The organism is Phenylobacterium sp., from assembly GCF_030679875.1.
Lineage (GTDB): Bacteria > Pseudomonadota > Alphaproteobacteria > Caulobacterales > Caulobacteraceae > Phenylobacterium.
The window spans coordinates 1-54,165 of the sequence record NZ_JAUXSP010000008.1; the positions used below are offsets into that span (position 1 = coordinate 1).

General features: G+C 68.2%; 58 protein-coding genes and 1 pseudogene (1 of these 59 only partly in view). 31 read left to right on the plus strand and 28 right to left on the minus strand.

The genetic code is table 11. From position 1 onward, the window contains the following. Nucleotides 1-427: 427 nt before the first annotated feature. Nucleotides 428-2,089 (plus strand): MFS transporter, encoded by a 1,662-nt coding sequence (locus Q8K84_RS04740; RefSeq protein ID WP_305281354.1) that lies wholly within the window; start codon nt 428-430, stop codon nt 2,087-2,089. On the opposite strand, the gene Q8K84_RS04745 is transcribed toward Q8K84_RS04740, so the two are convergent. The 3 genes from Q8K84_RS04745 to Q8K84_RS04755 are packed head-to-tail and all read right to left on the minus strand — an operon-like array spanning nt 2,086 to nt 3,755. After that, complete coding sequence (locus Q8K84_RS04745) at nt 2,086-2,982, minus strand: NAD(P)-dependent oxidoreductase (protein WP_305281357.1); 897 nt, start codon at nt 2,980-2,982, stop codon at nt 2,086-2,088. The two genes, Q8K84_RS04740 and Q8K84_RS04745, sit on opposite strands and share 4 nt — an antisense overlap. A gap of 12 nt (nt 2,983-2,994) precedes the next feature. Beyond that, the gene (locus Q8K84_RS04750; protein WP_305281360.1) at nt 2,995-3,366 is read right to left on the minus strand and encodes an MliC family protein; all 372 of its coding nucleotides are present in this window, start codon (nt 3,364-3,366) and stop codon (nt 2,995-2,997) included. Continuing rightward, nucleotides 3,363-3,755, minus strand: coding sequence for a cytochrome c family protein (locus tag Q8K84_RS04755; protein WP_305281361.1), 393 nt, complete (start codon nt 3,753-3,755; stop codon nt 3,363-3,365). The genes Q8K84_RS04750 and Q8K84_RS04755 overlap by 4 nt, the downstream gene beginning before the upstream one ends. A gap of 161 nt (nt 3,756-3,916) precedes the next feature. Here Q8K84_RS04755 and Q8K84_RS04760 point away from each other — a divergent pair, with 161 nt between their 5' ends. Together Q8K84_RS04760 and Q8K84_RS04765 are read left to right on the plus strand one after the other, a co-directional pair. Beyond that, complete coding sequence (locus Q8K84_RS04760; protein ID WP_305281363.1) at nt 3,917-4,393, plus strand: (2Fe-2S)-binding protein; 477 nt, start codon at nt 3,917-3,919, stop codon at nt 4,391-4,393. Between the two features lie 18 nt (nt 4,394-4,411). After that, entirely contained in the window at nt 4,412-6,613 is a 2,202-nt protein-coding gene (locus Q8K84_RS04765; RefSeq protein WP_305281364.1) for a xanthine dehydrogenase family protein molybdopterin-binding subunit, read from the plus strand. Here the strand turns inward: Q8K84_RS04765 and Q8K84_RS04770 are convergent. Beyond that, on the minus strand, nt 6,585-7,235 hold the full coding sequence (locus Q8K84_RS04770) for a nucleotidyltransferase family protein (protein WP_305281367.1): 651 nt from the start codon (nt 7,233-7,235) through the stop codon (nt 6,585-6,587). The genes Q8K84_RS04765 and Q8K84_RS04770 overlap by 29 nt on opposite strands. Before the next feature lie 31 nt (nt 7,236-7,266). Between Q8K84_RS04770 and moaA the strand changes: the two genes are divergently transcribed. From moaA to glp, 6 genes are read left to right on the plus strand one after another with little or no spacing between them, the layout of a single operon-like run. Then, entirely contained in the window at nt 7,267-8,307 is a 1,041-nt protein-coding gene (gene moaA / locus Q8K84_RS04775) for a GTP 3',8-cyclase MoaA (RefSeq protein WP_305281370.1), read from the plus strand. Between the two features lie 4 nt (nt 8,308-8,311). Beyond that, the gene (locus Q8K84_RS04780; protein ID WP_305281372.1) at nt 8,312-8,557 is read left to right on the plus strand and encodes a MoaD/ThiS family protein; all 246 of its coding nucleotides are present in this window, start codon (nt 8,312-8,314) and stop codon (nt 8,555-8,557) included. Nucleotides 8,558-8,560: 3 nt separating this feature from the next. Then, nucleotides 8,561-9,004, plus strand: a complete 444-nt coding sequence (locus Q8K84_RS04785) for a molybdenum cofactor biosynthesis protein MoaE (RefSeq protein WP_305281375.1) — start codon at nt 8,561-8,563, stop codon at nt 9,002-9,004. A gap of 43 nt (nt 9,005-9,047) precedes the next feature. Then, the gene (gene moaB, locus Q8K84_RS04790) at nt 9,048-9,602 is read left to right on the plus strand and encodes a molybdenum cofactor biosynthesis protein B (protein ID WP_305281378.1); all 555 of its coding nucleotides are present in this window, start codon (nt 9,048-9,050) and stop codon (nt 9,600-9,602) included. Next, complete coding sequence (gene moaC, locus Q8K84_RS04795) at nt 9,599-10,069, plus strand: cyclic pyranopterin monophosphate synthase MoaC (RefSeq protein ID WP_305281381.1); 471 nt, start codon at nt 9,599-9,601, stop codon at nt 10,067-10,069. Before moaB ends, moaC begins: the two co-directional genes overlap by 4 nt. Continuing rightward, entirely contained in the window at nt 10,066-11,256 is a 1,191-nt protein-coding gene (gene glp / locus Q8K84_RS04800; protein ID WP_305281383.1) for a gephyrin-like molybdotransferase Glp, read from the plus strand. Before moaC ends, glp begins: the two co-directional genes overlap by 4 nt. A 71-nt stretch (nt 11,257-11,327) precedes the next feature. Here the strand turns inward: glp and Q8K84_RS04805 are convergent. After that, nucleotides 11,328-12,188 (minus strand): annotated as a pseudogene (locus Q8K84_RS04805) (XdhC family protein); the annotation flags it as partial. 103 nt (nt 12,189-12,291) lie between these two features. Between Q8K84_RS04805 and Q8K84_RS04810 the strand changes: the two are divergent. After that, nucleotides 12,292-13,164, plus strand: a complete 873-nt coding sequence (locus Q8K84_RS04810; protein ID WP_305281385.1) for a bifunctional regulator KidO — start codon at nt 12,292-12,294, stop codon at nt 13,162-13,164. On the opposite strand, the gene ald is transcribed toward Q8K84_RS04810, so the two are convergent. Both ald and mtgA read right to left on the minus strand, forming a co-directional pair. Then, a complete protein-coding gene (ald, locus tag Q8K84_RS04815) occupies nt 13,161-14,276 on the minus strand; it encodes an alanine dehydrogenase (RefSeq protein WP_305281386.1) in 1,116 nt (371 codons plus the stop codon). The two genes, Q8K84_RS04810 and ald, sit on opposite strands and share 4 nt — an antisense overlap. A 64-nt stretch (nt 14,277-14,340) precedes the next feature. Beyond that, the gene (mtgA, locus tag Q8K84_RS04820) at nt 14,341-15,021 is read right to left on the minus strand and encodes a monofunctional biosynthetic peptidoglycan transglycosylase (RefSeq protein ID WP_370867837.1); all 681 of its coding nucleotides are present in this window, start codon (nt 15,019-15,021) and stop codon (nt 14,341-14,343) included. 194 nt (nt 15,022-15,215) lie between these two features. Between mtgA and Q8K84_RS04825 the strand changes: the two genes are divergently transcribed. Continuing rightward, complete coding sequence (locus Q8K84_RS04825; RefSeq protein ID WP_305281387.1) at nt 15,216-15,884, plus strand: nitroreductase; 669 nt, start codon at nt 15,216-15,218, stop codon at nt 15,882-15,884. Nucleotides 15,885-15,888: 4 nt separating this feature from the next. Here Q8K84_RS04825 and Q8K84_RS04830 read toward each other — a convergent pair whose 3' ends face one another. After that, complete coding sequence (locus Q8K84_RS04830; protein ID WP_305281389.1) at nt 15,889-16,857, minus strand: WD40 repeat domain-containing protein; 969 nt, start codon at nt 16,855-16,857, stop codon at nt 15,889-15,891. Nucleotides 16,858-17,074: 217 nt separating this feature from the next. On the opposite strand from Q8K84_RS04830, the gene Q8K84_RS04835 reads away from it, so the two are divergent. Then, complete coding sequence (locus Q8K84_RS04835) at nt 17,075-17,509, plus strand: biopolymer transporter ExbD (RefSeq protein ID WP_305281390.1); 435 nt, start codon at nt 17,075-17,077, stop codon at nt 17,507-17,509. Nucleotides 17,510-17,628: 119 nt separating this feature from the next. Here the strand turns inward: Q8K84_RS04835 and Q8K84_RS04840 are convergent, their stop codons facing one another. Then, a complete protein-coding gene (locus Q8K84_RS04840; RefSeq protein ID WP_305281391.1) occupies nt 17,629-18,687 on the minus strand; it encodes a GTP-binding protein in 1,059 nt (352 codons plus the stop codon). A gap of 162 nt (nt 18,688-18,849) precedes the next feature. Here Q8K84_RS04840 and dmeF point away from each other — a divergent pair, with 162 nt between their 5' ends. The 15 genes from dmeF to Q8K84_RS04915 all read left to right on the plus strand — a co-directional run bounded on the left by dmeF (nt 18,850) and on the right by Q8K84_RS04915 (nt 31,919). Further along, nucleotides 18,850-19,833, plus strand: coding sequence for a CDF family Co(II)/Ni(II) efflux transporter DmeF (dmeF, locus tag Q8K84_RS04845; protein WP_305281393.1), 984 nt, complete (start codon nt 18,850-18,852; stop codon nt 19,831-19,833). A 70-nt stretch (nt 19,834-19,903) separates the two neighbouring features. Next, nucleotides 19,904-20,488, plus strand: coding sequence for a 50S ribosomal protein L21 (gene rplU / locus Q8K84_RS04850; protein WP_305281395.1), 585 nt, complete (start codon nt 19,904-19,906; stop codon nt 20,486-20,488). Nucleotides 20,489-20,513: 25 nt separating this feature from the next. Further along, a complete protein-coding gene (gene rpmA / locus Q8K84_RS04855) occupies nt 20,514-20,786 on the plus strand; it encodes a 50S ribosomal protein L27 (RefSeq protein WP_293317373.1) in 273 nt (90 codons plus the stop codon). A gap of 138 nt (nt 20,787-20,924) precedes the next feature. Continuing rightward, nucleotides 20,925-21,461 carry a GNAT family N-acetyltransferase gene (locus Q8K84_RS04860; protein ID WP_305281401.1) on the plus strand — a complete coding sequence of 179 codons (537 nt, stop codon included), beginning with the start codon at nt 20,925-20,927 and terminating at the stop codon, nt 21,459-21,461. A 72-nt stretch (nt 21,462-21,533) separates the two neighbouring features. Then, entirely contained in the window at nt 21,534-22,577 is a 1,044-nt protein-coding gene (gene obgE / locus Q8K84_RS04865) for a GTPase ObgE (protein ID WP_305281403.1), read from the plus strand. Next, nucleotides 22,565-23,713 (plus strand): glutamate 5-kinase, encoded by a 1,149-nt coding sequence (gene proB, locus Q8K84_RS04870; RefSeq protein ID WP_305281557.1) that lies wholly within the window; start codon nt 22,565-22,567, stop codon nt 23,711-23,713. The genes obgE and proB overlap by 13 nt, the downstream gene beginning before the upstream one ends. Nucleotides 23,714-23,792: 79 nt before the next feature. Further along, nucleotides 23,793-25,358, plus strand: a complete 1,566-nt coding sequence (locus tag Q8K84_RS04875; protein WP_305281405.1) for an aldehyde dehydrogenase family protein — start codon at nt 23,793-23,795, stop codon at nt 25,356-25,358. 11 nt (nt 25,359-25,369) lie between these two features. Beyond that, nucleotides 25,370-26,029, plus strand: coding sequence for a nicotinate-nucleotide adenylyltransferase (locus Q8K84_RS04880; RefSeq protein WP_305281407.1), 660 nt, complete (start codon nt 25,370-25,372; stop codon nt 26,027-26,029). Between the two features lie 78 nt (nt 26,030-26,107). Then, nucleotides 26,108-26,527, plus strand: a complete 420-nt coding sequence (gene rsfS, locus Q8K84_RS04885) for a ribosome silencing factor (protein ID WP_305281559.1) — start codon at nt 26,108-26,110, stop codon at nt 26,525-26,527. Nucleotides 26,528-26,537: 10 nt separating this feature from the next. Continuing rightward, on the plus strand, nt 26,538-27,002 hold the full coding sequence (gene rlmH / locus Q8K84_RS04890; protein WP_305281409.1) for a 23S rRNA (pseudouridine(1915)-N(3))-methyltransferase RlmH: 465 nt from the start codon (nt 26,538-26,540) through the stop codon (nt 27,000-27,002). Continuing rightward, nucleotides 26,995-27,900: a murein hydrolase activator EnvC gene (locus tag Q8K84_RS04895; RefSeq protein WP_305281410.1), complete on the plus strand. Its 906-nt coding sequence runs from the start codon at nt 26,995-26,997 to the stop codon at nt 27,898-27,900. The genes rlmH and Q8K84_RS04895 overlap by 8 nt, the downstream gene beginning before the upstream one ends. A gap of 68 nt (nt 27,901-27,968) precedes the next feature. Then, entirely contained in the window at nt 27,969-29,357 is a 1,389-nt protein-coding gene (locus Q8K84_RS04900) for a S41 family peptidase (protein ID WP_305281411.1), read from the plus strand. Nucleotides 29,358-29,474: 117 nt separating this feature from the next. After that, nucleotides 29,475-30,635 carry a divergent polysaccharide deacetylase family protein gene (locus Q8K84_RS04905; protein ID WP_305281412.1) on the plus strand — a complete coding sequence of 387 codons (1,161 nt, stop codon included), beginning with the start codon at nt 29,475-29,477 and terminating at the stop codon, nt 30,633-30,635. Then, nucleotides 30,632-31,129, plus strand: coding sequence for an RNA pyrophosphohydrolase (locus Q8K84_RS04910; RefSeq protein WP_305281413.1), 498 nt, complete (start codon nt 30,632-30,634; stop codon nt 31,127-31,129). Before Q8K84_RS04905 ends, Q8K84_RS04910 begins: the two co-directional genes overlap by 4 nt. Nucleotides 31,130-31,157: 28 nt before the next feature. Continuing rightward, the gene (locus tag Q8K84_RS04915) at nt 31,158-31,919 is read left to right on the plus strand and encodes an alpha/beta fold hydrolase (RefSeq protein WP_305281414.1); all 762 of its coding nucleotides are present in this window, start codon (nt 31,158-31,160) and stop codon (nt 31,917-31,919) included. A gap of 48 nt (nt 31,920-31,967) precedes the next feature. On the opposite strand, the gene Q8K84_RS04920 is transcribed toward Q8K84_RS04915, so the two are convergent. From Q8K84_RS04920 to Q8K84_RS04955, 8 genes are all read right to left on the minus strand, one after another. After that, entirely contained in the window at nt 31,968-32,627 is a 660-nt protein-coding gene (locus Q8K84_RS04920) for a hypothetical protein (protein WP_305281415.1), read from the minus strand. A gap of 126 nt (nt 32,628-32,753) precedes the next feature. Beyond that, entirely contained in the window at nt 32,754-33,020 is a 267-nt protein-coding gene (locus Q8K84_RS04925; RefSeq protein WP_305281416.1) for an ATP synthase F1 subunit epsilon, read from the minus strand. A 5-nt stretch (nt 33,021-33,025) separates the two neighbouring features. Then, nucleotides 33,026-34,609 (minus strand): F0F1 ATP synthase subunit beta, encoded by a 1,584-nt coding sequence (atpD, locus tag Q8K84_RS04930; protein WP_305281417.1) that lies wholly within the window; start codon nt 34,607-34,609, stop codon nt 33,026-33,028. Between the two features lie 17 nt (nt 34,610-34,626). Continuing rightward, complete coding sequence (locus tag Q8K84_RS04935) at nt 34,627-35,499, minus strand: F0F1 ATP synthase subunit gamma (RefSeq protein ID WP_305281418.1); 873 nt, start codon at nt 35,497-35,499, stop codon at nt 34,627-34,629. 21 nt (nt 35,500-35,520) lie between these two features. Further along, the gene (gene atpA / locus Q8K84_RS04940; protein WP_305281419.1) at nt 35,521-37,050 is read right to left on the minus strand and encodes a F0F1 ATP synthase subunit alpha; all 1,530 of its coding nucleotides are present in this window, start codon (nt 37,048-37,050) and stop codon (nt 35,521-35,523) included. 4 nt (nt 37,051-37,054) lie between these two features. Continuing rightward, nucleotides 37,055-37,609, minus strand: coding sequence for a F0F1 ATP synthase subunit delta (locus tag Q8K84_RS04945; protein ID WP_305281420.1), 555 nt, complete (start codon nt 37,607-37,609; stop codon nt 37,055-37,057). A gap of 190 nt (nt 37,610-37,799) precedes the next feature. Continuing rightward, the gene (locus Q8K84_RS04950; protein ID WP_305281421.1) at nt 37,800-38,117 is read right to left on the minus strand and encodes a PaaI family thioesterase; all 318 of its coding nucleotides are present in this window, start codon (nt 38,115-38,117) and stop codon (nt 37,800-37,802) included. Nucleotides 38,118-38,216: 99 nt separating this feature from the next. Next, nucleotides 38,217-38,552 carry a hypothetical protein gene (locus Q8K84_RS04955; RefSeq protein ID WP_305281422.1) on the minus strand — a complete coding sequence of 112 codons (336 nt, stop codon included), beginning with the start codon at nt 38,550-38,552 and terminating at the stop codon, nt 38,217-38,219. 308 nt (nt 38,553-38,860) lie between these two features. Here Q8K84_RS04955 and Q8K84_RS04960 point away from each other — a divergent pair, with 308 nt between their 5' ends. Further along, nucleotides 38,861-40,846 (plus strand): transglycosylase domain-containing protein, encoded by a 1,986-nt coding sequence (locus tag Q8K84_RS04960; RefSeq protein WP_305281423.1) that lies wholly within the window; start codon nt 38,861-38,863, stop codon nt 40,844-40,846. Here the strand turns inward: Q8K84_RS04960 and Q8K84_RS04965 are convergent. The 3 genes from Q8K84_RS04965 to Q8K84_RS04975 all read right to left on the minus strand — a co-directional run bounded on the left by Q8K84_RS04965 (nt 40,840) and on the right by Q8K84_RS04975 (nt 43,586). Then, on the minus strand, nt 40,840-41,586 hold the full coding sequence (locus tag Q8K84_RS04965; protein WP_305281424.1) for a M48 family metallopeptidase: 747 nt from the start codon (nt 41,584-41,586) through the stop codon (nt 40,840-40,842). The genes Q8K84_RS04960 and Q8K84_RS04965 overlap by 7 nt on opposite strands. A gap of 12 nt (nt 41,587-41,598) precedes the next feature. Further along, entirely contained in the window at nt 41,599-42,870 is a 1,272-nt protein-coding gene (locus tag Q8K84_RS04970) for a polyhydroxyalkanoate depolymerase (protein WP_305281561.1), read from the minus strand. Nucleotides 42,871-42,986: 116 nt separating this feature from the next. Beyond that, nucleotides 42,987-43,586: an SCO family protein gene (locus tag Q8K84_RS04975; RefSeq protein WP_305281425.1), complete on the minus strand. Its 600-nt coding sequence runs from the start codon at nt 43,584-43,586 to the stop codon at nt 42,987-42,989. A 32-nt stretch (nt 43,587-43,618) separates the two neighbouring features. Between Q8K84_RS04975 and Q8K84_RS04980 the strand changes: the two genes are divergently transcribed. Both Q8K84_RS04980 and Q8K84_RS04985 read left to right on the plus strand, forming a co-directional pair. Then, on the plus strand, nt 43,619-45,046 hold the full coding sequence (locus Q8K84_RS04980) for an ActS/PrrB/RegB family redox-sensitive histidine kinase (RefSeq protein WP_305281426.1): 1,428 nt from the start codon (nt 43,619-43,621) through the stop codon (nt 45,044-45,046). Nucleotides 45,047-45,202: 156 nt separating this feature from the next. Further along, nucleotides 45,203-45,760, plus strand: a complete 558-nt coding sequence (locus Q8K84_RS04985) for an ActR/PrrA/RegA family redox response regulator transcription factor (protein WP_305281427.1) — start codon at nt 45,203-45,205, stop codon at nt 45,758-45,760. Between the two features lie 3 nt (nt 45,761-45,763). On the opposite strand, the gene mmcB is transcribed toward Q8K84_RS04985, so the two are convergent. The 6 genes from mmcB to Q8K84_RS05015 all read right to left on the minus strand — a co-directional run bounded on the left by mmcB (nt 45,764) and on the right by Q8K84_RS05015 (nt 50,541). Continuing rightward, nucleotides 45,764-46,216 carry a DNA repair putative endonuclease MmcB gene (gene mmcB / locus Q8K84_RS04990; RefSeq protein ID WP_305281428.1) on the minus strand — a complete coding sequence of 151 codons (453 nt, stop codon included), beginning with the start codon at nt 46,214-46,216 and terminating at the stop codon, nt 45,764-45,766. Between the two features lie 53 nt (nt 46,217-46,269). Beyond that, nucleotides 46,270-46,815 (minus strand): lipocalin family protein, encoded by a 546-nt coding sequence (locus Q8K84_RS04995; protein WP_305281429.1) that lies wholly within the window; start codon nt 46,813-46,815, stop codon nt 46,270-46,272. Between the two features lie 88 nt (nt 46,816-46,903). Next, complete coding sequence (locus tag Q8K84_RS05000) at nt 46,904-48,034, minus strand: ferritin-like domain-containing protein (RefSeq protein WP_305281430.1); 1,131 nt, start codon at nt 48,032-48,034, stop codon at nt 46,904-46,906. A 210-nt stretch (nt 48,035-48,244) separates the two neighbouring features. Then, complete coding sequence (locus Q8K84_RS05005) at nt 48,245-49,375, minus strand: ferritin-like domain-containing protein (protein WP_305281431.1); 1,131 nt, start codon at nt 49,373-49,375, stop codon at nt 48,245-48,247. A gap of 153 nt (nt 49,376-49,528) precedes the next feature. Beyond that, a complete protein-coding gene (locus Q8K84_RS05010) occupies nt 49,529-49,936 on the minus strand; it encodes a metallopeptidase family protein (protein WP_305281432.1) in 408 nt (135 codons plus the stop codon). Continuing rightward, complete coding sequence (locus Q8K84_RS05015; RefSeq protein WP_305281434.1) at nt 49,933-50,541, minus strand: hypothetical protein; 609 nt, start codon at nt 50,539-50,541, stop codon at nt 49,933-49,935. The genes Q8K84_RS05010 and Q8K84_RS05015 overlap by 4 nt, the downstream gene beginning before the upstream one ends. Before the next feature lie 104 nt (nt 50,542-50,645). On the opposite strand from Q8K84_RS05015, the gene Q8K84_RS05020 reads away from it, so the two are divergent. Beyond that, on the plus strand, nt 50,646-52,967 hold the full coding sequence (locus Q8K84_RS05020) for a PAS domain-containing sensor histidine kinase (RefSeq protein WP_305281435.1): 2,322 nt from the start codon (nt 50,646-50,648) through the stop codon (nt 52,965-52,967). A gap of 51 nt (nt 52,968-53,018) precedes the next feature. Here the strand turns inward: Q8K84_RS05020 and Q8K84_RS05025 are convergent, their stop codons facing one another. Next, nucleotides 53,019-53,339: a 2Fe-2S iron-sulfur cluster-binding protein gene (locus tag Q8K84_RS05025; RefSeq protein WP_305281436.1), complete on the minus strand. Its 321-nt coding sequence runs from the start codon at nt 53,337-53,339 to the stop codon at nt 53,019-53,021. Between the two features lie 20 nt (nt 53,340-53,359). Continuing rightward, on the minus strand, nt 53,360-54,165 hold the 3' portion of the coding sequence (locus Q8K84_RS05030; protein WP_305281437.1) for an NAD(P)/FAD-dependent oxidoreductase. 424 nt of this gene lie beyond the right edge of the window; only the last 806 of its 1,230 coding nucleotides appear in the window; its start codon lies off the right edge, out of view; it ends in the stop codon at nt 53,360-53,362.

Here is a 54,165-nt window from a genome sequence, read left to right on the forward strand (position 1 = left end):
ATCGCCAGAACACCGCCGCCTGCGTTTCTCTTTCCAATTCAACAATGTCAAAGACCAAAACCGGCTTCCGCCAGCCCCGCCAACCAATCCGTCGGCGGCGAGGAGCGGCGTATCTAGTCGCCACCCCGAAGTGTGTCAATCAGCCTTTTTCGACTTTTTGCGACAGCCGCCGAGCCTATCTGCCGGGGTGACGACGGGATCGCAGAGATTCCCCTGATCGTTCAGGGGAATTTGCTCAATATCCGGGCCGAAGTCGGACTCGGCCGCCTAAAACTATATCGCGGTTCTTTTCGACAGAGGCTTTCGCCACGCCGCGCCCATCGGGCGGGCGGGCGGGCCGCGGCCTGCCTTCCGCAAGGTCGCGCCTTCCGCCTGGTCACCGACCGGTGTTACTCCTGAGCCCAGTCCATAGTTCGGGGGAACGCTCATGGCGCAGGACGCCGCAGACGCTCAGCAGGCTGAGGGCGCCAAGGCGCCCTCCATGCGCACAGTGGTGGTGGCCTCCTCGGCCGGGACCGCCTTCGAGTGGTACGACTTCTTCATCTTCGGGACGCTGGCGACGGTCATCTCGCGGAACTTCTTCGCGGGCCTGAATGAGACCGCCGGACTGATTGCGGCCCTGGCCCTCTTCGGCGCCGGCTTCGCCTTCCGGCCCCTGGGCGCGCTGATCTTCGGCCGGATGGGCGACCGGGTCGGGCGCAAGGCGGCCTTTCTGATCACCGTCACCCTTATGGGGGGCGCCACGCTGGCCATCGGATTCCTGCCCACCTACGAGCAGGCGGGCCTGATCGGTCCGGCCTTGCTGATCGTGCTGCGCATCCTGCAGGGCCTCGCGCTGGGCGGCGAGTATGGCGGGGCGGCCATCTATGTGGCCGAGCACGCCCCGGACCATCGCCGCGGCGAGTATACGGGCTGGATCCAGACCTCAGCCGCCTTCGGCCTGATCGGCGCCCTGGTGGTCATCCTGGTGACCCGGCGCATCGTCGGCGAGGAAGCCTTCGCCGACTGGGGCTGGCGCCTGCCCTTCCTGTTGTCGGCGGGTCTGCTGGCCATCTCCATCTTCATGCGGCTGAAGCTCGCCGAAAGCCCGAGCTTTGAGCGGCTGAAGGCGGCTGGCCAGGAGGCCAAGGCCCCCTTTGCCGAGGCCTTTGGCCAATGGGGCAATCTGAAGCTGGTGCTGCTGGCCCTGTTCGCCTTCATGAGCGCCCAAGGCGCGGTCTGGTACACGGCGTTTTTCTACACCCAGATCTTTCTCGAGCGGTTCCTGAAGGTGGCGCCGGCCACGGTGAACACGCTGATGATCTGCGCCACCCTGGCCAGCGCGCCGCTCTATGTGATGTTCGCCTGGCTGTCGGATCGCGTGGGCCGGAAATGGGTGATGTGGTTTGGCATGACCCTGGCCCTGATCGCCTTCTTCCCGGGTTTCAAGGGACTGACCATGGCCGCCAACCCCGCCCTGGCCGAAGCCCAGGCGGCCACGCCGATCCTGGTCATCGCAGACCCCGCCGACTGCTCCCTGCAGTTCGATCCCGTGGGCCGGGCGCAGTTCGTCTCGGCCTGCGACATCGCCAAGACCTCCCTGGCCAATGCCGGGGTCTCCTACGACAATCTGGCCGCGCCGGCGGGCGCCCCGGCGCAGGTGATGGTGGGGGAGACCGTAGTGGCCTCCATCGACGGCGCACAGCTGGCCTCCGAAGACCTCAAGGCGGCCCGGGCCCAGGTGGACGGGGACATCCGCGCCGCCCTCCTCGCCGCCGGCTACCCTGCCGCAGCCGATCCGGCCAGGACCAACCTTGTGGCCGTGTTTGGCATCCTGATGATCTTCGTCGTGGCGGCCACGGCCCTCTATGGCCCCATGGCGGCGACCCTGGTGGAGCTTTTCCCGACAAGGGTGCGCTACACGGCCATGTCCCTGCCCTATCATATCGGCACGGGCTGGGTCGGGGGCTTCGTCCCGTTCAGCGCCTTCGCCATCGTGACGGCGACGGGCAATATCTATTCCGGCCTCTGGTACCCGGTGATCTTCACCGCCATCAGCGTGGTGGTCTGCCTGTTCCTGCCGGAAACCAAGGGCAAGCCCCTGGACTAGACCTCCGGCGCGGCCAGCATCACCTCGACGGCAACGCCGGATTCGGCATAGGCGCGCAGATCGCTGGCGTCAGGCAGGGCGGTGATCAGACTGACCACCTTCAGCCCCTGGCGCGCCAGGTCGATCAGGTGATCGGAGGTCGCGGCCTCGACGGTCACCCGCTCGGCGTCACGGCGGGCCATCCCAACGATCTCGGGGTCGGCGTCGTTGGGGATCACCAGCACATCGGCGCTCGCCAGGGCGCGGCTGGCCCGCAGGGTGATCAGGTCCGCCGGTCCCCGCCCGGCGACGAACTGCAGCCGCCCCGGCTGGGGGGCGTCTTCTGAGAGCGCCTTGCGCAGCAGGGCCTCGGCGGCCTCCATATTGCCGGCCATGGCGGCGTCGGCCGCCGGCCCCTCCAGGGCCTGGCGCAGAAAGGCGCGGCGGCGCGGCAATTCCGGCAGGGCCTCGCGCACCTCATCCTGCATCGTTCGGAACAGGGCGGCGATCCGTCCTGTCCCCTCGGGAATCCGCGTCTCGATTGTGTTGCGCAGCAGGGTCGCCAGCATCGGCGAGGCGCCGCCAGTGCCCACCGCGGCGACCACCTCGCCCCGATCGATCACGGCAGGCGTGGTGAAGTCGCACATGGGGGGGCGGTCGACCACATTGACCGGAACCCGGGCCGCCCGGGCCGCCGTCGCCGCCGCCTGGACGAACAGGTCGTCCGAACTGGCGATGAAGACCAGGCTGGCGCCTGCATAGGTGGCCGGCAGATAGGCCTGGGCGTCAGCGACCCGCACGAGGCGGGCCGGCGAGCCGCTGAACAGCCGGGCCTTGGCCTCGGCGCCCTCGCCGGACCCGGCGATGACGATCTTGGCGCCGGCCAGGGGGAAAAAGGCGGGAAAGGCGTCCAAGGTCCTGCTCCTTCAGCCGGTGACGCAGCCGCGATAGGGCGCCCCGACCGCGCCGTCCAGGCTGGCCTCGACGCCCTTGGTCGTCAGTTCGACCCCGCCGGCAGAAAAGCGCGCGCCGGACCCAGAGGGGGCGTGCGGCAGACGGTAGGACCTGCCGCCGGCCTGGACCACCGCATGCTCGCCCGACAGGGCGTAGGCGGCGACGAACCGCTTCCCCTCGCGACAGGCATAGGTCATCGGCGCGTCCGTGGCGTCCTCCGGCGCGGGACCGGCACGCATCGGCGTCGAGAAGGCGGCGGGCGCGCTCGGCCCCACCGTCGTGCAGCCGGCCAGGGCCGCGGCGGCGAGGACGAGTCCCAGGCCAGCCCGGAGGTTCCAGGTCATTTGAGCGTCTTCATATAGGCCACGATGGCGGCGCGATTATTGGCGTCAGGCACGGCGACCATCATGCGCGTGCCAGGCGCGAAGGCCATCGGCTTCGCCAGATAGGCGTCCAGGGCGGCGTCGGTCCAGGTCCCGCCCTTGGCCTTCAGGCCTGTGGAATAGGCGTAGTCGCTGCGGCCAGCGATGGGCGCGCCCGCCACGCCCGTCAGGGTGGGGCCAGCCGGCGTGCTCTTTTCGCCATGGCAGGTCTTACACTGCATATTGAACAGTCTGACGCCGAGGGACGACGCCGGGGCCTGGGCGAGGGCGAACCCTGGCGCCGCCGCCAGGACGAGGCCGGCCAGCAGCGCCGGCAGGCGGAGAGAAGGGGCGCGGACCGATGGGGTCATGAGGGTCTCCAGAAACGGGGCCGATCACGGCGTCGAATTTTCAGGTAGCGCAGTTAGGTCACAGGCGCACCATGCTGGCGCCGCCCGGCCTGGTCAGGGCTTACCCTGCCCGCTAAGCGGCGTTAAGATCATGCTCAAGCTCCGCAACGCTGAGGATCGTCATGGCCATCACCCTCGATGTGAATGGGAAACAGCTTACGGTGGAGGCGACCGACGACACGCCGCTATTGTGGGTCCTGCGCGATGAACTGGGCCTGACTGGCACAAAATATGGCTGCGGAGTCGCTCAGTGCGGCGCCTGCACCGTCCTGGCCGACGGCGCGCCTATCCGGTCCTGCCTGACGCCGGTGTCCGCGCTCGGCGCCGCGAAGATCACCACCATCGAGGGGCTGGGGGGCGAGCACCCCCTGCAGGAGGCCTGGGTCGCGCTGGACGTGCCACAGTGCGGCTACTGCCAGTCGGGCCAAATCATGTCGGCCGCCGCCCTGCTGGCCCAGTCGCCAAAACCGACCGATGCGGAGATCGACGGGGCGATGGCCGGCAATATCTGTCGCTGCGGCGCCTATCAGCGCATCCACGCGGCGATCAAGGCGGCGTCCGGCCAGACGCCCGCCGCCGCGCCCCAGACTGACGCCTGACCGGACGGGATGAGAGCCATGAACGCACTATTTCCCCGCCGCGCCGCCAATACCGGTGAGGGCCTTTCGCGGCGCCAGCTGATCATCACCGCCACCGCCGTCGGCGGCGCGCTCATGGTCGGCTGTTCGCCCACCGATCTCCTGGCGGCCGGGGCCGAGAGCGAGACCGGCCCGTTCGGCGCCTTCGTCAAGATCGCCCCGGACGGCGCAGTCACCCTGGTCTGCAAGCACATCGAATTTGGCCAGGGGAGTCATGCGGGCCTGGCGGCCATCGTCGCCGAGGAGCTGGACGCCGACTGGAGCAAGGTCGGATGGGAGCATGCCCCGGCCAACGCCAAGCTCTACGCCAATGGCGCCCTGGGCGCGCAGCTCACCGGCGGATCGACGGCGATCAACAATTCCTGGGAGCAGTTGCGAAAGGCCGGGGCCGCGGCCAGGGCCATGCTCGTCCAGGCCGCGGCGAACCGCTGGGGCGTGGCCGCGGCTGAAATCAGCGTCAAGGACAGTGTGGTCAGCCACGCCGCCTCGGGCCAGTCCGCCGACTTCGCCGCCCTGCTGGCCGATGCGGCCAAGGTCACCCCGCCCGCCGAACCGGTCCTGAAGGACCCGGCCCTGTTCACCCTGATCGGCACGGACCGGGTGCGGCGCAAGGACAGCCTGGCCAAGAGCACCGGCCAGACCCGCTTCACCATGGATGTGCAGGCCGACAACCTGCTGGTGGCCATGGTCGCCCATCCGCCCCGCTTCGGCGCCAAGGTGGCGAGCTTTGACGCCGCTGCGGCCAGGGCCGTGGCTGGCGTGGTCGAGGTCTATGAAATCCCCACCGGCGTCGCCGTGGTGGCCGACAATACCTGGGCGGCCAAGCAGGGCCGCGACGCGCTCAGCGTCACCTGGGATGAGTCCAAGGCCGAGACGCGCAGCTCCGCCGACATCGCCGCCCGCTTCCGCGACCTGGCCGACGGTTCGGCGGCCCTGGAAAAGGGTGAGGAATGGCAGGGCTTCGAGACCAAGGGGGATGTGTCGGGCCAGCCGGGCGGCCAGGCCCTGGAAGTCGCCTATGACTTCCCCTACCTGGCCCACGCCGCCATGGAGCCGATGAACTGTGTGGCCCAGGTAGAGGGCAACAAGGCCAGGCTTACCTTCGCTTCTCAGGCCCCGACCCTGGACCAGCTCAACGTGGCCAAGATCCTCGCCAACCTGCCCGGCGCCATCGAGATCGAGACCCTGCCGGCCGGCGGCTCATTCGGCCGTCGGGCCAACTTCCAGTCCGACTTCGTGGTGGAATGCGTCCAGATCGCCCGCAAGGTGGGCGGAAACCGGCCCGTGAAGCTGATCTGGACCCGTGAGGACGACATGGCGGCGGGCTATTACCGCCCCCTGGTCCACCACCGGGTGCGAGTGACCACCGACGCCGACGGCTATCCCAGCGCCTGGACCCACCGCATTGTCACCCAGTCCATCATGAAGGGCGCGCCCTTCGGCGGCGGCGGCGTCGACGAGACCGCGGTCGAAGGGGCCAAGGGCTCTCCCTATCTGGCGGCCACACCCCATGTGGACGCCCAACTTCTGACCCCTGATATCGGCGTGCCGGTGCTGTGGTGGCGCTCGGTGGGGGCGACCCACACCGCCTATGTGATGGAGCACACTATCGACCAGTTGGCCCGCCGGGCCGGCCAGGACCCGGTGGCCTATCGTCGGGCTCTCTATGAAAAGGCCGGCGCCAAGCGGCATCTGGCGGTCCTCGACCTGGCGGTGAAAAAGTCCGGCTGGGGCACGCCGGCGCCCGAGGGCTGGACCCGCGGCGTGGCCGTGCATGAGAGCTTCGGCTCCGTGGTCGCCCAGGTGGCCGAGGTGAAGATGGAGAATGGGGAGCCCAAGGTCGGCCGGGTGGTCACCGCCATCGACTGCGGCACGGCCATCTCGCCCGACCAGATCGCCGCCCAGATGGAAGGCGGGACCTGCTACGGCCTCTCAGCCACCCTCTATGGCCAGGTGACGCTGACCGAAGGCCGCGTGGACCAGACCAATTTCGACACCTACCGCGTGCTGCGCCATGGCGAAGCCCCGCAGGTCGAAACCCACATCGTCCCCCAACCGGCCGGAACCCACCCCACCGGCGTCGGCGAACCCGGCACCCCGGTGATCGGCCCGGCCGTGGCCAATGCGCTGCTGGCGCTGACCGGCGAGGCGATTACGGCTCAGCCGTTTGTGAGGGTTTAGGTCGCGCCCCCAAGTCCTCGGGCCGGTCGATGTCGAACAGGACGCCCACGTCGTCGGTCTCTATGAGAGCCAGGCGTGAGCCGAGGCCCGCCAGCGCCGCCCGGGCGCCTTCGTCACCGGCGGCCTGACGCAGGTAATCGAAGAGCTCGGTCCCGAACAGCACCGGGTGGCCTCGGCGGCCGCCGCAGACAGGGGCCGCCGCCGCCGCGCCGTCTTCCACGGCCTCGATCAGGCGCGGGAGGATCGCGGGCGGAATCCTTGGCATGTCACCCAGAAAAACGAAGGCGCCGGCCGCGTCCGCCGGCAGCGCCGCAGCCCCGGCCCGCAGGGAGGCGCCCATGCCCTCGGCGTGGTCGGCGGCGTGGATGGTCTGCAGGCGATCACGCTGACCTTGGCGTTCGGCGAAGGCGCTTGCGACCGCCGCCACCTCGTCGGCCTCTGAGCCCGTCACCAGGATGATGGTCGAAGCCGGGCTGGCGAAGGCTGTGGCCAGCGCGGCCTCGACCAGCACCCCGCCCTCGAAAGCCGCCAGCAGCTTGCGACCCCCGAACCGGCGGCCGGCGCCTGCGGCCAGGACAATGGCGCTCCAGGTCGCCTGATTGTTCTCCGCCCCTGTCGTCACGCGCCCGCCTCGCCTATGTTGGTCGGACGCCATGACGCCTTACGACGCCCCCCTTGCGCAAGCTCCGGCCACCAGCGCCCCGCCGCTGATCGACGGCTTTGGCCGGACCGTGACCTATCTGCGGGTCTCGGTCACCGATCGCTGCGACCTGCGCTGCGTCTATTGCATGGCCGAGCACATGGTCTTCCTGCCCAAGAAGGACCTGCTGACGCTCGAGGAACTCGACCGGGTCAGTTCGGCCTTCATCGCGCTCGGGGTGCGCAAGCTGCGGATCACCGGCGGCGAGCCCCTGGTCCGTAAAGGGGTGATGAGCCTGATCGAGGGCCTGTCACGCCATCTGAAGTCCGGGGCGCTGGATGAGCTGACCCTGACCACAAATGGCACCCGTCTGGCCGAGTTCGCCGAACCCCTGGCCGCGGCGGGCGTGCGGCGGATCAACGTCTCCATCGACACCCGCAAGCCCGACCTGTTCCGCCGCCTGACCCGGGGCGGGGACGTGGCCAAGGTGCTGGCCGGGATCAAGGCCGCGCAGGCCGCCGGCATCGCCGTCAAGATCAACGCCGTAGCCCTGGCCAAGGATAACGCCGATGAGCTGCCCGACCTGATCGCCTGGGCGCACGGCGAGGGCATGGACGCCACCCTGATCGAGACCATGCCGCTGGGCGAAATCGAGGAAGATCGCACCGACCAGTTCCTGTCCCTGGCCAAGGTCCGCCAGGAGCTGGAGAGCTTCTGGACCCTGGAGGACATCCCACTGTCCACCGGCGGGCCGGCCCGCTACGTCCGGGTGGCCGAGACCGGCGGACGGCTGGGCTTCATCACCCCGATGACCCACAATTTCTGCGAGGGCTGCAATCGGGTGCGCCTGACCTGCACCGGCACCCTGCACACCTGTTTGGGCCAGGAAGACGCCAGCGACCTGCGGGCCGTCATGCGGGCCGGCGCCGATGACGCCCGCCTGATCGAGACCATTCGATTGGCGGTGGACGGCAAGCCCAAGGGCCACGACTTCAAGATCGAGCGGTCCGCCGCCCCGGCGCTGGCCCGTCACATGTCGACCACCGGAGGCTGAGCCCATGGCCCGGGTCCTGCTATTTGGTCGTCTGAGCGACATCGCGGGCTGGCGGGAGAAGACCCTGGACCCGTCGCCGACGCGCCTTTCGGATTTGCGCGCCCAGCTGGCGGCCGAGGACGCCGCCCTGGGCGAGGCCTTGGCCGCGCCAGGCGTCCAGGTCGCGCTCGACCAGGTGCTGGTTCGCGGCGATGCGACGCTTTCCACGCGCTCAGAGGTCGCCTTCCTGCCGCCGATGAGCGGGGGCTAGGGTATGATGATCAGCCTCACCGAACAGGGCTTCGACCCCGGGCCTTTGCTTTCCGGCTTCTGCTGCGGGCGGGCCGAGACCGGCGCGGTGGCCAGCTTCACGGGCCTGGCCCGGGGCGAGGGCGGCGCGACGAAGGTCCTGGAACTGGAGGCCTATCCCGGCTTCACCGAGGCTCAGATCGGCGCCATCGCCGAGGCGGCCAAGGCCCGGTTTGAGCTGCACGACCTGATGATCGTCCATCGCATCGGGAAGATCGCGCCGGGCGAACCCATCGTCTTCGTCGCCACCGCCGCAGCCCACCGCCGCGCGGCTTTCGAGGCCTGCGACTACCTGATGGACTATCTGAAGAGCCGCGCCCCCTTCTGGAAGAAGGAACATGGCCCGGACGGCGCCCGCTGGATCGAGCCCCGGGACGAGGACCACGCGGACATAGCCCGCTGGGCCTGAGCTCGGCGCGCGCCATCCCTTCCAAGCACAAAGGAGCTCGATCATGAACGCGCCCGCCATCGCCCCCGGGGGCAAGACCGATGAGGCCAAGACCCTGGTTCCGGTCCGCATCGCGGTGTTGAGCGTCTCCGACACCCGTGATGAGACCACCGACACCTCGGGCCAGGTGCTCGCTGACCGGATCACCGGGGCGGGCCACGTCCTGGCCGGGCGCGCCATCGTCCGGGACGAGGTGGAGACCATCCGCACCCAGGTGAAGACCTGGATCGCATCGGGCGAGGTCGACGCGGTGATCACCACCGGGGGCACCGGCATCACCGGCCGCGACGTGACGCCCGAGGCCCTGCAGCCCCTGTTCCACAAGACCCTCGACGGCTTTTCCGTGGTCTTCCACATGGTCAGCTACCAGACCGTGGGCCTGTCCACCCTGCAGAGCCGGGCCACAGCCGGGATCATCGATGGAGTCTTCGTCTTCTGTCTGCCCGGCTCCAACGGGGCGGTGAAGGACGGCTGGGACAAGGTGATCGCCGCCCAGCTCGACAGTCGTCACGGCCCCTGCAACATGGTCGACCTCATGCCCCGGCTGCTCGAACGATGAGCGGCCTGACCCACATCGATGAGACCGGCCGCGCCCACATGGTCGATGTCTCCGACAAGGCGGTCACCACCCGGGAGGCTCGCGCCGAGGGCTTTGTTCGCATGACGCCTGCGACCCTGGCGCTGGCCCTGTCTGGCGACGCCAAGAAGGGTGATGTGCGCGCCACCGCCGAGATCGCCGGGATCATGGCCGCCAAACGCACCAGTGAGCTGATCCCGCTTTGCCATCCGCTGACGCTGTCCAAGGTCGAGGTCCGGGTGACGCCCGGCGAAGGCGGCCTTTCGGTCACCGCCCGCGTCCGCACCACCGGCCAGACCGGGGTCGAGATGGAGGCCCTGACAGCCGTCTCGGTCGCCTGCCTGACGGTCTATGACATGTTGAAGGCCGCCGAGAAGGGCATGGTCATCGAGGCCGTGCGCCTGACCGCCAAGTCCGGCGGGGCGTCCGGCGACTGGTCCGCCCCATGAAGCTGCTGGCCGTTGAGGACGCCCAGGCCCGCATGCTGGCCGAGATCGCCCCACTCACGGCCGAGACCATCCCCTTGCGCGCGGCCATCGGCCGGGTCCTGGCCGAGGACGTCACCGCCGTCCGCGACCAGCCGCCCTTCGACGCCTCGGCCATGGATGGCTGGGCGGTGCGCAGCGGCGACACGCCGGGCCCCCTGCGCATCATCGGTGAGAGCGCCGCGGGCCACGGCTTCGAAGGCGTCCTGGGCGCCGGCGAGGCGGTGCGCATCTTCACCGGCGCGGCGGTTCCCGTCGGCGCCGACGCCATCGTCATCCAGGAAGACGCCGAGCGAGACGGCGAGACCGTGACGACGCCCGAGGCCCGGGCGGGCCAGCATCAACGGCGCCGGGGCGGCGATTTCACAGCAGGCCAGGTCCTGCTCAGCGCCGGCCAGCGCATTGATCCCTGGCGCCTCTCCCTGGCCGCCTCAGCCGGGCGCGCGGAGGTTTCGGTCCGCAGGGCGCCCAAGGTGGCGATCATCTCCACCGGCGAGGAGATCGTCGAAGCGCCGGGCCATCCGGGGCCGTTCCAAATCTATGACTCCGGGGCGCCAGCCCTGTTGGCCATGGTCCAGGCCTGGGGCGCGGAGGCTGAAAAGCTAAAGCCCGTCCGCGACGAACTCGACGCCGTCATCGCCGCCTTGGCGGAGGCGCAAGCCGACCTGATCGTCACCGTGGGCGGGGCGTCTGTGGGCGACCATGACCTCGTGCGGGCCGCCGGCGAGGCGCTGGGCCTTAAGATGAAGGTGGCCAGCGTGGCGGTGCGGCCGGGCAAGCCGACCTTCTTTGGGGTTCTGGCTGACGGCCGCCGGATGCTGGGCCTGCCCGGCAACCCGGCCTCAGCCTTCGTCTGCGCCGAGCTCTTCCTGCGGCCCATTTTGCGGGCCTATCAGGGCGATCCCACGCCGTTCACAACGATGTCCGCCCGGGCCGCCGAGTCTCTCAGCGCCAATGGTCCGCGGGAACACTGGATGCGGGCGCGGCTGGTCTATGAGGAAGGCATGGTCCTGGTTCATCCCTACCGAGATCAGGATTCCTCGCTGGTGAGCGTCTTCGCCGGCGCCGACGCCCTGCTCCGCCGGCCGCCCGGCGCGCCCGCCGTCGAGGCCGGCGGGCTGGTCGAGGTGCTGCCGCTGGCCCGGGCATAGCGCAGGGCGACGATCTCGCCGATCACTGAAAGCGCCACCTCCCAGGGCGCCTTGCCACCGATGTCGAGGCCGATAGGCGCGTGCAGTCGCGACAGGGCCGCCTCGCTGACGCCCGCTTCCCGCAATCGGGCCAGTCTCTCCCCCAGCCGCGCCCGGGCGCCCAGCAGGCCGACATAGGCCGCGCTGGACGGCAGGGCGGCGCGCAGGGCGGCCTGATCGGTAGCCAGGTCGTGGGTGGCGATGGCCACGGCGGTCCAGGGATCAAGGCCAATGGCGGCCAGCGCCGCCTCAGGCTCATCCCGGCGATAGGCGACCTTCAAAAGCGGCGGCGGCTCGGTCGGCCCCTTCGGCCGCACCAGGGTGGTCTCGAACCCCGACTGCCCGCCCAGGGCGGCGATGGCCAGGGCCGTGGGATCGGAACCCACCACCACCAGCCGCGGGACAGGGGCGTAATCCCGACGGATGGCGCCGGCCCAGGGTTTGGCGTCCTCGGGTGACACGCAGAGCCTGCGCTGACCATCGCTCAGCCAGACGCAGGGTTTGCGCTCATTCTGGGCGGTAAAAAGTTTGGCCAGGGCGGGGTCGTCGCTCGCCACCTTCTCCAGGAAGATCTCGATCCGCGCGCCGCACAGCAGTTGGATGTCAGGCCACGGGCTGCCCTCGCCATAGACCAGCGTGCGGGACGCGCCGTCCTCCAGGCAGGCCTGGGCGTGGGCGGCCACGTCAGATTCGACGCAGCCTCCTGAAAAATAACCGGAAACCACGCCCTGGCCGAACACCATCTGCGTCCCCACCGGGCGGGGACCGCCGCCGCCGAGCGCCGTCAGCGTGGCCATTACAAGGGGCGCGCCGGTGGCTGCGGCCAGGCGAAGGGCCGGGCGGACGTCCTCGTCGAGGCCGAAGATCGGCCATTGGGGCAGCGGTTCGGTCATAGGCCAGATTAACCCCCGTGAAAGGTTCCAGATACGGGTTCTTTAGGCCTCACAGATAAGCATGGCCCTCGACAAGTGCAGTTCTTAGAGCGTCCGCCCGCCCATGACCTCTCCACTCGCCAAGCTCGGCCTCGGTTCTGGCCAGTTCGTCCTGGATCAGGCGTCCGTTCGCGGGCGTCCCGCCCAGGCCGAAGTCCAGGACATTCTCTCGGTGGCCCATCGGGCCGGCCTGTCGCTGTTCGACGTGGCCGGGCGCTCGGTCCAGGGCGAGACTCTGATCGGCGAAGCCCTGCCCAAGCCCATTCCCTTCCGCGTCTCGGTGACCACGATCCGCGCTGACCGTGGGCCCGACATGGTCGAGGCCGAGGTGCGCGCCTCCATGCGTCGTTTGGGCGTCGCCCAGGCCGATTGCGTGCTGGTGCCGTCGGCCTCGGAGCTGTTTGGTCCTCACGGCATGGCGCTGTGGACGCGGCTGCAGCAGCTGCGCGACGCTGGTGTCTGCCGCCGGATCGGCGTGGCGGTCTTCGCCTCAGATGATCCCGTGGGTCTGGCGCGCCGCTTCCGTCCCGACGTCATCCAGGCGCCGGCCAGCCTGCTCGACCAGCGACTGCTGATCGACGGCACCCTGGCCACCCTGGCCGGCATGGGCATCGAGGTGCAGCTGCGCTCGATCTTCCTCAATGGCCTGATCTTCCTGCCGCCCGATCGGGCGCCCCATCACCTGAAGGCCGCCGCCAGCCGCATCTCCCGGGCGCGTCGCCTGATCGCCGAGGGCCGCAGCGATCCACTGCAGGCGTCCCTGGGCTTCGCCCTGTCGCGGCCCGAGGCGACCACCGTCCTGGTGGGTGTCACCTCTGCTGCGGAGTTGTCGGCTGTGATCGCCGCCGCCTCCAGCCCACCGCCAGACCTGGACTGGGATGACATGGCCCTAGATGATCCGGTCGCTCTGGACCCCAGCCAGTGGGCTGCAGCCTAGCGGGACCAGACGCCATAGGGATCGACCGAGGTCCGGCCAAGCGCCTGCGCCACCGCCGGGTGAGTCAGCTCACCCCTCAGCACGTTCAGGCCTCGCGCCAGATGCGGATCGTCCCCCAGGGCCTCAAGCCCCCGGTCCGCCAGGGCCAGGCCGAAGGGCAGCGTGGCGTGCACCAGGGCTTCTGAGGATGTCCGCGGCGCCGCGCCGGGCATATTGGCCACGCAGTAGTGCACGACGCCATCGACCACATAGGTCGGGTCAGCATGGGTGGTCGGCCGCGAGGTTTCAAAACAGCCGCCCTGGTCGATAGAGACGTCCACCAGCACCGAGCCGGGCTTCATCCGCGACAGGTGCTCGCGTCGGACCAGCTTGGGCGCCGCGGCCCCGGCGGTCAGCACCGCGCCGATCACCACATCGGCCCGCAGCACCTCTTCTTCCACCGCGTCCAGGGTCGAGTAGCGGGTCAGCACCCGGCCCAGGAACATGTCGTCCAGCTCCCGCATCCGAGGAATGGAGCGCTCCAGCACCACCACCTCGGCGCCCAGGCCAGCGGCCATGCGCGCGGCGTTCATGCCGACCACCCCGCCACCCAGGACGCAGATCCGCGCCGGTCGCACGCCGGGCACCCCCGACAGCAGAAGCCCCATGCCGCCATTGTGCTTGAGCAGAGTCTCGCCGGCGGAGAAAACCGCGATCCGGCCGGCCACCTCGGACATGGGCGCCAGCAGGGGCAGGCCCCCGGCCCGGTCGGTCACGGTCTCATAGGCGATGGCCGCGCATCCCGAGGCCAGCAGGCCTTCGGTCTGAGCCGGATCCGGCGCCAGGTGCAGGTAGGTGAAGAGGATGTGCTCAGGCGTCAGCCGCGCCCATTCGGCCGCCTGGGGCTCCTTGACCTTCACGATCAGCTGGGCGTCAGAGAAGACTGCGGCCGCTTCGGCGACCACCTGCGCGCCAGCCCGTTCGTAGTCCTGGTCTGCATAGCCGGCGCCGTCGCCCGCCCCGGACTCCACGACCACCTCATGGCCGTGGGCCAGATATTCGCGGACTGCGGTGGGGGGCAGCCCAACCCGATGCTCGTTCGGCTTGATCTCGCGGGGCACGCCAACGCGCATGGAAGCCTCCTGAAGGGCAGATTATTTTACTGATCCGCAGGTTGAGGGGCGCAACCGTGTTTCGTCAACCCAGGACGCAGGCGTCCAGATTGTCTCGTCGGATAGTGCCCGCCGCCGCCTGGATGCGTCCTGTGCGCCGACGCACATAGGGGCCCGGCGTATCGGCCTTGTAGCGCAGGGGGCTGGGCAGGACGGCGGCCAGCCGGGCGGCCTGGGTCGGGCTGAGATCCTCGGCGTCGACCCCGAAATTCCGTCGCGCCGCGGCCTGGGCGCCATAGACGCCGGGCCCGAATTCGATGGAGTTCAGATAGACCTCCATGATCCGCGGCTTGCCCCACATCACCTCGATCAGGACGGTGAAATAGGCCTCCAGACCTTTGCGGACATAGGAGCGATCGGGCCAGAGGAAGACGTTCTTGGCCGTCTGCTGGCTGATGGTGGAGCCGCCCCGCACCCGCTCCGAGGACTCGTTGTGCGCCAGGGCCTTGCGGATGGCCTCGAGGTCAAAACCCCGGTGGCTGCAGAAGTTGGCGTCCTCGGCGGCGATCACCGACCGGACCAGATGCGGCGAGAGGTCGTCGAGGTTCCGCCAGCTGCGGCTAAAGCCCTGGCCCTCGAACAGGCGCTGAACCATCAGAATGGTGATCGGCGGCGGCAGGAAGCGATAGGCCGCAACAGTCAGGATCGGGCCGACAAAGCCAATCATCAGGACCAGAACCAGAAGCCCCCGCACGATCCGGCCCAGCCGGCCACGCCGCGGCGGCCCCTGATCCTCGGCCACAGAGATTGCGGGCTCGTCCTCAGCGCCGTCGGGCGCGTTTTCGGGGGCGGTGGTGTCGGTGTCGCTCAAGCTCGGCCATCCTTGCCTTGACCCTAGGCGGGGCTGCTAGCGATGGGAAGATCGCGCGGCAAGCGCGCCATGCCCAAGGAGACCGGTCCATGAATGTCAGCCAGGCCGTAGCCGCGCGGATTTCAGTCCGCGCCTTCCGCCCTGATGCCGTGTCTGGCGCGATTGTGCGGGAGATTCTCGAGGCCGCCAGCCGCGCCCCTTCCGGCGGCAACCTCCAACCGTGGCGGGTGCACGCCCTTGCGGGCGCGCCCCTGGAAGCGCTGAAGGCTCGCGTGCGTGAGGCCCCATTTGGAGAGACCCCGGAATACGACGTCTATCCCGCCAATCTATGGGAGCCCCTGCGCACCCGGCGCTACCAGTGCGGCGAGGACCTCTACGCCACCATCGGCATCCCCCGGGAGGACAAGGCTGCGCGCCTGACCCAGCTGGCCAAGAATGGCGAGCTGTTTGGCGCGCCCGTGGGTCTGTTCTTCAGCCTCGACCGCAAGGTCGGACCGCCGCAGTGGTCGGATGTGGGCATGCTGATGCAGACGGTCATGCTGCTGGCCGTTGAGCGCGGCCTGGCCACCTGCGCCCAGGAGTATTGGGCCCGCTATCCCCAGACCCTGGCCGACGTCCTGGATTTGCCGGAGGATCACATGATCTTTTCCGGCATGGCGCTCGGCTATGCCGACGAGACCGCCCCCATCAACACCTTGCGCACCCGCCGTGACCCCTTCGAAGTCTGGGGCCAGATGCTGGGGTTCGACGACGCCTGAGGTCCTATGGCGCTTCGGCGATACCGGCCGCGCCGTCCTCGTCGCCCCAGGCCACCCGCTTGCCGTCGGCGGAGATGGCCAGGGCGGTGATGGCTGCGCCCTTTTCAGCCTTGAGCATTTCGATCTTCTGGCCCTCCAGGTCGCAGACCCAGACCCGGCCGTCCTCCAGGCCCGCGGCGACCCGGCGGCCGGCCGGCGTTCCGGCGACCTGCACCACGAGGGTGGAGGCGTCATAGCCGACTTCGGCCGCCTCCTTGCCCATGGGGCCGGCCGATCCGCCAAAGGGCCAGATCACCACCCCTTGCGCCCCGGACGTTGCGAGGAACTGGCCCTTGGACATGAAGACCAGGCTCTTCACCTTGGCCGGATAGCCGCCCATGCGCATGTTCTTCTCATCGGCCACCCGCCAGCCATGCAGCTGGTTTTCCTGCATGGAGGACATCAGGAACTTGCTGTCTGGGCTCCAGGCGAGCGCGATATGGCTGCCAGCCCAGGTCAGCACTGTCGGCTTCTGCTCGGCGATGCGAGCGAACCAGAGCCGCGCCCCGCCATAGGCCGCCACCGCCAGGCGCCGCCCCTTGGGATCAAAGGCGAGCCCCAGCGCCGAGGTCTCATGCTCGAAGGCGCGGGCGAAGTCCGGATTGGCGGCGTCCCGGACATGGACGGTCTTTCCCGCCGCGAAGGCGATCAGGCCCGAGTCGGAGCTGGCGCTCACCGCGTCGATCCAGCGCCCCTTGATCTCGGCGATCTCCACAGGGCCGGTGGCCCGCGACCAGACCACCCGGCCATCATCGCCGCCGGTGAGGACGCCCTCGCCCGAGGGATGCAGACAGGCGCAGAGGATTGCGCCGTCATGAGCCTCGACCACCTCGCCGGCGTCGAATCGAACGGTTCCATCCCCGAGGGCGAAGATCGCCTGGCCGGACTTGGAAAACAGGGCTGCGGTGACATAGGCGTCGAAAGCGTAGGGCATGGGGATGCCATAGACGCCGAACGCGGGTCTTGCCCAGGGGGCTGCTGCAAGGAATCCAGGCGTCAGACGACGCCACTTGCGGCGCCGCATCGGGTCATACCAACGAAACCCTCTGACTCCTGGCGCCTTGAGACTTTACAATCGCGTTTCGACAGGCGAATGGTCGAGGCGAAACGGACGGTCGCGGGCTACGCGACCCTATGGGAAGGAATTGCATATGGCGGCGAAGCTGAGTGGCGGGGGCGGCTCCAAGTTCGACCTCGGCCAGAACAGCGACATCAACGTTACGCCCTTCGTGGACGTGATGCTGGTGCTCCTCATCATCTTCATGGTGGCGATTCCCGCCGCGACGGTGTCGATCAAGCTCGACCTGCCGCCCGCGATCCCGCCCCCGCCCGGGACCGTGATTGAAGAGCCGACCCTGATCAACGTGCAGGCCGGCGGCGCCATCTTCATCGGCGAGCGCCCGACCACCCTTGGCGCCCTGGCCGGCGATCTGGCCGCCGAACTGGCCGTGCCCGTGCCCACCGAGGAACGCGTCTACATCCGCGCCGACCGCAATGTCCGCTACGGCGAGTTCATGTCGGTGATGAACCAGTTGCAGACTGACGGCTACTTCCTGGTCGCCCTGATCAACGAAGAGCTCTCCTGATCCAAAGGGGCGCGACCTGGTCGCGCCCTTGACAGGCTGAACACGTTGACCCCCGCCGGTTCTCCGGCGGGGGTTTTCATTTGGCCGTCGTTCTCATTTGTCCGCCTGATGCGACAGCCTCAGGCTGCGCAGGCCTCGAAGCCCGCCTTGAGCTTGGCTTCATCCAGATTTCGGCCGATGAAGACCATCTTGCTGCTCCGGGCCTCCCCTTCGCGCCAGTCCCGCTGGAAATCACCCTCCAGGATCATGTGAACCGCCTGGAAGACCAGCCGGCGGTTCTCACCGGCGACATCCAGAATACCCTTGGCCCGCAGGATGTCAGGGCCCTGCTCCTGCAGGAGAGCGTTCAGCCAGTTGGTGACCCTTGTCCCGTTCAGCGGCTGGTCGAAGGTCAGCGACACCCCGCGAATGCCGGCCTCGGCCACATGGTCGTGTCCGTGATCGTGATGATGGTCGTGCCCGTGATCATGGTGATGGTCGTCGTCGCAGGACTCATCATGCACATGTCCTGGCTCCCCATGGGCGGGGTTGAGGAACTCCGGATCCAGGCCCGTGATGCGCTCCAGATCGAAGCCGCCTCGGCCCAGCACGGCCTCCAGCGGCACATTGGACCTCTGGGCCCGATGAATCGGGGCCAGCGGATTGATCCGCCGGATCTGCGCCTCAACCGCCGCCAGCTCGGCCGGCGTGACGAGGTCGGTCTTATTCAGGATGATCTGGTCGGCGAAGGCGATCTGCTCGACGGCCTCATGACTGTCCGCCAGGCGCAGGGGCAGATGCTTGGCGTCCACCACCGTGGTCACCGAATCCAGTTGCGCCTTGGCGCGCACGTCATCATCGACAAAGAAGGTCTGGGCGACGGGGCCGGGATCAGCCAGACCCGTCGTCTCGACGATGATGGCGTCGAACTTGCCCTTGCGCTTCATCAGGCCAGAGAGGACGCGGATCAGGTCACCGCGCACCGTGCAGCAGACGCAGCCATTGTTCATCTCGAACACTTCTTCGTCGGCGCCGACAATGAGGTCGTTGTCGATGCCCACCTCACCGAACTCATTGACGATGACGGCGTAGCGTTTGCCGTGGTCCTCGCTGAGGATGCGGTTGAGCAGGGTGGTCTTGCCGGCGCCGAGATAGCCGGTCAGGACGGTGACGGGGATTTTATCGGTCATGGGCCTCATCTAATCCCTGACCCGGCCGGAGGGAACAGGCATGGCCCCCGATCGGCGCTTGCGACGCCCTTGACCTCGGCGCAGACGTTATAGACTAACACCCCTCGCGCCACATTGAGGCGTCGCCCGGAAGGTTTCCTTGTGTCCAAGGACGAAGAAACAAGGTCGACATTGCTGTCGCGCCCTTCGGGGCCGCCCCCCGGGCCCCTGGACGGTTTTCGGGCCGACCAGATCTATCTGGGCGCAGATCACGGGCGGAACGAGCGGCGGGTCTGGCTGGCCGCAGGGATTTGTACGCTCACCCTGACCGCCCAGCTGGCCGGGGGCCTGGCGTTCAACTCCATGGCCCTGGTGGCCGGGGGGATCCACATGGCCGCCCACGTGGCGGCCCTCAGCGTCGCTGGCCTCGCCTATCTGCTGGCCCGGCGCTACGCCGCCGATCGGCGCTTCAGCTTCGGCGCCGGAAAGGTCGGCTATCTGGCGGCCTTCGCCAACGCCGTCGCCCTGGGGATCACCGCCCTGCTCCTGGCGGGCGAAAGCCTGACCCATTTCAGCGGCGGGGCCGAAACCCACTATCATGAGGCGTCGCAGCTCGCCGTGGCGGTCCTGGGCGTCAACCTGATCTGCATGTGGCTGCTGCGGCCCGGCAAGGGGGCGTCCGATCGACCGGACGACGCCGATGACGTCAATCTGCGCGGCGCCCACCTGCATCTGGCGGCCGATGTGGTGGTCTCTATACTGTCCATCGCCGGGCTGCTGGCCGGGGGACGACTGGGCTGGACCTGGGCAGATCCCCTTGCGGGCCTGCTTGGCGCGCTTCTGGTGGGCCGCTTCGCCTGGACCCTGGGCGCCAGCGCAGGCGCGGTCCTGCTGGACCTCACCCCCAGCCCCCGACTGACGGCGGAGGCCCGCTCGCGCCTGGAGGCGATGGGCGCAAGGGTGCTCGATCTGCACCTCTGGCGCCTGGGGCCTGGCCACCACGCCGCCATCGCCGTGGTGGCCGATCCTGAGGGGCGCCCAGCGAGCGCGTTTCGGGCTCAGCTGGCGGATCTGTCCGGCCTCAGCCACCTGACGGTCGAGGTTCGAGAGCCCCTCCTGAACGAGGCTGGCGAATCCCCCGGGCCTGCGTTGACTCGCAAGTCTGCGTCTGTATAAGTCCGCGGCTCTCGCCCGCGGGGCTTCTCGCGGGCGTAATCCTTTTTGTATCAAGTCCAAGGCGCGAACCATGTACGCGGTGATCAAGACCGGCGGAAAACAGTACCGGGTCCAACCTGGTGACCTGCTTGTGGTTGAAAAGCTGGAAGGCGAGCCCGGCGCGAATGTCGCGTTTGGCGACGTCCTGATGCTTGGCGACGGCGAAACCGTGACCCTCGGCGCGCCCGTGGTGGACGGCGCCAGCGTCGAGGCGACCCTGATCGAAACCCGCAAGGGCGAGAAGGTGAAGATCTTTAAGAAGATCCGCCGTCAGGGCTATCGCCGGACCCGGGGTCATCGCCAGTTCGAGAGCGTCCTGCGCGTCACCTCGATCGCCGGCGTCGGCAAGACCGACAAGTGGGACGGTGAAGTCGACCTGACCCCCAAGTCGGTCCTCGACGCCCGCGCCCGCGGCCTGAGCACCGAGGTTCGCGCCCCGGTCGAGGCCAAGCCGGCCAAGGCCGCGGCTGAGCCTGCAGCGGACGTGGAGGCTGACGCCCCCAAGGCCGCCGCCAAGCCGAAGGCCGCCAAGGCTGCGGCTCCCAAGGCTGAAGCTGGCGAAAAGAAGGCTGCGCCCAAGAAGGCCGCCGCCAAGAAGGAATCGGACGCCGAATAGGCGTCCCACGATTTAGGAGAGCACCATGGCTCACAAGAAATCTGGCGGCTCATCTCGCAACGGCCGCGACTCAGCTGGTCGTCGCCTCGGCGTAAAGAAGTTTGGCGGCGAAGCTGTGCTCGCCGGCAACATCATCGTGCGCCAGCGCGGCACCAAGTATTACCCGGGCGCAAATGTGGGCATTGGTCGCGACCATACCCTCTTCGCGCTTGAGACCGGCGCAGTGAAGTTCATCACCAAGCGCGACGACCGCACCTATGTGACGGTGGTCCAGGCGGAGATGGCCGCCGCCGAATAGGCGGACCGCCTCTCTCCCGGTTCCGCCTCTCAAACCCTGAGGCGGACCGGACAGGAAAACTCCAAACGGGGAGTCCGGCCGCCGGACTCCCCGTTTTCGTTTTCCAAGGGCCCCCAGCAGAGGGGCCGGGAGGATCAGATGACCATTCCAGACGACGGGTCGCCCGTCATCGCCACGCCCAGGTTACGGCTGCGGGCGCCCCGGGCCGCCGACGCGCCGAGGATTGCGGCCCTGGCCAACGATGCTGACGTGGCGCGGATGACCACCCGCATGCCCCACCCCTACGGCCTCGCCGACGCCGAGACCTTCCTGGAGGCCTGTGGGCTCAAGGACGGGGCGCAGGAACCGGTGTTCGCCATCGAACACGACCAGGCGGGAGTGGTGGGAATGCTCGGCTTCCATCAGGATGACGCCGGGCGCATGGAGCTCGGCTACTGGCTCGGTCGGCCCTACTGGGGTCAGGGCCTGGCCACTGAGGCGGCGAGCGCAGCCCTGGTCTGGGCCGGGCAGGACTGGAAGCGGCGCTATCTTCTGGCCGGCCACTTCGCTGACAACCCAGCCTCGGGCCAGGTGCTGTGCAAGACTGGCTTTCTCTACACCGGCGACGTGGTCCTGCGTCACTCGCTGGCCCGGGGCGCGCCCGCGCCCACTCGCATGATGGTCTGGCTCGCCTAGCTCATCCCACTCTATGATACGAACCTGCCCCGTCGGCTGACCGTCGGCGGGGGAGGCTCACCTGGAACGCCGATGAAATTTCTAGACCAGTGCAAGATCTATATCCGTTCAGGGAATGGCGGCGGCGGGGCCGTCTCGTTCCGGCGGGAGAAGTACATCGAGTACGGGGGCCCCGACGGCGGCGACGGCGGCCGGGGCGGCGACGTCTGGATCGAGGCGGTGGACGGTCTCAACACCCTGATCGACTACCGCTATCAGCAGCATTTCAAGGCCGAGACCGGCGAGCACGGCATGGGCCGCAACCGCCATGGCCACGCCGGGGCCGACGTCGTCCTCAAGGTGCCGGTGGGCACCCAGGTGCTCGACGAGGACAAGGAGACCCTGATCGCCGACATGGACGAGGCTGGTCAGCGCCTGCTGTTGCTCAAGGGCGGCAACGGCGGCTGGGGCAATGACCGGTTCAAGGGCCCCATCAACCAGGCGCCGCGGCACGCCAATCCGGGCCAGGACGGGGAAGAGCGCTGGATCTGGCTGCGGCTCAAGCTGATCGCCGATGTCGGCTTGGTCGGCCTGCCCAACGCGGGCAAGTCCACCTTCCTGGCGGCCGTCTCGGCGGCCAAGCCGAAGATCGCCGACTACCCCTTCACCACGCTCGCCCCCAATCTGGGCGTGGTCGATCTCTCCACCAATGAGCGCTTCGTCATCGCCGATATCCCAGGCCTGATCGAAGGCGCCTCCGAAGGCGCAGGCCTGGGCACCCGGTTCCTGGGCCATGTGGAGCGCACCGCCGTGCTGATCCACCTGGTGGACGCCACCCAGGACGATGTGGGCGAGGCCTATCGCACCATCCGCCAGGAGCTGTCCGCCTATGGAGAGGGCCTGGCGGAGAAGCGCGAAATCCTGGCGCTCAACAAGGTCGACGCCCTGGATGATGAGACCCGCGCAGCCAAGGCCGCCGAACTGACCGAAGCCGCCGGCCATGCGCCAGCCCTGATTTCCGGGGTTTCCGGCGAGGGCGTCACCGAGGTGCTGCGCGCCGCCTGGGGTCAGGTGCGCGAGCGCCGGGCCGAGGAAAAGGCCGCGGTGGAAGGTCCCGAACCGGGCTGGGCGCCGTGAGCGCGCTGGCCGGCGCCCGCCGCATCGTCGTCAAGGTCGGCTCGGCTCTTCTGGTGGGCGACGATGGAGCTCCCGACCGGGCGTGGCTGGACGCGCTCGCCCTCGACATCGCCCGGCTGCGGGCCCGGGGTCAGCAGGCCCTGATCGTATCTTCCGGCGCCGTGGCCCTCGGCCGGCGTCGCCTTGGGCTCACCCGCCGCGCCTTGACCCTGCCGGAGAAACAGGCCGCAGCCGCCGCGGGCCAATCGGCCCTGATGCGCGCCTGGGAGGAGGCCCTGGAGCCCCACGGCCTTTCGGCGGCCCAGATCCTCCTGACCCGGGACGACACCGAGGTGCGCCGCCGGTGGCTGAACGCCCGGGCGACAGTGGACACCCTTTTGGAGTTGGGAGTCGTGCCGGTCGTCAACGAGAACGACACGGTGGACACCGAAGAAATCCGCTACGGCGACAATGACCGACTGGCCGCCCGGGTCGCCCAGATGATCGGCGCCGACGCCCTGGTGCTGCTGTCGGACATCGACGGCCTCTATACCGCCGATCCGCGCCGCGACCCCGACGCCGTCCACATCCCCAGGCTTTCGCAGCTGACGCCGGATATCGAGGCCATGGCCGGCGGCGCGAACGCCGGGGCCGGCGTCGGCACAGGCGGCATGGCCACCAAGCTGGCGGCCGCCCGCATCGCCCAGTCGGCCGGCTGCGCCACCATCATCACCCTGGGCTCGCGACCTGCGCCGCTGGGCGCAGTGGAGGACGGGGCCAAGGCCACCATCATCGAGCCAGCCCTGACCCCGGGCGCCGCCTACAAGGCCTGGATCGCCGGCTCCCTGGCCCCGGCCGGAGCAATCCTCGTGGACGAGGGGGCCGCGAACGCCCTGCGGGCGGGCAAGAGCCTGCTGGCGGCCGGCGCCAAGGGCGTCGAGGGCCGCTTCGGCAAGGGCGACGCCGTGATCGTGCGCCTTGCGGACGGCCAGGAAATCGGCCGCGGACTGTCGCGCTATGACGCCGCCGAGGCCGAGCGCATCTGCGGGCTGCGGTCCGACGCCATTGAGGCGGTGCTGGGCTATACCTCAGGGCCGCTGATCCATGCCGACGACCTTGCCGTCCTGGCGTCCCGCGCGGATATCGCAGCCGGCTGAGGATCGCCTCATAAATTGCCCAGGCTGCCAAAGGAGCCTAGGTAAGGCTCATCCTGAGCATAACTGACGGATACGGACGATGGATGGGGCGAGGCCAGGACGGCAGGACGATGGCGGCGCGCGCCTGACGGCGCTGACCCCTGGCATGGTCATCCCCTATGGCGGCGACCGCCTCGCGGTCGTCGACCGCGACCTCGCCGCCCGGTTCCAGGCTGGTGACCGCCTGCTGGTCCTGCAAGACACCGGCGACCTGTTGCATGTGCCTGCCGGCGAGCAGGCCATCGCCCACCAGGCGGTCAGCCGCGCCCGGGACGCCTTTGCCCGCATGGGCGAGGTCAGCGACGACCAGATCAGCGCCTTTTTCGACGCCTTCGCCGCCCGTCTGGCCACCGACTCTGTCTGGCGGACCATCGCGGCGGCCAACGCTGAAGACCTTGTGGCGGCCCAAAGCCGGCGCCGCTCCACCACGCGTCTGGCGCTCAGCGATCAGATGCGCGGCGACATGATCGCTGGACTCCTCGCCTGGCGGGACGCCGCCCCCGCCCGGGGCCAGGTGATCGAGGCGGTGGACCATGAGGGCTGGCGGGTGGAGCAGGTGAGCGCCCCCCTCGGGGTCGTGGCCTTTGTCTTCGAGGGTCGCCCCAACGTCTTCGCCGACGCCACCGGCGTGCTGCGGGCGGGCAACACCGTGGTCTTCCGGATCGGCTCTGACGCCCTGCGCACCGCCCGGGCGATTGTCGAAGGCGCCCTGGACCCAGCCTTGGCCCAGGCCGGTCTGCCCTCCGGCGCCGCCGTGCTGCTGGACTCCCCGGCCCATGCGGCCGGCTGGGCCATGTTCGCCGATTCCCGCCTGGGGCTCGCCGTAGCCCGGGGATCAGGCCCCGCCGTCACCCAGCTGGGCGGCGTGGCCCGACAGGCCGGCGTGCCGGTCAGTCTGCATGGAACCGGCGGCGCCTGGATGGTCGCCGACGCCAGCGCAGACCTCGACCGGCTGTTTGGCGCGGTCTTCCACTCCCTGGACCGCAAGGTCTGCAACACGCTCAACGTCTTCTGCGTCACCCGCGACGCCGCGCCCACGCTGGTCCCTGTCTTCCTGGCGGCCCTCGACGAGGCCGCCGCCCGGCGGGGCCACGGGGTGAAGCTGCATGTGGTCGAGGGCGATGAGGCGGTTCTGCCCCAGGCCTGGCGCGCGGCCCGCGTTCAGGTGTCCCGGGCCGACGGCCTGCGCGACGAGGCCAAGGTCGAGATCCTGGCCGAGGCCGAACTCGGCCGGGAATGGGAGTGGGAAGAGACACCTGAGGTGACCCTCAAGGTGGTGAGCGACCTCGATCAGGCGATCAGCCTGTTCAACCGCTACAGTCCCCAGTTCGCCGCCAGCCTGATCAGCGCCGACGAAAACGCCCACGCCCGCTTCTACGCCACCATCAACGCGCCCTTCGTTGGCGACGGCTTCACCCGCTGGGTGGATGGCCAGTACGCCCTGAACAAGCCGGAGCTTGGCCTGTCAAACTGGGAGTTCGGACGCCTGTTCGCCCGGGGCGGCGTGCTGGCCGGGGACGGCGTGTTCACCATCCGCGCCCGGGTGCGCCAGAGCGATATCCACCTTGACCGCGGCGGGGCGCCCACCCCTGCCCGCAGCGCCTGAGGGCGAGGCCCATGTGGTTTGCTGGCCCCGCCCGCCGACTGCCTGCCGCTGGTCGGCCGGGCGCCCTGCGGCTGGGCTTCCATCTGGAGCCCGGGATGCGGGTGGGTCTGTTCGGCGGGTCCTTCAATCCCGCCCATGAGGGCCACGCCCATGTGGCCGAGACCGCTCGCCGCCGCCTGGGCCTGGACCTTGTGGTCTGGCTGGTCTCGCCGCAGAACCCGCTCAAGCCCGCCCATGAAACCGCCGCACTCAGCGCTCGCATGGCCGGCGCCCAGGCCTTCGCCCGCCAGCGGGGCATGGCCGTCTCGGACGCCGAAACGAGACTGGGCTCGCGCTATACGATCGATACGGTTCGGGCTCTGAAGGGACGTTTTCCTGGCGTCGACTTTGTGTGGATCATGGGCGCCGACAGTCTGGCGACCTTCCATCGCTGGCGGGGCTGGACCCAGATCATGGCCGAGACGCCTGTGGCGGTCGTCTCCCGACCCTGGATTTCGCTGAAGAGCCGCACCTCGCCGGCCGCCAAGCGCTTCGCCCGCTACCGCATTCCCTCGTCCCAGGCCCGCCGGCTACCGGGCCGGGCGCCCCCAGCCTGGGTCTTCCTGCGGGGTCCGTTGAATTTTCAGTCCTCCACCGTCCTGCGCGAACGGATGCGGCCAACCGACCTGTGACATCTGCACAAGGCCCCCTGACCGGAGCGCGCAATCGTGCTAAGATGGTCTTTGCGTGGACTTTAGAGGAGTTTCCCGCTGATTACTGAAGCCGCGCAGAGCGCGCAGGAGACCGCCGGCTCAGCCGTCGGATCCTCAGACGTCCAGGCCCGCATTGACGCCCTGGAGAAACTTATTCTGAGCCGCCTCGACGAGGATCAGGCTCAGGACGTCGTGGTCATCGACCTGACGGGCAAGAGCGCGGTGGCCGATGGGCTGATCGTGGCTTCGGGCCGGTCGCAGAGGCATGTGGGCGCGATCGCCGATCACCTGCTACGCGCCTTGAAGGAGCACGGCTATGGCCGCGCCCGGGTCGAGGGCATGCCCCATTGCGACTGGGTGCTGATCGACACCGGCGACATCATCGTCCACCTGTTCCGTCCCGAAGTCCGCAGCTTCTACAATATCGAGAAGATCTGGTCCCTGGACGCCTCGGGTCACGCCGTCCCCACCTCCTGACGGCGCGGACTTGCGGGTCGTGATCCTTGCGGTGGGTCGGCTGGCCCGCTCGCCAGAGAACGACCTCGTGCGCCTCTATGTCGAGCGCGCCACCGCCGCCGGTCGGGCCCTGGCCCTAGGGCCGGTGGAGGTGATCGAGGTGGAAAGCCGCAAGTCCGGCAAAGCGGCGGAGGCGGAAGTCTTGCGTCCCCACTTCAAAGATTCCCATGTCCTGGTCTGCGACGAACACGGCCAGGCCCGCACCTCCCGCGTTTTCGCACAGGAGATGGCGGGCCTGCGTGACGAAGGAACGCGGCGTTTGGTCCTGGTGATCGGCGGGGCCGACGGACTGGACCCCGCCCTGATGGCTGACGCCCAGGGGCGGCTGGCCTTCGGCCCACAGACCTGGCCCCACGCCCTGGTCAGGGCCATGTTGGCCGAACAGGTCTATCGCGCCGTGACCATTCTGGCCGGGAGCCCCTATCACCGTGACTGATGCGCCCGGCCACCCTACGCTTCAGCGCAGACTGGGCGCGGTCTTCGTCGTGTTCCTGGGCCTCGCAGGGATCGGGCTCGCCGCCCTGGCCGCGCCGGTCAGCGGTCTGCGACTGGAGACCCTGGACGCCCGGGAGCAGGCCCTGAACGCCGAGCGCGGCGAGAATGACAATCAGCTGGCCCGCCTTCTGTCCGTCCTGCAGCAGCTCCGCCGCGATCCGCCGCCAGCCCTGCTGGTGGCGCCAGGCGACGCCCGGGACGCCGTGCGCGCGGCGATCCTCGTCAAGGCCATGACACCAGAGCTGCAGCGGCGGGCCCTCGCCTATTCCGTCGAGGCGACCGACCTTGCCCGTCAGCGGCGGCTGGCCGCTGTGGCGAGCGAAAGCCTGTTTACCGCCGAGAGCGAGCGGGCAGAGGCGCGGCCTACCCCACAGGCGGTCGATCCTGGCGGCGCGGCCCTGCGGGGCTATGCCGCAGCCCCTGCAGACGGGGTGTTCGCGGGCCCCCTGCAGGCCCCGAATGTCCTGCTGATCCCCGCCGACGGCCCTGTCACGCACCACTTCGGCGAGACGCTCCACGGGACAGCCCGGCATCAAGGCCAGACCATCCTCACAGCCCGGGGCGCCCGTGTGCAAAGTCCGGGCGCCGGGCTCGTACAGTATGTCGGGCCGGTGCGGGGATGGGGCGTCATCTTGATCTTAAGGATGCCCGGCGGATACCATCTGGTTCTGGCAGGTCTGGATCGCGTGAGCGTCGAGGTCGGTCAAACAGTGACGGCGGGCGCCCCGGTCGGCTGGATGGCCGACGAGGGGACCTCGGCTTCGGAACTCTACCTGGAGGTCCGGGAAAAGGGCGCACCGGTCGACCCGGCGCGCTGGCTAAGAAAAGAGGCGGGCTAACCCGCCCGTGGGGATAGCAGACGCATCGCGGCATGAAATCGCCGCAAAGGGAGCCTCAGGCTAGGCCAATGAAGCAGTATCTGATGATCGGCGCGGCGGCCTTCGTCCTTGGGGCAGGCTCCATGGCCTATGTGAGCCAGCAGGCCCAGGCCTCGGCCCAGCAGCCGAAGGCGCAGACCTACAGAATGCTGGAGCTGTTCGGGGACGTCCTCGACACGGTTGAGCGCCAGTACGTCACTGACGTGGATCAGAGCAAACTGATCGAGTCCGCCATCGACGGCATGCTCACCTCATTGGATCCGCATTCGGGCTATCTGAACCGCGAGAGCTTCGACGAGATGCGCGACCAGACCCGCGGGGCCTATGGCGGTCTGGGGATCGAGGTCACCAGCGAAGACGGCGTGGTCAAGGTGATCTCGCCCATGGACGGCACCCCAGCCTACAAGGCCGGGATCAAGGCCGGCGACTACATTACCGCGGTCAACGGGGCCAGCGTCCTGGGCATGAGCGTCAGCGACGCGGTCAAGCAGATGCGCGGCAAGCCCGGCGAATCCGTGGTGCTGAGCATCGCCCGGGAAAAGAGCGAACCCTTTGACGTGACCATCGTCCGTGAGGTGATCGAGCCCAAGTCGGCCGTGGCCCGGATGGAGGGCGACTACGGCTTCCTGCGAGTCTCGGCCTTCAACGAACGTACGACCGATGAGGCCGAGCGGGTCTTCACTGAACTGCGCGCCGCCAATCCGAATATGAAGGGCCTGATCCTCGACCTGCGCAATAATCCAGGCGGACTGCTCGACCAGGCTGTGGGTCTCTCGGACCTGTTCCTGGAGGGCGGCGAGATCGTGTCCCAGCGGGGTCGCAACGCCCGGGATGTGGAGCGCTATAACGCCCGGCCAGGTGACATGGCCGAGGGCCTGCCGATCGTCGTGCTCATCAATACCGGCTCGGCCTCGGCCGCAGAGATTGTCGCCGGCGCCCTGCAGGACCGCAAACGGGCTGAGCTCGTCGGGCTGACCAGCTTCGGCAAGGGCTCGGTCCAGACCGTCATCCCGCTGCGCGGGGGCATGGACGGGGCGCTGAAGCTGACCACGGCGCGCTACTACACGCCGTCGGGCCGTTCGATCCAGCAGACGGGGATCGAGCCGGATCTCGAGGTTGCGGCCAGCCGCGCCGAAGCCCAGGCCATCGCCAATCGCGCCTTCCAGTTCAGCGAAGCCTCCTTGCGCAACGCCCTGACGGCCGGCGAGGGTCAGGCCCGTCGCGGCGCGCATGAGCCTGCCGAGGCCCCGCCGGAGTCCTTTGATGAGGACAAGGACTTCCAGCTGGTCCGCGCCCAGGACGTGCTGAAGTTTGGATCGGTCGCCGCGACGCCGAAACTGCCCAAGCCCCCTGCCCGCCTCGCCGAGGTTATCGGGAAGGGTGGGGACAAGGTGGCTGCTGCGCCCAAGGCGAACTGAGGCTGGGGACGGGCGTCTCATGAGGACGCCGCCTCCCAGGTCGCCTTAAGGCGTTCGTTAACCATGTTCGCGCAGAACCGGGTTCAGGCTGGTCTGTAAGATGGGGTTCGGCGAGCCATGGCCAAGTTTTCGAAGAAGAGCCTGACGCCGGCGCCGGCGTCGCCTCAGCCTGCTCGCGCAGGCCCCCTGGGTCATGTCCGCGCGGCCATCTCAAACCCCTATATCAGCGCCGGCGGGGCGGCCCTCCTGTTCCTCCTGACCCTGACCGCGCTGGTCATGATCATCGGCGATCCTAAGGCCGGCGCGCCGATCATCCGTCTGCCCCTCGCCCAGGCGGTGGTGGCCGCCGCCCCACCGGGCTGGCGCGAGGCGCTCACCGCCGATGGCTCCGGGCCGGGCGTCATCGAGGAGGTGTTCGACTTGTCGGAGACCCCCCTGCCCGAAGCCGAGGCCATGGGCGAGGCGGTGATCACCATGCCCGGCGCCCAGGCCGCCCGGCGAGCCCAGCCTCTTGCGCCCGCGCCGATCGCGGGCCTGCATAATCCCGGCCCCAACGGCCCGCTGCCGGTGATCGCCCCCAACGGTCGCACGGCCGCCCAGGCCTATGCTCGACCCTTCCAGGCCAATGGCAAGCCCAAGGTCAGCCTGATTGTCGGCGGTCTGGGCCTCAATAGTCGGGCCACCCAGGAAGCCATCGAGAGCCTTCCCGGGGAAATAACCCTGTCCTTCGTCCCCTATGCGGAGGGCTTGCAGGGCTGGATCAATCTGGCCCGCCAACACGGTCACGAGGTTCTGCTGGAAACTCCGATGGAGCCCCTCGACTATCCTGACAACGATCCTGGCCCCTACACCCTGCTGGCCAGTTCCGGCCCCGCCGAGACGAGCCGACGGCTGGAGTGGCTGCTGTCCCGGGGCACGGGCTATTTCGGACTGACCAACTATCTGGGGTCTCGCTTCCTCAGTTCCGACCCGGCGATGGCCGCCTTCACGACGGTGCTCAAGACCCGGGGGCTCGCCTTTATCGACGATGGCCAAGCGGCGGGCCGCGGCCTGGGCGTCCCACGGGCCTCGGCCGGTCGCATCATTGATGAGCAACTCTCGGGCGAAGCCATCGATCAGCAGTTGCTGGCCCTGGAAGCCCAGGCCCTGCAGAATGGCCAGGCCCTGGGGTCGGGCTTCGCCTATCCCCTGACCATCTCCCAGGTGGCCAAGTGGGCGCAGGTGGTGGAATCCCGCGGCTATCAGCTGGCGCCGGCCTCGGCGCTCACCCGCCGATGAGCGCCGAGCCCGACCTGCCGTCGCACCTGGCGCCCTACAGGCCCAATGTCGGGGTCGCCCTGTTTCGTCCTGACGGGCGGGTGTGGATCGGCCGCCGCGCCGGGACACCGGGGCCGCATAATTGGCAGTTTCCGCAAGGCGGGGTCGACGCTGGTGAGGATTTGCAGGCCGCAGCGCTGCGGGAGTTGGCCGAGGAGACCGGCGTCAGCTCCGTGACTGTGCTAGGGCGCACCGATGGCTGGCTGACCTACGACTTTCCCCCTGAGCACGCCGGCTCCCCCATCGGCCGGTCCTGGAAAGGCCAGCGTCAGGTCTGGTTCGCCCTGCGCTTTGACGGGGCGGACCAGGAAATCGACCTCGAGGGTCATCCACCCGCCGAATTTGACGCCTGGCGCTGGGGATTACTATCTGAAACCCCCCAAATCGTAGCGCCGTTCAAACAGGCGATATACAGACAGGTCGTCGAGGCCTTCGCGATCTTCGCCGTCGGCTAGAGACCGGCTTTCCGTCCTGAGGAGCAACATGGCCGCACCGGTCATCATGGTGCACGGCGCCTTCTGTGGCGACTGGACCTTCGAAGCCTTCAAGGCGCCGTTCCGCGCCGCGGGCCACACCGTCTTCTCTCCGGCTTTACGCGGCCATGGGGCGAGCGACGCCGACGCCTCAGTGGTGGGCGTGTCGATGCTCGACTACGCCGCCGATATCGCCGGGCTCTGTCAAAGTCAGGCTGAGCCCCCCTTCCTGGTGGGCCATTCCTTGGGCGGCCTGGTCTGCCTGCTGGCGGCGCGGCGGGCGCCCGTGGCGGGCGTGGTGCTGCTGGCGCCGTCGCCGCCCTGGGGGGTTGCAGGCTGGTCTCTGGAAGAAGGCGTCACCGCCTTTGGCCTGCATCTGTTAGGCCCCTTCTGGAGCCAGGCGGTGACCCCGGACCGGAACCTGATGCTGCGTTACAGCCTCGACCGCCTTTCACCGGGCGCTCGGCGGCCGATCCTTGAGCGCCTGCGGCCGGAGAGCGGCCGGGCCCTTTGGGAGACGCTGAACTGGTGGCTGGATCCGATGATGACCACCAGTCTCGGGGGCCAGACCGCCGCCCAGGCCCTGGTCATGGTGGGTGAGAGAGATGTGGTCCATCCCCCCGCCACGGCGCGGCTGACGGCCGGACGGATTGGGGCGGAGCTTCAGATCTTGCCGGAGATGAGCCACTGGCTACCCGGCGAGCCAGGCTGGCAGACCGTGGCCGAGCGCGCCCTGGCATGGATTCAGGCCCAGGCCGCCAGACCCGCCTAAGGCAAGCAGCCCGGACCGGTCACGAAGACCGGGCCGGGCGATGTTGTCCTAGAAGCTGCGTTCGCTGAACAGCAGCGTCGCCTGGTCATAGCGGCGATCAAGGGGCGTATCGTCAGGGTTTTTCAACTGGACGAACACTAGGCCCGTGGACTCCGCATCGGTGTAATGCTCCCAGGCCAGGGTGATGCGCTTGACGTTGTCCGGGCCGACGGCGAAGTCGTTGCGCTGCATCCGCAGCCGGGGATCCTGGAGAAACGACCAGATGTTCAGCGCCTCGACGATCGGCTCTTCGGCGCCGACGGCGTAGTTGATCTGGACGTTGCAGACATTGTCGTTCGCGCCCTTGGGCAGAACCGAGATCGTATAGTTGCGGTCCCCGCCAAGACCCATCTGGTAGCTGCCCGAACGGCGGTCGCGCCGCATGCCAAGATCCTTGGCCACATCCTCGACGGTTTTGCCTTCGCGCACCATCGGCAGGCAGGCTCGGGTCAGGATTGAGAGAACGGCCGCGCCGTCGCCGCTGGTCGGCAGGGAAGGCGGCGGTTCAGCCGGCTCTGGGGCCGGGGCCGGCGCTGGGGTCATAGCCGGGGCCGCAGCCGGCGCCATCGGCGTAGCCGAGGCTTCAGGCGCAGGCTCGGCGGCGTCCTGAGCGAGGGCGGGGCCTGTGAGGCCGGCGATCAGGATGAGGCTGGCGAGGACGGTGCGCATGAGTGTCTTCCCTGACTTGACGCCCCTTAAGGGGCTTGTCGCCATCACACTAAAGCCCGGCCGTCACTGCAAGACCTGACACGCCCCCTTTTACGATTCCGGGGCCGTCTGACCGTCTTGCAAGCGTCAGATGGGGGCCGGGGCCGCCTGCTCCGCCAGGATGGTCAGGCCGCTGGCGGTGACGTCGGCGAAGCCGCCCTTCACCTCGTAAGCGGTTTCCCGCCCTTCATTGCGCACGATCACCCGGCCTTCGCGCAGGGTGGCCATGAAAGGGGCGTGGCCGGCCAGGACCCCGAAGTCGCCTTCGGTTCCTGGCGCGTCCACCTGATCAACCAGGCCGGAATAAAGCTCCCGCTCCGGCGAAACGAGGGAAAAGTGCAGCTTGTCCGCCATGATCCCTAGGCTTCCGACGCGAGCTTCTCGGCCTTGGCCACCGCATCTTCGATGGTGCCGACATTGTAGAAGGCGGGCTCGGGCAGGTGGTCGTACTCGCCTTCGCAGAGCGCCTTGAACGAGCGGATGGTGTCGTCGAGGCTCACGAAGATGCCGGGCGTATTGGTGAACTGCTCGGCCACGTGGAAGGGCTGCGACAGGAAGCGCTGGATCTTGCGGGCGCGGGCCACGATCAGCTTGTCCTCTTCCGACAGCTCATCCATGCCCAGGATGGCGATGATGTCCTTCAGCGCCTTGTACTGCTGCAGGATTTCCTGGACGCGACGGGCGACCGCATAGTGCTCATCACCGATCACCAGGGGGTCCATGATCCGCGAGGTGGAGTCCAGCGGGTCAACGGCGGGGAAGATGGCCTGGGCGGCGATGTCGCGGCTCAGCACGGTGGTCGCGTCAAGGTGGGCGAACGAGGTGGCCGGAGCCGGGTCGGTCAGGTCATCGGCCGGCACGTAGATGGCCTGGACCGAGGTGATCGAGCCCTTGTTGGTCGAGGTGATGCGCTCCTGCAGGTTACCCATCTCGGTGGCCAGCGTCGGCTGGTAACCCACGGCCGAGGGGATACGACCCAGCAGGGCGGACACTTCCGAACCCGCCTGAGTGAAGCGGAAGATGTTGTCGATGAAGAGCAGCACGTCCTTGCCCTCTTCGTCGCGGAAATACTCCGCCTGCGCGAGGCCGGTCAGGGCCACCCGGGCGCGGGCGCCGGGGGGCTCGTTCATCTGGCCATAGACCAGGGCGCAGCGGGAGTCGCCGCCGCCGCCGGGCTGGTTCACGCCGGACTCGATCATCTCGTGATAGAGGTCGTTGCCCTCGCGGGTGCGCTCGCCCACGCCGGCCAGAACCGAATAACCGCCGTAAGCCTTGGCGATGTTGTTGATCAGTTCCTGCATGGTCACGGTCTTGCCCACGCCGGCGCCGCCGAACAGGCCGATCTTGCCGCCCTTGGTATAGGGGCAGAGCAGGTCGATGACCTTGATGCCGGTGACCAGGATCTCGGCCGAGGTCGCCTGCTCGGCGAAGGAGGGCGCCTCACGGTGGATGACGCTGGTCATGGTCGAGTTGATCGGGCCACCTTCATCGATCGGCGCCCCGATGACGTTCATGATGCGGCCGAGGGTGCCCGGACCCACCGGAACGGTGATGCCGGCGCCGGTGTCGGCCACGGGCTGGCCGCGGGTCAGGCCCTCGGTGGTGTCCATGGCGATGGTGCGCACGGTGTTCTCGCCCAGATGCTGGGCGACTTCCAGGACCAGGCGGAAGGGCTGGCCCGTGCGCTGATCGGTGTTGGTGGTTTCCAGTGCGTTCAGGATCGAGGGCAGGTGGCCGACGAATTCCACATCGACGACGGCGCCGATGATCTGAACGATCTTGCCCGTCGCCACGGCGGCGCCCGGCGCCGGGGTGGAGGCGGCCGCGCCGGCGGCGGCCTTCTTGGCGGGCGCCTTGCGCGCCGGGGCCTTGGCGGGCGCCGCAGCGTCCGCAGCCACGGTGGCGGCCGGCGTATTGGCGGGAGCCTTCGGGGTCGTAGCCATGGTGCTGTTCTCTTGCTCTAGATCGCTTCGGCGCCGGAGATGATCTCGATCAGCTCCTTGGTGATCTGCGCCTGACGTGTGCGGTTATATTGCAGGGTGAGGCTGGCGATCATGTCGCCGGCGTTGCGGGTCGCGTTGTCCATCGCCGTCATCTGGGAGGCGTAGAAGCCGGCCTGGTTCTCGAGCATGGCCGAGAACAGCTGGATGGTCAGATTACGCGGCAGAAGCGTCTCGAGGATCGCCTCTTCAGAGGGCTCATATTCGTAGACCGCGCCCTTGAGATCCACGGACGGGGCGTCGACGACGACCTCGGCGGGGATCAGCCGGCGGGCGGTGGGAAACTGGCTGACCACCGACTGGAAACGGCTGTAGACCAGGGTGACCACATCCACGTCGCCGGCCTCGAACAGGGCGGTGATCCGGTCGGCCACGGCCTGGGCGACATCCATGGACGGCGCGCCGCCAGCGTCGATGGTCTCGATGATCTTTTCGCTGTGCAGACGGCGGAGCTGGTCGCGGGCCTTCTTGCCGACCACGAGCAGCTTCACATCCTTGCCGGCGGCTTGGAGGGTGCTGATCCGTTCGCGCGCGGCGCGCACGATGGACGTGTTGAAGCCCCCGGCGAGACCGCGGTCGGAGCTGGCGACCACAATGAGGTGGCGGTCGTCACGGCCCGTTCCGGCCAGCAGGCGCGGCGCGGATTCACCGCTCACGCCCTGGGCGAGGTTGGCGATCACCGAAGCCATCCGTTCGGCGTAGGGGCGCGCGCTCTGGGCGGCGTCCTGCGCACGACGAAGTTTGGCCGCGGCGACCATTTGCATCGCTTTCGTGATCTTCTGCGTGGCTTTCACGCTTCCGATCCGATTGCGCATCTCCTTGAGGCTGGCCATCCCTTGAGGTCCTGGCCGGGCTTAGGCGAAAGTCTTGGTGAAGGCGTCGAGCGCGCTCTTCAAATCGGCTTCCAGGTCCTTCAGGTCCTTCTTGATACGGATGCCGTCCAGCAGCTCCTGATGCTTGCCATGCAGGAAGCTCAGCAGCTCAGCCTCGTAGCGGCTGACATCGGCGACCGCGATGCCGTCCAGGTAGCCCCGGGTGCCGGCATAGATCACGCAGACCTGCTCCTCCACCTGCTGGGGCGAATATTGGGGCTGCTTCAGCAGTTCGGTCAGGCGGGCGCCGCGGGCCAGCATGCGCTGGGTCGTGGCGTCCAGGTCCGAGCCGAACTTGGCGAAGGCGGCCATTTCCCGATACTGAGCCAGTTCGCCCTTGATGGGGCCGGACGCGGTCTTCATGGCCTTGATCTGGGCCGACGAGCCCACGCGGCTCACGCTGATGCCGACGTTCACGGCCGGGCGGATGCCCTGGAAGAACAGGTCGGTTTCCAGGAAGATCTGGCCGTCGGTGATGGAGATCACATTGGTCGGGATATAGGCCGACACGTCATTGGCCTGGGTCTCGATGATCGGCAGGGCGGTCAGCGAGCCCGAGCCATTGTCCTCGTTCAGCTTCGCCGCGCGCTCCAGCAGGCGGCTATGCAGATAGAAGACGTCGCCCGGATAGGCTTCGCGGCCCGGCGGGCGACGCAGCAGCAGGGACATCTGGCGATAGGCCACCGCCTGCTTGGAGAGGTCGTCATAGATGATGACGGCGTGCATGCCGTTGTCGCGGAACCACTCGCCCATGGCGCAGCCGGCGAAGGGGGCCAGGAACTGCAGCGGGGCCGGCTCCGACGCCGTGGCGGCCACCACGATGGTGTATTCCAGGGCGCCGCGCTCTTCGAGCGTCTTGACGATCTGGGCCACGGTGGAGCGCTTCTGGCCGATGGCGACGTAGATGCAATAGAGCTTCTGGCCTTCATCGCCCGAGGCGTTGACGGCCTTCTGATTGAGGATGGCGTCGATGGCCACGGCGGTCTTGCCGGTCTGACGGTCGCCAATGATCAGCTCGCGCTGGCCGCGGCCGACCGGGATCAGGGCGTCGATGGCCTTCAGGCCGGTCTGCACCGGCTCATGCACGGATTTGCGCGGAATAATGCCCGGCGCCTTGACGTCGGCGCGACGCCGCTCGGTGGCCACGATGGGGCCCTTGCCGTCGATGGGCTCGCCCAGGGGATTGACCACGCGGCCGAGCAGGCCCTTGCCCACCGGCACATCCACGATCTCGCCCAGGCGGCGGACTTCGTCGCCCTCGCCGATGGCGCGGTCGTCGCCGAAGATCACGACGCCGACATTGTCCCGCTCCAGGTTCAGGGCCATGCCCTTCACCCCGGCCTTGGGGAACTCGACCATTTCGCCGGCCTGGACGTTGTCGAGGCCGAAGACCCGGGCGATGCCGTCGCCGACGGAGAGAACCTGACCGACGTCGGAAACGTCAGCTTCCTCGCCGAAATTGGCGATCTGCGACTTGAGGATGGCCGAAATCTCGGCGGCGCGGATGTCCATGTTCTTACGCTCTCTTGAGGGCGAATTTCAGCGAGTCGAGCTTCGTACCCAGCGAAGCGTCGAACAGACGGGAGCCGACCCGGACCTTGATGCCGCCAAGAATGGAGGGATCAACCTGGGTCTCAATTTCAGGATCCTTGCCCAGCGCCTGGCGCAGGGCGGCGGCGACGCCCTGAGCCTGAGCCGGCGTGAGCGGCAGGGCGGTCGTCACATGCGCAGAAACCACGCCGCGACGCTCGGCCGACAGGGCCTGGAAGGCGCTGATCACCGAAGAGAGGGCCGAGGCCCGCCCGTTGGCCGAGATCAGGCCCAAAAACTTGATGGTGGTGGCGTCAAATCCCGCCTTGCGCGCCACGGCCAACAGGCCCTTGGCCTTGTCCTGAGCCGTGAAGGCTGGCGAGGCCAGCAGGACGCGCAGATCGCGGCTGTCGGCCATCATGGCCTTCAGCGACCTGAGGTCGGCCTCAACCGCCGCAATCTTGTTCTCGTCGTTCGCGAGGTCGAACAGGGCCTGGGCATATCTGCCCCCCACATTCGAAGTCCTGGAATCGTCCGCCACTATATGTCCGCCCGGTGCGTGTCTAAAAGCCGCTACGAAGGGATCTTCGTCTCAGCTAAAGGCTTGAAAGCGCTTGAAAAAGCACGGCGCCGAAGAAGGAGGTCCGCCCCCGGCCCTAAGCCGCGCGCCTGATAGCACGCGATTTTAGGCGCCGCAACCAAACCAGCGCCTAGGAAATCCGCCAATCGCCCTAAGCCTTGCCAGAATCTGCGAGCCTGCGGAACACCGCCGAGCCCGTGACGGCTAGGGCGCCGTCAGCCCGAAGCACGCGACCATGGGCGAAGACCAGGGTGCGGGTGGTCCGCTCGATGGCCGCTTCCAGGGTCACCGCCTCCCCGGCCGCCAGCGGCGCGGCATAGTCCAAGGTAAGAGAGACTGGGGCGAGGTCCTCGCCGCTGGCGGCCGCCAGGGCGACTTCGATCAGCGCAGCGCCGGCGCCGGCGCCGGCAGGGACCAGGCCGGCCGTACGGACCGGGGCTGAGGAAGAGGCGGGAAATGAAGGGATCATGGCGGCGGTCCTTTACCCGTCCCCGCAGAAAAGAAAAGGGCGCCGGTTCCCCGGCGCCCAGTTTGGCAGGCTCGACAGATGCGGCTGGGAGAGTCGCTTCTAGTTGTTCGCGGCCTGCTGGGCGGGACGGGCCGACGCGTTGCAGGCGTCAAGGCGGTCGGCGTCGAAGGCGCGGGCTCCTGACTCGAACGCCGTGACGACGCCGAAACGGCTGGCGACCTCTTTGCAGGTGGCGGGGATGAAGGTGCGGGTGTTGGCGACCGTGGCCACGCAGGCTTCGCCCTCGCACCAGAAGACTGCGCTGCCGGCGACCAGGCGTGTGCGCTCGGCCACGGGCTGCTCGAGCTTGGCGGTGACCAGGGTCTGGGCGGTCGCCTGACCAGCCAGGGCGAACGTCATCAGGGCCGCGGCGGCGGCCAGGGTGGAACGGATCATCATTGCCATAACTCCGGCGTTGGGGAGGGTGCGGCGAGAGGAAATCGCCGGCTCGTCCCGGGGCCTCGCGATATCCCCGCGCGGGGCCGTCCGAACTAAGCAACGCTAAGATAACGGTGTTAAGATCAATCGCAACCGCCATTTGCGCACCGCGGGTATGCAGGTTTGGACAGGCGATCGCGTCAGGCTGGCCCTGGAAGGGCCGCGTTCATCCCCCATCAATCCTGTCGCGCCTCTTGTGGGCTTCAGATAAAGAGAGCCGCCCGCAGGCGCCTCCACCTCGAACGAACCCAACGGCTGGAATCCAGATGGCCAATTCGCAACAGCCGCGATCGCAGCGGCCCTCCGGCGGCGGCCGGGCCCGACGCACGCCGGCCCAGGCCTTTATGTACTGGGCCGCGGTGCTGTCGGTATGGGGTCTGATTTTCGTGGCCGCCTTCTTCGCGGTCTTCGCCGTCGACCTGCCTGACACCTCCAAGCTGTTCGAGGTCGAGCGCCAGCCCTCCATCTCCTATCTCGACCGGTCCGGCGCCCTGGTGGCGGTGCGTGGCTCGCAGTACGCCCCGCCGGTGGATCTCGACAGCCTGCCCGACTATGTGCCGAAGGCCTTCATCGCCATCGAGGACCGCTGGTTCTACTGGCATCCCGGCTTCAACCCGTGGGGCATTGTCCGCTCGCAGATCTACAACATGACCAGTGATGGGGGCCCCCTGCGCGGGGGCTCGACCATCACCCAGCAGCTGGCGCGAAACCTCTTCCTGACGCCGGCCCAGACCTATCGCCGCAAGGCCCAGGAGTTGATCCTGGCCGTCTGGCTGGAGCTCAGATTCTCCAAGAAGGAGATCCTCGAGCTCTATCTGAACCGGGTCTATTTCGGCGGCGGCGCCTATGGGATCGAGGCGGCCTCCCAACGCTATTTCAATAAGCCCGCCCCGCAGCTGACCATCGGGGAATCGGCCCTGCTGGCCGGGATGATGAAGGGGCCCTCGCGCTACAGCCCCGTCTCGGCCACCGACCGAGCCGCCCGGCGGGCCACCATCGTCCTGGATGAGATGGTCCGGCTTGGCGCGATCACGCCTGAGCAGCGGACCGAGGCCTTCAACAATCCTGTGCGGGTCAACCCGACCCTGGCCAATCAGCGGGCCCAGTATTTTGTCGACTGGATCGATGACGAGGTCCGCGGACTGGTGGGGGAGCCCACGGACGATCTGGTGGTGGAGACCACCCTGGATCTGCCGATCCAGACCGCCGCCGAGCAGGCGGTCCGCCGCGGCGTGGCCGCAGGCGCTGACCAGGGGATCGGCCAGGGCGCCCTGGTGGCCCTGGACGGCGAGGGCCGCGTGCGGGCCTATGTCGGCGGCGCCGATTACGCGGAGAGCCAGTTCGACCGCGCCGCCATGGCGCAGCGCCAAGCCGGCTCTTCGTTCAAGCCCTTTGTCTATCTTACGGCCATGGAACAGGGGCGGACCCCCAATGTCCGCATGGTCGACGAGCCGCTACGGATCGGCGACTGGGAGCCCCGCAACTACGATGGTCAGTTCCGCGGGGAGATGAGCCTTCAACAGGCTTTGGCCCAGTCGACCAACACTGTTGCGGCGCGTCTGGCCAATGAGGTGGGTACGGGCAATGTCGCCGCCACGGCGCGGCGCCTGGGGATCACCGGCAAGATCCAGCTTGATCCGTCCATGGCGCTTGGCGCCGTGGAGGTCACGCCTCTGCAGATGGCCCAGGCCTACGCCCCCTTCGCCAATGGCGGTTTCAAGGCCCAGGGCTATGGGATCGAGCGCATCCGGACCGCCGACGGCCGGGTTCTCTATGATCACAGCGTCGACAAGCCCCAGCGGCAGGCGGTGATCGGCTCGCCGGCCCTGCAGTACATGAACCAGATGATGCGCGGTGTGGTGACCAACGGCACGGGCACCGGCGCTCGGGTTCCGAACTATGATCTGGCTGGCAAGACCGGCACCACCAACGATTATCGGGACGCCTGGTTCGTCGGCTACACCGGCGGCTTCGTTGCGGCTGTCTGGGTGGGCAAGGACGACAACACCACCATGCGCCGGGTTTCGGGGGGTGGCGCGCCGGCCCGGATCTGGAAGGACTTCATGACCTCCGCCCTGCCGCGGCTGAACGCTCAGCCGATTCCAGGGGGAACGATCGAGCCTCCATCGACCACGCCGGCGGCCGACCCTATCGGCGATCTTCTGGACGGGGTGGGGAGCATGATCGGCGGAGGAGCCGATCCGACGACGCCTTCGCCGGCACCGGCCGACCCGGAGTCTATCCCCTACTGAGCTGAGCTTCCGATGGCGTGCAGCCGGGCCCCATGCGCACGCAGCCAGGCGCGATGCGGGGCCGGGTCCCCCACCAGGGACTCGACCAGGGCCCAGAAGCGCGGTCCGTGGTTGAGCTCCCGAAGGTGGGCGCACTCGTGGGCCGCCACATAGTCGGCCACCGCCAGCGGGGCCAGGGCGAGGCGCCATGAGTAGCGGATCACCGCCGGCTTGCCCGCCACGGGCGGCTTGCATGAGCCCCAGCGCGAACGGGCATCCGTCAACAGCACCTCGGGCATAGGCGCCGCCAGGGCTTGCGCATGGGTTCTGGTCAGCGCCCCCAGACCTTCGAGGGCCTGCTTGCGCAGCAGCCGCTGCGTGGCGCGGGCGAAGCCTTCGCCCTCCCCCTGCGCGGTGATCTGGGCCGATGATCCATCTTCGTCCGCCAGCCACCGGGCGCGACCTGGCGCCTGAACCAGTCGCACCGGTCGCCCCATGACGGAAAGCTCCGCGCCCGGCGCCAGGGGTTGAGCCTGAGGCAGTTCAGCCAGCCGCGCGCTGATCCAGTCGATGCGGTCGCGGGCGAAAGCCGCAGCCTCGGCCAGACGACGGGGCGACGGCGCGGTGGCCACCACCTCGCGCCGACTGCGGTCCAGGCGCAGGGATATGCGTCTGGCCCGCGCGTGGACTTTCAGGCGGATGACGGCGCCGGCGATCTCGATCCGGTCGCCATCAGCGAAGGTGCGGCCAAAGGGACTCATGTCCCCTCAGATTTAGGAGACGTCGGCGGCCTTGTGAAAGCGTCTTTCGTGCAAGGCGATGAACTCCCGCACCCGAGGATAGATCTCCTCGCGGAAGCGCCGGCCGTTGAACACCCCGTAATGCCCCACATGGGGCTGGATGTAATCGGCCTTCAGCTCGCCGGGCAGGTTGGCGCAGAGATCATGGGCGGCCTGGGTCTGGCCGATGCCGGAGATGTCGTCATTCTCCCCCTCGACCGTGAGCAGACCCACATCCGTGATCTGCCCGGGATCCACCAGACGGCCCCGATGGACCAGCTCGCCCTTGGGCAGCAGGTAACGCTGGAACACATAGTCGACGGTCTGGAGATAGAATTCCTCGGTCAGATCCAGAACCGACAGGTACTCGTCGTAGAACTCCAGATGCTTGTCGGCGGAATCCCCATCGTCGGCCATCAGGTGGTCCAGGTACTTCAGATGGGCCTCCTTGTGACGATCGAGGTTCATCGACATGAAGGAATAGAGCTGGACGAAGCCGGGATAGACCCTGCGGCCCATGCCCGGATAGGGCGGGGGGGCGGTGTAGATCATGTTCGAAGCGAACCAGGCGAAGGGACGCTCCTCCGCCAACTGGTTAGTGACGGTCGGCGAATGCCGCGCATCGATCGGCGAGCCCATATAGGTCATGGAGGCGGGCCGGGACTCGTCGCCCTCCTGCGCCATCAGGCTGACGGCGGCCAGCACCGGCGGTCCTGGCTGGCAGACGGCCACCACGTGGGCCCGGGGACCGACCACCTGCAGCATCTGGCGCACATGGTCGATGAAGTCGTGGAAGTCGAACCGCCCCTCGAGCACAGGGACCGAGCGGGCGTTCTCCCATTCGGTGATGTAGACCTCATGGTCGGGCAGGAAGGCCTGCACGGTGCCGCGCAGCAGCGTTGCATAGTGGCCCGAGAGGGGCGCCACGATCAGGACGCTGGGCTGCGGCCCCCGTCGGCCGGCGCGGCGCAGGGCGTCGGCGTCGCGGCTGAAATGGGTCAGCTTGACCCAGGGCGAACTCCAGACGGTCTTGCGGGTCACCGGCACGTCGTGTCCGCCGATGGTCACCGAATCGATCCCCCAGTCCGGCCGGCGATAGCGGCGGGTGATGTTGGAGAACAGGTCAGCGGTGGCGAAGAGCCTGCGCCCCAGGTCGCTGTGGCGGGCCGGGTTCAGCGGCGAACTCCAGAAGTCCCGGGTCAGCTGCGCCGTCAGGCGAAGGGGCGCGGCGCCGTAGTAGCTGGTCTCGTGCAGGGTGTAGAGCATCTGCGAAGGATCCTTGTGCACCGCAACATATCATGCGGAGCCTTAACGGAGTCCAGCCTTGGCCGTTCCACGACCTTCCCCACCCCGCGGCGAGGGGTCACACCCTTTGGGCGGATTCACCCCTCCTGCATGGCCGCGCGGATCAATCTCGCCATCTCGTCAGGGGCGATGCCATAGGCCAGCACCCGATTGAACCGCCCCTTGGGGTCCATCAGATAGGCCGCCGTGGAATGGTCGATGGTGTAGTCGGGGCCTTCTCCCGACTTGCGATAGTAGACGTAGTAGGACTTGGCCACCTGCTCCACCTGCTCGGGCGTGCCGGTCAGCCCGACCACGCCTTTGGGAAAGGCCTCCAGGCTGAGATAGGTCTTCAGCTGTTCGGGGGTGTCCCGTTCCGGATCCACTGAGATGAAGACGGTCTGCAGATCCGCCCCTCGAGGGCCCAGCTGTTCCTGAGCCGCGGCCAATGACTGCAGGGTGGCGGGGCAGATGTCCGGGCAATAGGTGAAGCCGAAGAAGACCACGCTCCAGCGCCCGTCCAGGATCGACTCGTCGACCGCCTGCCCGTCCTGATTGACCAGTTGGAACGGTCCCCCGACATCGGTCTGGGCCTGGGAGCCGGCCGTCGGGCCGTCGGCGCGCCAGAACAGGGCTGCGCCCGCCGCGAGGCCGAAAAGGGCCACCAGGGCTATGATGATCAGCGAACGTTTCGACATAGCGACCTCGGACAAGGGGAAGCGATCTTCGTTTGGGGCTCGCCAGGACCGCCGATCTCAGTGATCCTGTCCTGGCCATGGCCCTGAAGAACGACGGATCGGCGGGCCTTAAGGACCCCTTGGGTCTCGATAGGCAAAGCACCGCCCTACTGCAAGGCGAGCTCGCCTGGGACGAAGCGGTCCTCGGCCAGGGACGATTGCGGATTCGCTCGGTGGTCACCCTTCGCTGGGTGCTGCTGGCCTGCGAAGCGACCGCCCTGATCCTGGGGGCGGCGGTGTTTGCGCTTCCAGCCCCTTACGCCATCTGTTTCGGGGTGGTCGGCCTCGCGGCCTGGATCAATCTGCTGGTGGGGATCGCCACCCCGGGCCAGCGGCTGCTCCACCCGGCCGAAGCCGCCCTGCAACTGGGTTTCGATATTCTCAGGCTGGCCGGGCTCGCCGTCCTGACCGGCGGGATCATCAATCCCTTCGTGGTCCTCATCCTGCCGCCCCTGGTGCTGGCCGCCGCCACCCTGCCCCTGCGCCCGACGGCGATCCTCGCGGGCCTCGCCGCCCTGGCCCTGATCGTCGCCAGCACGGTCGCCTATCCCCTGCCCGGCGCCGAAGGGGTTCTCGCCGCGCCGCCCCTGGGATATCGCCTGGCCGCCCTGAGCGCCCTGCTCCTCGCCCTGGGGATCAGCGCCGCCTTTGTCCGCGAAGCCGCCCAGGAGACGGCCCGGCGGGCCCTGGCCCTGGATGTCACCCAGGCGGTGCTGGCCCGCGAACGCCGACTCTCAGCCCTGGGCGGCCTGGCGGCCTCAGCGGCCCATGAGCTCGGCACGCCCCTGGCCACCATCGCCATCGTGGCCAAGGAAATGGCCCGGGAGGCGCCCACGCCGCAGGTGCGCGAGGACGCTGAACTCCTGATGGTCCAGGCACAGCGATGCCGCGAAATCCTCGCCCGTCTCACCGAGACGCCCAGCGCCTCGGATGAGGTGCATGAGCAGATGAGTCTGCTGCAACTTCTGCAGGAGGTGATTGAGCCCCACAGGGATGTGAAGGGCGTGAGGCTTGAGGCCATCGTCACCGGCGCGCCAGACGCCCGCAAGCCGGGGATAAAGCGCATGCCCGAGGTGATCCACGCCATCTCGTCTTTCGTGGAGAACGCCGTGGATTTCGCGGCCTCTGAGGTGCTGGTCACCGCCCGCTTCGACGCTGACACCATCTCCCTGGAGGTTCGCGATGACGGGCCCGGCATCGCCCCAGAGATCCTGGCCCGGCTGGGCGAGCCCTATGTCACCAGCCGTCCAGGCGCCGAGGGTTCCCGCACGGGGCACATCGGCATGGGACTGGGGTTCTTCATTTCCAAAACGCTGCTGGAGCGGACCGGCGCGCGGGTGATCTTCCAGAATGGCCGCCCCCGCGGGGCGGTGGTCTCTGTCCGCTGGCCCCGCAGCCGCATCGAATCGGGGCACCGCTAGGTCGGGTTCCGCAAGGTCAGATCCCGGCTTTGCGGTCGGAACGCGCATAGCTTCCGGAATCTGGGGGCAGTGTCCGCGGCCCCTTGCGGACCCTGCCCGGCGCAAGCCAGTATGAATACACGCACGGAGGGAGGCCCGCACGCGCGGGTGGCGTTGATGAGCGACCTGAGCACCCAGATCGAGGGCTTGGCCGACAAGAGCCTGCTGTTGCTGGACGACGACGTCGCCCTGCGAACGCGGCTGGGACGAGCCCTGGAGGGGCGGGGCTTCGAGCCGGTCCTGGCGGCCAGCGTCACCGAGGCCCTGGCGGCGGTGAAGGTCTATCCGCCCGCCTTTGCTGTGCTGGACATGCGCTTGGAGGACGGCACCGGCCTGAAGGTGGTGGAGGCTGTCCGTGAGGCGCGCCCGGACGCCAAGATCATCATGCTGACTGGCTACGGCAATATCGCCACCGCCGTGGCCGCGGTGAAGGCCGGCGCTGTGGACTATCTGTCCAAGCCCGCCGACGCCGACGATGTGGCCCGCGCCCTGCTGGCCCTGCCCGGCGACGTCGCCGCCCCGCCGGACAACCCGATGAGCGCTGATCGGGTGAGGTGGGAACATATCCAGCGGGTCTATGAGCTCTGCGGGCACAATGTCTCGGAGACCGCCCGGCGGCTGAACATGCACCGGCGCACCCTGCAACGCATCCTGGCCAAGCGCGCCCCGCGCTGAGCGTTACAGACTGAGGGCTGATCCCGCCCTAAGCGCCGCGAGCCGGCCGAAGGCGACCGTCAGCGCCTTGCGCCGGGCGCCCGCCAGGCTCGCCACCGGCGCCTCGCGCAACACCGCCCCGCCAAAGGCGTCGGCCACGATCAGCCCGGGGGCTTCGGGCAGAATCTCCTGAGGAAACTCAGGCGCGACGGCGAAGGCGAAGGCGTCGCAATAGGGTTCGTATTCCCGCCACTTCAGGTCCGCGCGGAAGTCCTCCAGGCTCGACTTCACCTCGACGATGAAGAGGTCGCCCCGGCGCCCCAGCGCCATCAGGTCGGCCCGGCGTCCATTGGGCAGGCAGACCTCGGTCAGCGGCGCATAGCCCAGCGCCGCCAGCAGGCGCGCCGCGCCCCGGGTCACCGCCTGGGTGATCTGCGGCCGCGTGGCCGGGGCGCAGGTAGTGAGGACGAGATCCATCGCGCCACCATGTTCCGCGTTCGTTCCCGGCGCAAGAGGTCGGCGGCCTCGGCTCACCGAACCTGTTGCGGGAATTCCAGCTTGGAGGTGTCGTAGCCGAGCTGGCGGATGCGGGCGATGGCCTGGCTGCGGACCGCGGCGCTGAGCTGAGGCGCCTTGGAGAGCAGCCACACATAGTTGCCCCCAGGCGTGCCCATGATCAGCCAGCCGTCGTCTGCGCCATGGTCAAGGATCCAGTATTCCTGGTTCATCACGCCGCCAAAGAAGCTGAGCTTGAACTTGGCGTTCTTCACCGGGTCGACCGGCGTGGCGCTGGCCTTCCATTCCTTCTTTGGTCCATCGGGCGCCCCGCGGCGACAGGTCTGGATCACAGAATAGCCGGCCCCGGCCCGGGTCCAGTCGGCGGTGGCGGCCTCGCAGGCCTTCTGCATGGCGTTGGGGGTCCGGGCCACCTCGTACCAGCGGCCGGTCATCTTGGTCAGTTCCACCCGGTTAGCCGGCTCAGGCGCTGCGGCGCTGGCCGCGGCCGGAATGGCCGCCAGCAGGGCGGTGGCGACGGCGACAGTCGAGATGAGGCGGCGAGGATGGGGAGTCAGCATGCCCGACAGGGTAGAAAAACAATGCGCCGCAAACAAGGACGCCCGCCGGCATAACCGGCGGGCGTCAAAGCTGTGCTGAAAAGGCGGCCTATTCGGCGGCGATGGTGATGGGCTTCATCGCCCGCTCTTTGAAGTTGATGGCCTGCAGATAGATGATGCCCTCTTCGGCGATGTCGTCGCCGACCATACGGTCGCCCTCGGCCTTGAGCTCATCCATGTCCACATACATGCCGTAGAAGGCCCGGGTGCGGTCGGTGATGATGCCGGCGTTCAGCAGGGTCTTGATCAACACCCGGAAGATGTTGGTCGATTCCTTCATGTCCTCGCGGCGGGCCTCGTCGGTGGCCAGCAGCTGGATTTCCTCCAGGACCCGATCAGGATCGAGGCCGAACTCCTCATAGAGGTCGCGCTGCTCGCTGGGCGAGACCAGGTTGAACAGCAGGACCTGGAAGCAATGGGCGGCCCAATCCTCGACAATCTGATGCTCTTCGGGCGACAGCTTGGGGATGGTCCGGTCGGCCCAGATCTTCCCGAACTTGTGGTGGAAGGCCTCGTCGGTCATGACCAGCTGCATCAGCTTGCGACCGAGCGGATCGTTGAGCTTCTGATAGAAGGTGGCGAAGGCGCCCATGGCGAGGCCTTCGACCAGCATCTGCATGCCGATGATCTTCTTATAGACCTCCGGGCTGCCGATGATGTCCACCAGCAGGTCCTGCAGCACCTTGGTGCATTCCACCGGCCGGCCCCAACGGGCCTTGATGTACTTGGCGAAGGCCGTGACGTGGCGGGCCTCCTCGCGGGTCTGGTTGGCGGCGTATTCCTGAGCGCCCTGATCCTTCAGCACATGGCAGAGGCTGGCCGACAGATTCAGCGCGCCCTGCTCGCCGTGCAGGATCGAGGAGAAGGACCGCAGCAGCGACTTGTTGACGAACTGAGCCCGCAGGCTCGGGTCCTTCAGGTGGTTGCGAACATAGTCGGTCTGCAGGGCGACATTCAGCTCCTCGGGCACCAGGGGCTGGTTCTCCATGTCCCAAGGCTCGTCGAAGTCGATGTATTTCTTGTCCAGCGGGTCCCAGAAGTGGTCGTGGGTCGCCGAGATGATCTTGTCGAAGGCGGTGGAGCGGGCGTTGTAGCGATCAAGTTCAAGCATCGACTCGAAGTCGTCGGGCGACACCGCGTCGTAGATCATGTCCTTGGTGATATTGCCGTCGGCGGCCATGGGATCCTCCTGGGGTTCTGGGAAGCTTGGGCGTCCTTGCTCCGATCAACACTCGGCGGACGTCTCTCTGGCTATGGGCTCAGCCTGACTCTTCAGACCGGTGTTCGTCAAAGGAATACGTGACGCCGGCGTCAATTTTGCAGCGACAGGCCACGAAAACGCCCGCCGGGGGTCCGACGGGCGCATCGTGTCGCGAGTTCGGACCCGGGCCTATTCGGCGGCGATGGTCACAGGCGCAGCGCGGCGATCCTTGAAGTTGATCTCCTGGAGGTACTTGATGCCCTCCTCGGCGATGTCGTCGCCGACCATGCGGTCGCCCTCGGCCTTCAGCTCCTCGATGTCGACATAGATGGCGTAGAAGGCCCGGGTGCGGTCGGTGATGATGCCGGCGTTCAGAAGGGTCTTCACCAGCACCCGGAAGATGTTGGTCTGCTCTTTCATATTCTCCCGGCGGGTCTCGTCGGTGACCATTTCGGCCATCTCGGCGATCACCTTGTCGGGGTCGAGGCCGAACTCCTCATAGAGGTCGCGCTGCTGGCTCGGCGACACCAGGTTGAACAGCAGGGTCTGGAAGCAGTGGGCCGCCCAATCCTCGATGATGGCGTGCTCTTCGGCCGTCAGGTGCGGGATGGTCCGGTCGGCCCAGATCTTCCCGAACTTGTGGTGGAAGGCCTCGTCGGTCATCACCAACTGGAGCAACTTCTTGCCGGTCGGATCGTTGATATTGTTGAAGAAGGTGGCGAAGGCGCCCATGGCGAGGCCTTCGACCAGCATCTGCATGCCGATGATCTTCTTATAGACCTCCGGGCTGCCGATGATGTCGACCAGCAGGGCCTTGAGCGTCGGGCCGCATTCCACCGGCCGGCCCCAGCGGGCCTTGATGTACTTGGCGAAGCCGGTGACGTGGCGGGCCTCTTCTCGGGTCTGGTTGGCGGCGTATTCCTGCGCCCCCTGGTCCTTCAGCACGTGGCAGAGGCTGGCTGACAGGTTCAGCGCGCCCTGTTCGCCGTGCAGGATCGAGGAGAAGGACCGCAAGGCCGACTGATTGACGAAGCGGACCCGGGTCTTCCAGTCGGTCAGATGATTGGAGACGTAGTCGGTGGACATGGAGATGATCATGTCCTCAGGCAGGATCATCTCGTTTTCCATGTCGAAGGGCTCGTCGAAGTCGATGTACTTCTTGTCGAGCGGATCCCAGAAATGGTCGTGGGTGGCCGAGATGATCTTGTCGAAGGCGGTGGAGCGGGCGTTGTAGCGGTCCAGCTCCAGCATGGACTCGAAGTCGTCGGGGGACACCGCGTCGTAGATGATGTCCTTGGTGATGTTGCCGTCAGCGGCCATGAACTCGTCCTCCAGGAGATGGGGGCAGGCTCTATGGCCCCGGCTCCGCACCTCGCGGGCAGCCCCTTCGATCTGGGATCAAGTCACGCACATGAACGGCGTTCAGTCAAGAAGATGACGGGGGCGTCACCTTCGTATGGCTGACGGACCGCGTCAGTCGGCGGCGGCCTCGATGGCGTCGATCTGATCGTCCGACAGGCCGAAATGGTGACCGATCTCATGGACCAGGACGTGGCTGACCAGTTCTTCAAGGGTCACGTCGCCGCGGGCCGCCCATTCGTCCAGGATCGGCCGGCGATAGAGGAACACCATGGACGGATGCGTCTCCGGATCCAGCACCGAGCGGTGGGCCAGATCGACGCCGTGATAGAGGCCGGTGAGGTCAAAGGGATCTTCGATCTCCAGGGCGTCGAGGGTCTCCTGGTCAGGGAAGTCATCCACCCTGAACATGACGTGGCCGGTCATCTGACGGAAAGGCGCCGGCAGACGGGCGAAGGCCGCCTCGGCCAAAGCGGCCATGTCGTCCAGGCTGGGCGCCAGGCCCGAGATCGATGCGGTCATTCGTCGGCGATCACAGTGTGCGGGGCCTCGGGCGGGCGGACCTCGAACAGTCCGATATCCAGGGGTTGTTGCGGCCGCAGGGCGCGCAGGGGCTGGCGGGTCAGGGCGTTCAGGGTGTCGCGGTCGGCCTCGGCCCCGGCGCGGCGGACCCGGCGGGCCTGGGGACCGTCCAGAGAAACCTCCGTCGTCGCCCCGACCCTCCAGAACGAGACCTGCAGCCGCCACACCGTCGCCACAGGCTCGTCGAGCGGCGCGGGCCAGCGGCGGCCATCCTTCAGCACAGGACTCGCCAGCGCCGGCACGGGGCGGCGACCTCCAACCTGGGCGGCCAGCTCGGCCAGGCGGCAGTAGCGATCCTCGGGCGCCAGGCTCAGCACGCGGCCTGGCCGATCATCCTCGACCTTGCCGGCAAAGGCGTCCAACGCCGCCGCGCGGCTGGCGAAGTCCGGGCCCACGGCGCGGGTCAGGAAGGCCACCGGCTGGCCAGCCGCCAGCAGGCGGGCCTCCCGCTCCCGGGCGGCTCGTCCAAGGGGGGCGGCCAGGGCGGCCTCGGCGTCGGCGGCGACCGGATAGAGAATGGCGCTCATCGGGTCATTGTCGCTCAATCCCGCGTCCCTGGGAACGGACCGCGCGTGCGACGGCTCGCTTTGGGTCCTATGTTGGCTGGTGGGTGATTCGCATCGACCCGACAGGGCTCGATGGAGTGGTGATGAACGCGGACGAACTGATCCTGGCGGCGGCCGCAGGCGCGGTCTGTCTGGCCATCTGCGCCACGCTCTGGGCGCTGGCCCAGCAGCGGCAGGGACGCCTGCGTCTGGTCGCCTTGCAGAACCGGGTCGCCGAACTGGAGATGCGCGCCGAGGTGGCCCAGTCCTCGGCTGAGGCCTTCGACTCGGCCCTGCTGGCCGTGGAGGACGGCAAGGCTCTCCTGGCGTCCGGGGAAGAGAGCCTGGTGGTGTGCGCTGCGGCCTTGGGGCTGGCCGAGGCCGACGCCCAGGGGCTGGTCAACGCCCTGATGCGCGCCGATCCGGATCATGCCCGCCGTCTTCGCAGCCTGTTCGAGCGGGGCGAGGCCTGCGCCTTCGAGGTGCGCGGCCCCTCCGGTGTGGTGTCCGTCGAAGGCCGCGCCGCGGGCGCCCTGGCCTGGCTGCGGCTGTCGGCGGTGATCGGCGAGGACGCCGGCCTGCCCACCGCCCCGCGCTTCGCCGCCCTGCTGGACGCCCGGCCGGGACCGGCCTGGATCGCATCGGCCGACGGGGCGCCGGTCTGGGTCAACGCCGCCTGGCTGGCCGCAGTCGACGCGACCAGCCTGGATGATGCTGCGGCCAAAGGTCTCACCCTGGACAAGGCCGCCGACGAGATCGCCAGTGAGGCGGCCAACCTCGCCCAGGGGCGGGAAACCACTCGCTGGTTGACCCTGGGCGGCCGCCGGCGGGCGTATCACATCACCGCCCGCCCCCTGGACGGTGGCGGCGTCGGGGTCTGGGCCGAGGACGTCACAGAGACCGAGGAGATGCGCGAGGCGCTGAAGCGCCACGTGGCCGCCCACGACGAAACCCTGAACCATATCGCCGATGCGGTGGCCATCTTCGGACCCAACAAGAAGATGATCTTCCACAACACCGCCTTTGCGGAACTGTGGGGCCTGGAGCCGGCCTGGCTCGGGGAGCGTCCCGGCCACGGGGAGCTGCTCGACCGCCTGCGCCAGCGCCGCCGCCTGCCCGAGACCGCCGACTATGTGAAGTGGCGCGCCGCCGAACTGGATCGCTACGAGGCCTTGGGCTCAAGCCCCGATGATCTCTGGAGCCTGCCCGACGGCCGCACCCTGCGGGTGGTGCGCCAGCCCCACCCCATGGGCGGGGTATTGCTGCTGTTCTCGGACATCACCGACGAGCTCAAGCTCAAGGCCCAGTACAACGCCCTGATCCAGGTCCAGCAGGCGACCCTGGACAAGCTGAACGACGCCGTCGCCGTGTTCGGCTCCGACGGGCGACTGCGGCTGCACAACGAAGCCTTCGAGCGCTTCTGGAACGTCACCCCCACCCAACTGGACCTCGCTGGCGACTTCGAGGGCGTGGTCGAGCTCTGTGTGCCGCGGCTGCACGACCTGGGCTTCTGGCGGGAGCTCAAGGGCCGGGTGGCCGATCCCGATCCGAGCGCCCGGGCGCCGATCTCCGGGGAGGTAAAGACCTCGGACTCCCGCATCGTGGCCTATCAGTCGCGGCCCCTGCCCGACGGCGCGACCCTGATCGCCTTCACAGACGTCACCGACGCCCGCAAGCTGGAAAGCGCCCTGGCCGACCGGTCCGCCGCCCTGGCCGACGCCGAGCGGCTGAAGCGCGATTTCGTCGGCAATGTCTCCTACGAACTGCGGACCCCGCTCACCACCATCATCGGCTATTCCGAGCTGCTGGAGCGGTCAGGCGAGAACCTGTCCGAGCGGGGCCGGGGCCACGCCGCCGCCGTGCGCATGGCGGCCACCCAGCTGGCGCGGTCCATCGACGATGTGCTGGACATGGCCCAGATCGACGCCGACGAGATGGCCCTGGATCTGGAAGATGTGCGGGTCGCCGACCTGATCGCGGGCGCCGCCGGCCGCTGGGCCCGGGCCGCCGAGGAGGGCAAGATCGTCCTCAAGGTCGATCACGCCGAGGAGATCGGGGTGATCCGGGCCGACGCCCATCGCCTGGGCCAGATCATGGATCATCTGATCGAGAACGCGATACGCCAGACGCCCCCCCAGGGGACCATCTCCGTCTCCGCCCGTCGAGCGCTCGGCGAGGTGAAGCTGCAGGTCAGCGACACCGGGCGGGGAATCCCGTTCCACGTCCAGGCGCACATCTTCGACCGCTTCGTGGGCCGTGAGCGCGGGGGGCCGGGTCTCGGCCTGGCCCTGGTCAAGGCGCTGACCGAATTGCATGGGGGTTGGGTGGCCCTGGAGAGCGAGCCGGGCAATGGCGCGACCTTTACCTGCCACCTGCCGGAGCTGGCCCAGGCCGAAGCCGCCACCCACCGGGAACTGGAATTCTAGGAAGGTCCGAGGGGCGCGAGCGACCAGGAAGCCGCCCGCGCCTTCAGCACCTTAGTGCTGGCTTTCCGGCAGCCGGACCACCAGGCCGTCCAGGGCGTCGGAGACCTTGATCTGGCAGGACAGGCGGCTGTTTGGCTCGACGTTTTCGGCGAAGTCGAGCATCGACTCCTCCATGGCCGAGGAGTCGCCGGTCTTATCTTTCCAGGCTTCGTCCACATAGACATGGCAGGTGGCGCAGGCGCAGGCGCCGCCGCAATCGGCGTCGATGCCCGGGACGTTGTTCTTCACCGCGCCTTCCATCACCGTGAGCCCCGTCTTCACGTCCACGACGTGCTCGGTCCCGTCGTGCTCGATATAGGTGATCTTGGCCATGACTCCCTTTCGCGCCGCGTTCAGGCGACGACCTCTTTCATTGAAACGCTGAGATCGGAAAGCTTCGCCTTCGAGACCGACTTGCGGTTCCCGATCAGCTGCTTGCCCATCATGAATTCCGGGGGCGAGTTGATCGCCTCCACGGACTGGATCTGGTCTCCCTTGAGATGGAAGACCGCGAACTTGCCGCTGGCTGGATCGCCCCGCAGCAGAACCTCGTCAGTGTCAAAGGCGTAGCCGGCGATCTGGAGCTTCAGATCGTACTGATCCGACCACTGCCAGGGCACCTCGCCGGCGGGCGCCGGACGGCCGGTGATGGCGCTGGCGGCCTGCTTGGCCTGCTCCAGGGCGTTGGGCACGCTTTCCATGCGGAACATGCGGTCATAGATCGGCATCGGCCGATGAGCCACATCGCCGATCGCGAAGATGGAGGGGTCGGAGGTCCGCGCCTCCAGGTCCACGACCACGCCGCGGGCGGTGTCGAGGCCGCAGTCGGCGGCCAGTTCGTCGTTGGGGGTGGCGCCCACCCCGATCACGGCGGCGTCGCAAGGCACGGTCCGGCCATCGGCCAGGAGGACACCCGTGACGTGGCCGTTCTCACCGACGAAGCCGGTGACGCTGGCGCCCATCTCGAAGATGACCCCGTGGGTTTCGTGGACGCCGCGGAAGAAGTCCGACAGGGCCTCGCAGGCGACCCGGGCCAGCAGGCGCTGTTCCCGCTCGATCACCACCACCTCGGCGCCCAGGGCGCGGCCTGAAGCGGCGACCTCCAGGCCGATATAGCCCCCGCCGACGACCGCCAGGCGCTTGCCTGGCCCCACGGCGG

Excerpts from the sequence above, each read along its gene's own strand:
- Q8K84_RS04950 (WP_305281421.1), bottom strand. The coding sequence starts at position 38,117 with ATGATCCCTTCATTTCCCGCCTCTTCCTCAGCCCCGGTCCGTACGGCC.
- Q8K84_RS04755 (WP_305281361.1), bottom strand. The coding sequence starts at position 3,755 with ATGACCCCATCGGTCCGCGCCCCTTCTCTCCGCCTGCCGGCGCTGCTG.
- Q8K84_RS04920 (WP_305281415.1), bottom strand. The coding sequence starts at position 32,627 with ATGCGCACCGTCCTCGCCAGCCTCATCCTGATCGCCGGCCTCACAGGC.
- Q8K84_RS04835 (WP_305281390.1), top strand. The coding sequence starts at position 17,075 with ATGGCGGCGAAGCTGAGTGGCGGGGGCGGCTCCAAGTTCGACCTCGGC.
- Q8K84_RS04910 (WP_305281413.1), top strand. The coding sequence starts at position 30,632 with ATGAGCGCCGAGCCCGACCTGCCGTCGCACCTGGCGCCCTACAGGCCC.
- rpmA (WP_293317373.1), top strand. The coding sequence starts at position 20,514 with ATGGCTCACAAGAAATCTGGCGGCTCATCTCGCAACGGCCGCGACTCA.
- Q8K84_RS04765 (WP_305281364.1), top strand. The coding sequence starts at position 4,412 with ATGAACGCACTATTTCCCCGCCGCGCCGCCAATACCGGTGAGGGCCTT.
- Q8K84_RS04995 (WP_305281429.1), bottom strand. The coding sequence starts at position 46,815 with ATGCTGACTCCCCATCCTCGCCGCCTCATCTCGACTGTCGCCGTCGCC.
- Q8K84_RS05000 (WP_305281430.1), bottom strand. The coding sequence starts at position 48,034 with ATGGCCGCCGACGGCAATATCACCAAGGACATGATCTACGACGCGGTG.
- Q8K84_RS04985 (WP_305281427.1), top strand. The coding sequence starts at position 45,203 with ATGAGCGACCTGAGCACCCAGATCGAGGGCTTGGCCGACAAGAGCCTG.
- Q8K84_RS05010 (WP_305281432.1), bottom strand. The coding sequence starts at position 49,936 with ATGACCGCATCGATCTCGGGCCTGGCGCCCAGCCTGGACGACATGGCC.
- Q8K84_RS04935 (WP_305281418.1), bottom strand. The coding sequence starts at position 35,499 with ATGGCCAGCCTCAAGGAGATGCGCAATCGGATCGGAAGCGTGAAAGCC.
- Q8K84_RS04810 (WP_305281385.1), top strand. The coding sequence starts at position 12,292 with ATGACCTCTCCACTCGCCAAGCTCGGCCTCGGTTCTGGCCAGTTCGTC.
- Q8K84_RS04880 (WP_305281407.1), top strand. The coding sequence starts at position 25,370 with ATGTGGTTTGCTGGCCCCGCCCGCCGACTGCCTGCCGCTGGTCGGCCG.
- moaA (WP_305281370.1), top strand. The coding sequence starts at position 7,267 with ATGACGCCTTACGACGCCCCCCTTGCGCAAGCTCCGGCCACCAGCGCC.
- Q8K84_RS04905 (WP_305281412.1), top strand. The coding sequence starts at position 29,475 with ATGGCCAAGTTTTCGAAGAAGAGCCTGACGCCGGCGCCGGCGTCGCCT.
- Q8K84_RS04955 (WP_305281422.1), bottom strand. The coding sequence starts at position 38,552 with ATGATCCGTTCCACCCTGGCCGCCGCCGCGGCCCTGATGACGTTCGCC.
- Q8K84_RS04825 (WP_305281387.1), top strand. The coding sequence starts at position 15,216 with ATGAATGTCAGCCAGGCCGTAGCCGCGCGGATTTCAGTCCGCGCCTTC.
- moaC (WP_305281381.1), top strand. The coding sequence starts at position 9,599 with ATGAGCGGCCTGACCCACATCGATGAGACCGGCCGCGCCCACATGGTC.
- glp (WP_305281383.1), top strand. The coding sequence starts at position 10,066 with ATGAAGCTGCTGGCCGTTGAGGACGCCCAGGCCCGCATGCTGGCCGAG.
- Q8K84_RS04915 (WP_305281414.1), top strand. The coding sequence starts at position 31,158 with ATGGCCGCACCGGTCATCATGGTGCACGGCGCCTTCTGTGGCGACTGG.
- Q8K84_RS04975 (WP_305281425.1), bottom strand. The coding sequence starts at position 43,586 with ATGTCGAAACGTTCGCTGATCATCATAGCCCTGGTGGCCCTTTTCGGC.
- Q8K84_RS04970 (WP_305281561.1), bottom strand. The coding sequence starts at position 42,870 with ATGCTCTACACCCTGCACGAGACCAGCTACTACGGCGCCGCGCCCCTT.
- rplU (WP_305281395.1), top strand. The coding sequence starts at position 19,904 with ATGTACGCGGTGATCAAGACCGGCGGAAAACAGTACCGGGTCCAACCT.
- ald (WP_305281386.1), bottom strand. The coding sequence starts at position 14,276 with ATGCGCGTTGGCGTGCCCCGCGAGATCAAGCCGAACGAGCATCGGGTT.
- Q8K84_RS04875 (WP_305281405.1), top strand. The coding sequence starts at position 23,793 with ATGGATGGGGCGAGGCCAGGACGGCAGGACGATGGCGGCGCGCGCCTG.
- Q8K84_RS04785 (WP_305281375.1), top strand. The coding sequence starts at position 8,561 with ATGATGATCAGCCTCACCGAACAGGGCTTCGACCCCGGGCCTTTGCTT.
- Q8K84_RS04925 (WP_305281416.1), bottom strand. The coding sequence starts at position 33,020 with ATGGCGGACAAGCTGCACTTTTCCCTCGTTTCGCCGGAGCGGGAGCTT.
- obgE (WP_305281403.1), top strand. The coding sequence starts at position 21,534 with ATGAAATTTCTAGACCAGTGCAAGATCTATATCCGTTCAGGGAATGGC.
- Q8K84_RS04965 (WP_305281424.1), bottom strand. The coding sequence starts at position 41,586 with ATGAGTCCCTTTGGCCGCACCTTCGCTGATGGCGACCGGATCGAGATC.
- Q8K84_RS05020 (WP_305281435.1), top strand. The coding sequence starts at position 50,646 with ATGAACGCGGACGAACTGATCCTGGCGGCGGCCGCAGGCGCGGTCTGT.
- Q8K84_RS04760 (WP_305281363.1), top strand. The coding sequence starts at position 3,917 with ATGGCCATCACCCTCGATGTGAATGGGAAACAGCTTACGGTGGAGGCG.
- Q8K84_RS04840 (WP_305281391.1), bottom strand. The coding sequence starts at position 18,687 with ATGAGGCCCATGACCGATAAAATCCCCGTCACCGTCCTGACCGGCTAT.
- Q8K84_RS04900 (WP_305281411.1), top strand. The coding sequence starts at position 27,969 with ATGAAGCAGTATCTGATGATCGGCGCGGCGGCCTTCGTCCTTGGGGCA.
- Q8K84_RS05005 (WP_305281431.1), bottom strand. The coding sequence starts at position 49,375 with ATGGCCGCTGACGGCAACATCACCAAGGACATCATCTACGACGCGGTG.
- Q8K84_RS04960 (WP_305281423.1), top strand. The coding sequence starts at position 38,861 with ATGGCCAATTCGCAACAGCCGCGATCGCAGCGGCCCTCCGGCGGCGGC.
- Q8K84_RS04740 (WP_305281354.1), top strand. The coding sequence starts at position 428 with ATGGCGCAGGACGCCGCAGACGCTCAGCAGGCTGAGGGCGCCAAGGCG.
- atpD (WP_305281417.1), bottom strand. The coding sequence starts at position 34,609 with ATGGCTACGACCCCGAAGGCTCCCGCCAATACGCCGGCCGCCACCGTG.
- moaB (WP_305281378.1), top strand. The coding sequence starts at position 9,048 with ATGAACGCGCCCGCCATCGCCCCCGGGGGCAAGACCGATGAGGCCAAG.
- Q8K84_RS04780 (WP_305281372.1), top strand. The coding sequence starts at position 8,312 with ATGGCCCGGGTCCTGCTATTTGGTCGTCTGAGCGACATCGCGGGCTGG.
- Q8K84_RS04860 (WP_305281401.1), top strand. The coding sequence starts at position 20,925 with ATGACCATTCCAGACGACGGGTCGCCCGTCATCGCCACGCCCAGGTTA.
- atpA (WP_305281419.1), bottom strand. The coding sequence starts at position 37,050 with ATGGACATCCGCGCCGCCGAGATTTCGGCCATCCTCAAGTCGCAGATC.
- mmcB (WP_305281428.1), bottom strand. The coding sequence starts at position 46,216 with ATGGATCTCGTCCTCACTACCTGCGCCCCGGCCACGCGGCCGCAGATC.
- Q8K84_RS04830 (WP_305281389.1), bottom strand. The coding sequence starts at position 16,857 with ATGCCCTACGCTTTCGACGCCTATGTCACCGCAGCCCTGTTTTCCAAG.
- Q8K84_RS04750 (WP_305281360.1), bottom strand. The coding sequence starts at position 3,366 with ATGACCTGGAACCTCCGGGCTGGCCTGGGACTCGTCCTCGCCGCCGCG.
- Q8K84_RS05025 (WP_305281436.1), bottom strand. The coding sequence starts at position 53,339 with ATGGCCAAGATCACCTATATCGAGCACGACGGGACCGAGCACGTCGTG.